Genomic DNA, 57,120 nt, shown 5'->3' with positions numbered 1-57,120 from the left:
GACAAAGAGCATACTTCCGCTTTCTAAAAAAAGATGAAGATGTTGTTCCAGCAGTTGAAAAAGTAAAACAGTTAAAAGAAGTCCAGAATCAGAAAAACAGAATCCAATTTATTATCTGCTGCAGTTCAAATAGCCTTTGTTTATATGACCTTGTATTAAATGATAGCCTTTCTATTGATTTAGATGATTTGCCTGATAATTATTCTTTTCTTTTACCAATTAAAGACGGTCGTAGAGATACCATTGTGTCGACTCAAGAAGCAGATAAAAAAGCTTGTTTAAAGTTAACCAGACTTCTTGATACGCTTGCTAAACATAATTCCATTGAGCCAAATAATATGCAGAAACTGAATTCTTTTATCAGAAGAATTCTGTTCTGTTTCTTTGCTGAAGATACTGGTATTTTTAATCCAAGCATAGAGAATATGTTTACCAATGCTTTCGATAAACTTGTGGATAAACATGGAACTAATGCAAAAACTTTCTTTGAGGATCTCTTTACTGTTCTAAATACTAAGAATGTAGAAAGAGATGCATTAAAAAAAGAAAGAGAGAGAAATGGTCATGTAGTGGATGCAACGATAATGGCCTTTCCTTACGTTAACGGAGGACTGTTTAAAGATCAGGGCTTTATTCCTGATTTTGATATTGCTACCAGAAACCAGTTGCTAGACTGTGGCCGATTAGCCTGGCACGAAATCTCACCTGCTATTTTTGGCGCTATGTTCCAGGGAGCAATGAAAAAGGATGATAGAAGAACTCTCGGAGCACACTACACTTCAGAGGAAAACATTCTTAAAATCGTAAAACCGCTGTTCTTGGATAAGCTTTATGAAGAATTTGAGCAATTAAAGAAAGATACAGCACCTCTACAAGAGAAAATAAAAGCTCTACCAGAAATGAAGAGAGCTCGTTCTTCTTACGAAGGAATAACCATATCTGGTGATTTTAGGTATTGGAGCAACGAGGCTATTGAACTTGAAACTCAGCGTCGTCAGGTATTCAAAGATTTTCTTACTCGCATTGGCAAAATGAAATTCCTTGATCCTGCATGTGGATGCGGAAACTTTCTTCTGATTTCGTACAAAGAGTTAAGAAAACTTGAAAATGAAGTTCTTAGCTACATTAACGAAGGAGCTTTTACTGATTCATATATCAGCATCAATCAGTTCTATGGGATAGAAATTGAAGACTGGCCTGCTGAAATTGCTCATGTATCCATGTGGTTGATGCAGCATTTAATGAATCAGGAGGCTAATCAACGTTTTGGTTCAAACATACAGTCTATCCCATTAAAAACATCTGCAACTATTGTAACAACAAACGCTTTGACAACAGATTGGAATACGATTCTCCCCGCAGAAGATTGCTCTTATATCCTAGGTAACCCTCCTTTTGGTGGTGCTTTGACTGTAACAAAAGAACAAAAAAAATGGTTACAAGATTGTTATCCTCCAAAATATAAAATTGATAGGGCTGATTATGTAACCGCTTGGTATATAAAGGCCTCAAACTACATGCAAAAAAATAAAAAAATTGAAACCGCATTTGTATCAACAAACTCAATTTGTCAGGGCCAGCAGGTTGATACTTTATGGGGATTATTATTAGAGAAAGGTATAAAGATTAATTTTGCATATTCATCATTTCCTTGGAGAAATGATGCTGCGAATAAAGCTGTTGTAACTTGCATAATTGTTGGATTTTCGTATAACGATAGAAATAACCCTTGGATTATTTCTTACGATAGTAAAGAAAAACAGTCTTATAAAACCAACTGTTCATGTATTTCGCCTTACTTAACAAATTGTATTAAGCCAATAATTATAGGAAGACAAACTAAAGCTCTATCAACAAAATTAAATTTATCATTCGGAAATATGTCAGCTGATGATGGAAATTTATTGTTTGAATACGCAGAAGGTCAGAAATTCTTAGAAGATTATCCTGAGGCAAAACCATTTATTAAAAAATTCATTGGCAGTAGTGAACTCATGAAATCTGAGTTCAGATACTGTTTATGGCTTAATGAAAACAATAAGGACGAGGCTCAAAAAAATGAAGAAATTAAAAGAAGAGTGGAAAACGTTAAATCATTTAGATTGAAGTCAACTAGAAGTATCACAGTTAAAAATGCAGAAGTTCCATGGCGTTTCGGTGAACTTGCAAATCCTTCTAACCCCGAAACTGCTTTGGTTATTCCCCGTGTAACATCAGAAAATAGGCCATATGTCCCAATGGATTTTATTAAAGGCGATTCAATTGTAAATGATCGTGCATTCATGCTACCTAATGCATCTAATTACGATTTTGGAATATTAACCTCAAGAATGCATATGGTATGGATGAGGTTGACTTCAGGAAGATTAAAATCAGATTTTAACTATTCACGTGATTTAACGTTCAATACCTTCATTTGGCCTAACACAAATGAGACACAAAAAGAAGAAATTACCAATCTCGCTAAACAAATTCGTAGGATTAGAGCAAGATTATTTGGAGAATCAATTTCATTAGGCGATATGTATAACCCAGATAAAATGCCTGAAGATTTAAAAGAAGCTCATAACAATCTTGATATGGCTGTTGAGAAAGCATACAGAGCAGAACCATTTAAAGATGATGATGAACGTCTAGAACTCCTTTTAGATTTGTATTCTGAGGCTATTGCAAAAAAGGAGTCTAAATAATGACTGATATGAAAAATGAGGACAATGTTGAAGTCCATAACATTGGCAGATACACCTTTGCTCAGACTGGCAATAGTACTAAAGAAAATGACATGGGAATGCGCGAGATGCAGGCTCGTGCCTTTGCCAAAAGACATTCAAAGTATTTGTTAATTCAGGCTCCTCCTGCATGTGGAAAATCCAGAGCCTTAATGTTTTTGGCTTTAGATAAGGTTATAAATCAGGGGATAAAAAAGGTATTTATTGCAGTTCCTCAGATTGCCATTGGCTCCAGTTTTGCTGACACCAAACTATCTGAGAATGGCTTCTTCGCAGACTGGGCGGTTAACCCAAAATATAATCTTTGTACCCCAGGAGGAGATGCACAGAAAGTTCAACGTGCAGTCGAGTTTTTAGACGATCCAGATGCCCATTATCTTCTGTGCTCTCATGCAACACTAACTTATTTCTTTGACAGGGTAAAGGATATCTCCAAGTTTGATGATGCCCTTGTTGCAGTAGATGAATTTCACCATGTCTCAGAAGATGCAGAAAACAGACTTGGTAACGTCATACATTCTCTGATGACTGAATCTTCCTGTCATGTTATTGCCATGACAGGTTCATACTTCAGAGGAGATAGTGTTCCAGTACTATCACCTGAAGATGAAAGACTGTTTGATAGAGTGACCTACACTTATTACGAACAGTTAAACGGTTATAAATACCTTAAAAGTCTGGGAATTGACTATGCTTTTTACAGTGGAAAATGGGTTAATGCTGTTAAAAAACTTATCGACACTGATAAGAAGATGATTATCCATATTCCAAGCGTAAACTCTAGAGAATCAACCGGAGATAAAACAAACGAGGTTAGTGTCTTGTTTGACTCTCTTGGACATGTTATTTCAAGAGATGGGGATACTGGTATTTATACAATTAAAGCTCATAACGGCAAACTTCTAAAGGTCGCTGATTTAGTTACTGATACCGATAATATGCAGGGAGTCACTCTTGCGGCTTTACGTAATGAAGCAAACCTCAAAGAACTAAACATTATTATTGCGTTAGGCATGGCAAAAGAAGGTTTTGACTGGCCTCAATGTGAATATGCTTTAACTGTAGGCTACAGAGCATCATTAACTGAAGTTGTACAGATTATTGGAAGAGCAACCCGTGACTGTCCTGGTAAGAGTCATGCCCAATTTACAAATCTCTTGGCAATGCCAAATGCCTTACTTGATGATGTAACCGATGCGGTAAATACTTTGTTAAAGGCAATTACTCTATCTCTTTTAATGGAGCAGGTTCTTGCCCCAAATGTTCATTTTAGAAAACGAGGTGAAGATAACGGTCCATCTCAAACGTCTGGTACTAATGGTGTTGAAATTAACACTGGTCATCGAGATGGTGATAATCCTCCTATTGATACCAGTAATATTACAATAACAATAGATGATGACGGAGTAAGTAATACTGCTATTGATATCATCAATCAGGAAGGAAACGATATTATTAACAGACTTATTAACGATTCACCTGCAGTAAAAAGCGCTATTGCTAATGGAGGAGAGGGAATATCTCAGGAATTAGCTGAGGATGCAATTGTTGACGTTATTAAGGAAATGCATCCTGAATTAACTGACGAAGATATTAGTGCAATGGCAAAAGCCATTGCAACTACCGTAATCCTTAAGGCCACAAGTCATAGACCAACAGATAATCCTGAAGGAGGTCAAGAAGGAAATCCTCCTACAGGTACTGGACAGGGAACAGGACCATTTGTTGTCGTTGGTGAAGATAACACGCAGTTTGTGAATATCAATGGAAAGTTTATAAATGTTGATGATCTTGATTTTAGTTTAATCGAATCAATAAACCCTTTTGCCAACGCTTATCAGTTTGTCTCTAAGGCGATTGAACCTGAGCTTTTGAAACGCATTCAGGAGCAAACAGCCCAAATGCGAGAGAAAATGACCTTACAAAAAGCTTTAGAACTCTGGCCTTATATCAATAAATTTGTGAAAGAACAAAAGAGAGAGCCAGAACTAAACTCTACAAATGATTTTGAAAGACGTTTAGCTATAGCTCTGGCAATGTTGAAAGAAGAAAGACGTAAACGTAATGCAAAAGAAAAAGCGGAAGGTAATAAATGAAGTTAACTTCAAAAAAAGAATTTAAAAAACCAGAGTCTTTTGATGAACTTCTTCTGGATGATCCGTTTGGACTTTTAGCAAACGTTGGAGAAAAGCGACTTTCTATGTCTGTCTCTGACAAAATTAAAGCAGCATTCGAAGAAATTGCAGACTTTGTAAAGTCAAACAATAGACTTCCTTCTGTAGATAGTGATGATTTTGATGAAGAACTTCTAGCAGAAAAATTTAATGCCCTTATTAAGGATGCCCCTGAAGGTAAAACATACTGTGAGTCATTTTTAGAAGAAAACAAGGATAAAAATCTTCTGGAAGGAATGCATATCTTTTCAAAAGAAAAAGCACTTGATGCTCATATCGAAAAAATGGAGACTACAGAATATAACAGTGTTGATGACATCTTTAATGATGATCCATTGGGGCTGTTAAGTGATGTCGGTGATAAGGCTGTTGAAGAAGAATCATGGCATAAAGATAGAGAAGAATCATCCTCCACCGTTGATGGAAAAGTCGCAAAACAAAAAGTCTGCAAGGATTTCTTCAAATATCAAAGGTACTTTGATGAAATAAACCGCTTGCTATCAGAGGGACATTTAATCTCGGTTCCAATTCATGGAGATAATGCATCTATTCAATTAGCCGATATCTTTGTTGTGAACGGAGTAATGAGCATAATAGCTGATGTAGATGATGATTCAACTTATAAGATAAAATCTTCACGAAAGCTAACCTACCGAGTAAAACAGATTTTTATAAATGGAACAGAATCAACACCTCTAAGTACATCCATTAAAACAACGTTTTATGCAAAATCTGATATTCCTGGCAGAAGAATAATTCATGCTGATCCTATTGGTTTAAATTTCATTGAAGATATGAGAAATGAACTTATGAAAACAAGTGAAGGTTCAGCAAATGCAATTATGACGGGATATATTTATATTCTTTCCTCAAGGAGTAAGCATCCTGTAATTAAGAAATTTACAGAACAGAGTAGTCTTGTAAAAATCGGATACTGCACAACTGACGTTGCAACCAGAATTGCTAATGCGGAGAAAGATCCTACATATCTATGCGCACCTGTTAACGTGTTAAAAACATTTCAGTGTTATAACTTCGACCCAAGAAACCTTGAGGATGTACTGCATACTATTCTTGCTAGTCACAAATTACATGTCGAATTAAAAGATATTAATGGTAATACCTTTAGACCAAGGGAATGGTTTACTGTCAGTGTAGAAACTGCAAGTGACATCATAGATCATCTTTTTGCAGGAGATATAGCTGATTACTACATTGATAAGATTCAGGGTAAATTAAAGAGAAAATAAAGTGAGCTTTGTAGAGGAAATTCAATCTCTTATTGACTCTCATAATGAGGGGGCATATTGGGATTTTAAACTCCAGTGGCCAACTACTGAAGGAGGCTCTCTTCTTCATGATATTATTTGTATGTCAAATAATTTAGAAGATAGAGATGCTTATATTATTATCGGAATAAGAGATGAAACCTGTGAAATAGAAGGGGTACGAGCTGATGATAAAAATAGAAAAAATACGCAACAACTAAATAATTATTTAAAAGACAAGCCTTTTGCAGGAAATATAAGACCATTAACAGAGGTAAGATCTTTTGATATTGGTGATAAAACAATAGATATCATCATAATCAAAAGATGCTTGAAAACACCTTTATATTTAACAAGTGTCAAATCAGATTATAGAAATCTTTATCCTTATCATATTTATACAAGAGTTGTAGATTCAAATACTGATAAAAATGGTTCTGCCGATATTGATAAAGTTGAGTCACTTTGGAGAAAACGCTTCGGTATAGATAAAACTCCTCTTGAACGACTTGATTCTCTGTTAATGAGTCCTGAGAAGTGGGTTGATTGTCCTTATTTAGAGAATAAAAATTCTTATTTAAAGATAAAGTATCACGAAGATTTTCCTGAGTTTACTATAAGAATTCGAGCTGATGATTCTGGAAATGCGCAAGAGTTATATATGGGAGAATTTCTAAATCCTACCCCTTTGTGGACAGATGTATACGTATACTACCACGATACAGTATTGCGATATTTTAAAGGAGTTGAGCTTGATGGTGGAGTATCTTCAATTGTTGCACCGGAATGCTGTGTAAGTGATGCACGGATTAATGGAAAAGGAATCTTATTCCATTACTATATAAAAAACTCAACAAGATATCTCCTTTCATTAGTTTTAGGAGGAATAACTTCAGATCTTCATTTTTGGGGAAGATTTGAAGCAAAAGTTAAAACAATTCTTTTCTTTGAAGATGAACAAGAGTTTAGTCTATTTAAAGATCAAGAATTGAACGGTAAAGATTCAATTTTTCCAAGATTATCTCCTGAAGCATTGAATGAAATATCTATGCAATCTACTGATAGGTCTTTCATTTCTTCAGAAATAAAGAATAAAGAGCTAATGTCAGCTCATTTAAAATTTACTCTTTGGGCCAAAAGAAAATTGGAAGAATTTAGAAAAAAAGACACATGCTGCCATAATTAAATAATGTATTCTCTCAGATTTATTGTCTATTTAAGGCGAAATTTTCTTTTTAGATTGAGAAAACTTAACTAAAGGTGCCATCTTTTTTTTCTTGCTTCCAATGTTTTGCTAAGTCCGTCCCTCAAACTAATTAAGTAAGACGGTAAGACGTTATTTTTTGTCATTTCAACAAAATCTATTCTTGCAATTCGAAGGGCTAGAGTATTTGTCGTTTTCACCGTTGTTGGAACAAGGCACCATAAATCGTCAAACTGCCTTTCGTCAGAGTCTCCTTTGAAATCAAGAAAAACAAAAGAGTTTCTTTGAAGCCATTGAGGAGGAAGAGCATTTGGGGGATTATCAATAAAATAAAAGCCTGGAAGTTGTGTATATGGATAAATTAACCCCTTCTCAAAGAATCTTTTACGAAATCTGACGCCGCTGGCATCAACTATCCAGCACATCTCTTTATAGAAAGTCTCTCTTGATACTTTCTCTTCCTCAGAAATTGGAGAATGTTGGAATTCAATTATAAAATTATTGTCTGTACAAACATCGGCAATATGCTTTTCTCCGGTCTGTGTATCTGTGAATATTCTCTCTTGCCACTCTGCAGGGAATTGATTCTTCCAATTGCGATGCCATTGGAGTTCATTCTCCTTCCAGATATCACAATTTAAATCATTTTTATGAGCCCAATGATGCATCTTCACAGACCCGCATTTTGAAATTACTTCATTTTCACAGTATGGACAAACAGCCCGAAGACCTTTTTTAGGTTCGATTCTGTGTCCTTCAAATAATGCATATTTCATAGAGTTAATTTTCAAAAATAATGGTCATTAAGCATTAGTCTAAAAACTTCTTTATAAAGTCAGAAATCTTTTTTATACCTTCAAAAATAAACTCTATTAGAAACTGGTATGCTATCCATAAAACACCTAACAGAATCAACCCGTAAATAAAATTTTCGAGAGTAACATCGGAAGCATATTCCATCATGTCTCTTGGTTCTCTAAACATAGATAAATCTCTCCTTATAAATAAAGAAAACCAATACCGCTACTTGTGGCACCAGTAATAGAACGGAATATTAACAATTACGGGAAGTATGAAAAGAGTAAAAATCATCAGCAGATGGCATTTTGTATCGTTCTTTCTGTCGGCATTATCTGAATCCCATTTGAGCATAAGCCTAACAAATGGAGTTGCACAAATAAAATATGCCACGAAGAAAAGAAGTACCTGCAGTTTACTCATTTCATTTCTCCTCTACGGAAATTAGAGAAAATAGGCGCTTTCCTAAAGTATAAGAAATCATCATTCCTGATTCTGATATCTATCCGGAAATTTATCAAAACTGCAGCTTATTCCGATATGCATATAATCGTTCCAGATCTGAATAACTGTTCCATTATTTTTTTAATTATCTTATCTGTGCGGTGGATTATTTTTAATTTGCTTACCATGTTTAATCCAATAAACACTGCTAGACCTACGTAACCATAAAGATTTCAAATATACTCAAATTAAAGCAATACAAAATAATAATAGAAAGTTACCTCCTATAATATATATATCAAGTCTTTTTAACATATATCAAAATCTAAGAATATGGGAATTAGTCAGTTACAAGGATCTCCTTGGCATATTGAATATCCAAGGCGGAGAATTAACGAAGATAATGATTTTATCTTTCGAAAAAGGAAGGATAAGAAATCTCGGACGAAAAGAACAAGACAAGTTCGTATAGAGCTAAGTCCTGGTGAGTTCTATTTTGTTGAAGATCCTTCTTCAGGAATTAACGGTCAAAAGGTAATATTTATCGAAAGATGTGAAAATAATTTGAAGGTAAAACTTGGTGAGCGTATCTATATCGTTAATCACCTTAGAAAAATAACTAGTGAAGCTACAACAGAAAACATCGAGCCACCTACTAATATAAAAAATACAGTACCAGATACAGAGAGTGCTCCTGCTCCTCAAAACGCAATTAGAGTTTTTACTAAGTACAAGGATAAGTCTGTTAAAACAGAAATACAAACTCTTAGTGGAGTAGATTTTAAAACTTATATCAAACTCAATAGGAATGGTCTTACCAAAGGTGATTCTCTTATTATTAATCTTTCTGCTTATAAAGATTGGAATGCTTATTATGAAGAAAAAACACCACAAGGTATTCTTGTAAAACTGACAAAAGGGAATAAACAAAGATTTTGCATATTTCAGGAAAAATATATTCAAAAGAAATAATGGTGTACCTATGAAATATAGCTCAGCTATTGGCTTAGGTCTGATTACTTAAATACTATAGTTTAGAAAGCATAATAATGGATAAGTAAAACTCATATTAAAGAACTATTCAGGTGAATCTGCATGAATAAAAACATAAAAAAGGCTGTTGAAGATTTTAATTCAGAAGTGAAGGATTCTGAAAAAATCATCATTGGCGTAAAAGCACACAAAGCAGAGTCAAAAGAAGAATTAAAAAAACGCCTAAAATCTATTGCTGAATATTCCTGCGATCATTTTTTGTCGACTGGAGCTATGTGCTATAGCCCAGCCCATACAGAAGCAAGAATTTATACAAATATATGCCCACACTGCGGTCGTATGTATCAATATGGTCTATATACATATGTAGACTCTAGACATAATCCTCACGAAATAATACAAAAGAAAATTAGTGAAATTGTGAATGAAATAAAGAAAATCGGGTATGACATTCAGGTTGAGCACATGTGTGGTTTTTGTTACCAGCAAGAATATGGGAAAGCTCCTATTCATATAGAATATTCTTGTGAGTATGAATCAGAGGAAGAAAACCTTGAGTGTGAATCAGAAAAAGTTTATGAGCGTATTCTTGAATCAAATGATTCAGTGAGCGTTCTATCATTTAGATTTAAATCTACAGATGAATACACCAGAAATATAGTCTCTTTAGAGGACTGTGAGTTAATGTTGGATTTTTTGAATGGTAATAATGCTTACGTGGGAGATAGAGATGAGATCCACATGTTAACGGATTGTTGCGAATTGATTAAACATCTTCTTGGATTATAATCTTTATGGTTTCCTTTCCTAAATCTGCTGTTTTAGAACTTACGTACAGATGTAATCATTTCTGCAAGTTCTGTTCTTGTCCCTGGGAGAACAAAGGGGGAAGTTATCCTAAAGGAGCTGAACTGTCCGGAGAAGACTGGTGCAGAGTGATTGACAAATTATATGCTCTTGGGGTGAAAACAATATCAATTTCAGGCGGAGAATGCCTTTTATATAAAGATCTTCCTGTTGTTCTGGAATATCTCAATTCTCAAAGCAAAAAATATCATGAGCGCAGTTACGTTCACAACAGCTCATGAAAGCGAAGTCTTAGTTGAACTATGCTTAAGAAAGAAGCTCTTCTCTGGACCTTGTCCCTTTTTTTGTGAGCATTCGATTACTCCGACAAAAAATTAAGGCGAGTGCTGTGCTGTACAACAGCTTGAAGACATAACAACCTATTTATGATCTCGTATAAAAAAACGGAATACATCTTAGCTTCTTGGATTCTAAGGTGTAATTTAAGTTTCTTTATACTGCACTCATAGAGAAGAGCTCAACTCCTACAGTCTTTTAATGGAGGAGCACTATGAGTATAGCGCATAATGACAATAAAAGAATGGCTGTTTTCCACGCTCTTCATCAAAGTGCAATCGGGATCGATGTTCATTCGAATTTGATTGTTGCAGTATTCCAGAAAGGAGAGTTTGGAAATAATGTTGTTGAAGGGGATACCTGGTCTGGAACCGCGTCAAAAACTGAATTAGTGAAATTTGCTGAATGGTGTAAAAGCAAAGATCCTGAGGTTCTGATAATGGAGTCCACAGGTGTATATTGGCAGTCTTTATATGAGGCTCTGGAAGATAAAGGCTTTACAAAATCACAACTGATTGTTGTAAATGCCCGAGATGTAAAGAATCGTCGTGGAAGTAAGACTGATATTTCTGATGCAATCCATTTAGCCGAGATTGCAAGACAGGGAAGCTACAGAGCATCTTTTGTTCCAGAAAAGTTTGTAAGACAGCTTCGATGTTTATGGAGATCATTCTCTACATTGAAGAATACGCGTAAGAGGTTATTAAACATTCTGCACAAGCAGCTCTGTCAGGTTGGATGCAGGGCCTCAAGTGTATTCAGTGACATTAGAGGAAAGACAGCCTCGAAAATACTTGAATGTCTTATAAGTGGAGAGTGTGGAGAGAAACTGCGCTGTAGCATAGTTTCGATAATGAAAAGTTCCAAGGGAAAATTAAAGGCTAGCCCTGCAATGATATATGATGCCCTTCAGGCAGATATGGACAGTCTTGTATGGTTTTCCATAAGGAAACATTTGAACCACATAAAATTCATTGATATTCAGTTAAAAGAGTCTGAGGAAAATTTAAAACAGCAACTCTCGCCTTATAGGAAACTGATTGAGTTACTGACAACAATTCCTGCGGTAAAAGAGATGACCGCAATGGGGCTTATATGTGAATTGGGAGATGATTTATCTCAATTTACATCAATTCGTAAATTTGCAAAATGGATTGGACTTGCCCCAGGAAATAATGAGTCAGCAGGAAAACGTCGTTCGGGTAAAACCACTCCTGGTAATAAATATCTGAAGGTTTTACTGATTGAGGCTGCCGCAGGAATCGGTTTGATGAAGACTGGTTATTTACATGAGGTGCATCAGAAGTTAAAAGAACGACGAGGGCAAAAGAAAGCTAATGTGGCAATAGCTCATAAGCTGTGCAGAATTATATTTAATGTTATATCCCACAGAACTTCATATGTAGAGCAGAATAAGCCTGTTTTGAAAGACCATAGGTTGGCAAAAGCGACAAATGCTATTGCGGGTCTTAAGCAGGTAGGCTTAGTTTGCAATGACGTTGAGGTTACAGATATAGCAAGTGGCATTGTTAAAGTTATACATAAAGCTAGGAATGAAGTTAAACACCAGACTTCTAGTCCCTATTGTTAAGGTATAACTAACCACTTGAAGTTATAAGGGATTTTTAAGCCTCAAATCTGAGGCTAGGATTTTATTGTGCCGTGAAGATTTAAGTCTTATGGTGCTTTCATAAAAAACTAGGCTTACCTCAGTCATTTGTCCTGATCTCAAACGGACTACTCATGAGTGAGGAATACCTGAAGCTTTTCAAAGAGGTTAATGTACATCTAAGTATGAGCCTTCCGGGTTTTAGCAATTTCAAAAAACTCACTGGTGTTGATAACGCTGAAAATGTTCTTTACTGGTTTCAAAGAGCTAAAGCTTTAGGAATGGAAACTACCTGCAACGTCACTGTTACAAAACTTAATATTTCAGAGTTATATGAAACCTTAGCTCTTGCTCTTTTGAATGGGGCCTCAAGTATTCTTCTGAATCGCTTTCTTCCTGGAGGAAGAGGCCTTTCCTATATGGAAGAGCTTCTTTTGACTAACGAACAGATAAATGAAATGCTAGATGTTGCCGAGGATGTTTTATCAGAGGCTGGTCGATATGGGCATGTCGGAACAGAAATTCCTTTATGTGTAATTAAAGAGCCTTCCAAATATAAGCATATATCAATAGGGTATAAATGTGCAGCCGCAAAAGATTTCTTTGTAATTGATCCTGCAGGTCAGGTAAGATGTTGCAATCATTCTCCGGTAATAGTCGGCAGCGTTTTTGATGAAAACATTGTTTCCAACCTTGATTACTGGCGGATTTTTGCTAACAGTGATTACCATCCTTCCTTTTGCAGAGACTGCAGCAAACTTGATATGTGTGATTGCGGATGCAGGGAAGTTGCAGCGATTCTAAATAAATCTCCAAGTGAGATTGACTGGAGTATAGATTTTTCAGCGATAAAGGAGCTCTAAATTAAATTAGTCCTCAAATTATTTAAATTTCTTTATGTAACAACCTGTTAGCTTAGTTTAGCTGTCACAGCAAATCAAAGGAAGGTAAGTTAATCCTTGCCTTCCTATTTGAAAAAAAAGTTGCGGAGATAAAGATGTTGGTATCAAGCATTACCTTTATCATTTGAATCCTTTGCACGAGACTCAGTGATCCACTTTGCAACATCTTCCTCTGTTATTAGGCCTGCTTTCTTTCCTGCACCTTTCATCTGCTTCTGCAGCTGCATCATTGCATAAACAGCCGAATTTACAATTTTTACTTCATTACCAGATACAACAAAAGAAACACGATCTCCTGATTCAATTCCAAGAATAGCTCGTATTTTCTTAGGAATTGTAACCTGACCCTTTGCCATTACTCTGGCGTCATTTACAAACAATGATTCTGACATCGTAAATCCTCTTTAAAAGTAGGAATTTCATATTTTCCTACTTATAAGTATAGACGATTAGCTTAAATAAAAAAAACACTAGGAGTAGGAGAATTAAATGCTTAAATTTAGGTATATAGAAAGCAGTATTGAAACGTAGTTTTTCAGATAATGTTATAACAGAAGAAAACAGCTACAGCTGTAAATAATAGGAAAGCAAAAACTTCTGGTTCTAAGATTACACTGAAAAATTTTATTAGAACTGACAAGAAAGCGAAAAAGGCAAGAATAAACCGAGCCAGCACCTTTCTCCACAGAGGAGTATCTGTACGCTCTCTGATGTACTCATCATAAGAAACTTTCTTCAGTTCATAACCGTAATAGGCAGGTTCTTTCTGAGACATAGCAGCCTCCTCTGTTTCCCATGATTATATTATAGAAGATGACTATTCCAGATTCTGATATCTGTTCCTGCAGAGATTATACTTAAGGTAACAGAGAGGGGAACTATATGACTCTTACTAAGTTAATTCTGATTGTTTTAATAATCTGTATAGTCGATTATCCGTTGTTCAATCTTTCTCTTAAAGAAGATAAGAAATCTCAGGACGGAACAACTCTCAAGAATCATCTGATTATATTTCTTATGCTCTTTATTGTTCCTCTTATTGTTACCTCTATTGTTTTGGCTTTATAGCTCATTATCGTTCCAGTTTTAAATAACATATTAAGATGAAAAGTCTCATTTTTTTTTGTTTATTTTCTAAATTGTTAGCTCCTTCTTCTCATCGCACAAAAAAGCGTCCCAGAAAAAAATCTATTCAAATAAAAAGGCTCTATTTATCATGTAAATATATGTTATAACATATATACCTCAATATATAAGAAGAAAGGTATTTTAACAATTATGGACCAGCAATCAGAATTTTCGGTCATTTTCTATGAAAAAGAAGATGGCTCTATGCCGGCAAGGGACTTTTTATTAGGTCTTGATGAAAAATTAAAAGCAAAAACTTTACGCAACATTAATCTGTTGGCTGTTGGCTAAAGTTGGCCCTGCACTTAGAAAGCCGGAATCATCGCCTTTAGATGATGGAATCCTTGAAATTCGTACTAAAGTTGGAACGAATCTAACAAGAGTCCTTTATTTCTTTTACGTCGGTAAAAAAGCTGTATTAACCAATGGTTTTATTAAGAAAACTCAAAAAACTCCACGAAAAGAAATAGAGATTGCGAAAAAATACAGAGAAGATTTTTTAAGAAGGAGCAATGAAAATGAGTAATAAATTTGAAGATTTTCTTGCAGAGCAGCTAAAAGATCCAAAAGTAAAGAAGGAATACGATGCATTAGAGTCAAAATATGCTCTGATTGAAAGTATTATTCTTGCTCGTAAAGAGAAGAATCTTACTCAGAAGGAGCTTTCAGAGCTGACAGGTATTACTCAGGCCGATTTGTCAAAAATTGAAAACGGCAATGCAAATCCTTCTTTGAATACACTTTTAAAACTTGCAAAGGGCCTTGGAAAGAAACTTCAGGTTTCCCTAGTTTAATTTTTCAAAACACTAGTTGTCTTTCTATGATCTGCAGGTAAAAAAATCTGCAGATCCATCTATTAAAATTAAAGCCTATGCGATGATCTTTCTGGTCCTGACTGTGTTCATTGTCAGCAGTGCTAGTCTTATTGCCGGACAGAATCTGCGCTGGTTTACAGGCTTAGGATTTAACTTCTGTGTTTTTACTCGATCACAACCGAGTCGGTTTTAACCGAGTAAAAATATTATGGAATAAAAAAAGCTATCTTTACGATAGCTTTTTGAAGGAGGTTTACCTAGCTGTTATTTTTGTTCTTTATCTTTTATAAGTTCAATCACATCAAAGGTAACATCAAGATATGCACCTGAATCTATGAATGAGTATTCATATGAAGGCAGAATCCTGATTGAATCTCCATATTTCTTCTCATAATCATCCTTACACATTGCAGCGTATCGAGCCACATCGTCTGTGAATGATTTAGGATTTACCACAGGATTATTGAACATGCAGGAAACAGAACGAGGCTGTCCCTGATGTAGCGCATTATCAAGATGTTCCTCAATATTGGTGGATAGAATATAGGTGCAGGCGGCAACACTCAGGATGCCAGCCACAAAAATCGTTAGGCTGCGAAAATTAGGTTTTTTCTTCAAAAACATATCATAGATAAAGAACAGCAGCAGAACTCCAGCTACTACATATGCAACATTTAACAGCATAATAAACTCCGAGAAATACCAGTGTACTTATACAAATATAGGATAAATTTTGAAAAAGAGCTGATATAACTGTCTGAATCTTAAAAACAACTGTGAAAAAATATGTCATAAGCCTCTTCTCTAGTCATCTTAAGGCATAGATGAATAAAGCTCAGAATCATAATAACCATCAAAAGAAAACAGTATTTTTGCTTTTAATAATTTTCGTAGGAAAAGGTAAGTTTTATATTAGAACTTTAAATTAATTTTTAATAAAACTCGTTTTAAATTCAAATAATTATCCTAAGTTTTTTCTTTTTATCAATTTATTGAATCTCGTCAAAATTTAATTTTTTGAGCAACTTTATACTAGACCTTGGGACTTTGCACTAAATTTACGCACGGTTTCTTGTGGGGCGAATTTAACTGATACACGACATTCTGTTCTTTCGGTGAATCTGCACCTCAAAAGTGATTTTGTGCATGTAAATAATTCATTGTGTCCTTTAATAGGGAGAAATGATGGTGTCAGGTTGTTTTTTATAAATAACAACATAAAATCAAACACATATCAGCGTCAGTCAGAGCTAACAGTAAAAGATTATCCTTTTTACTGATGGTTTATGCGTTAAGAGGATATTTCTTTTCTTTACGCTGAAACGTAAAGAAAAATGTCTCAAACAATTGGAGTTTATTTATGAAAAAAAATCTATTTAAAGGTGTAGCTATTCTACCAATAGCTTTAGCTTTAGCAATTACAACAGGCTGTGCTACAAACACCGAAGCTCAGTCCACAGCTGTGTCTGCAACCACAGGCGCAACTACCGTTGTAAGCACTCCTGCTCCTGAGAAGAAACAGGTTAAGAAGAATCTTCCAACTGTTGCAATTCTTGCAACCGGCGGCACCATTGCCGGTACCGGTGCTGAGGGTAAGTCAACCAACTACAAGCCAGGTCAGCTGAATGTTGAGGCTCTGGCAGAGGCTGCAAAGCTATCTGATGTAGCTAATGTTCATGGCGAGCAGATCTGCAACATCAATTCAGACGACATTACCTCAGAGATCTGGTTACAGATTGCAAACCGCATAAATAAACTTGCTAAGGATTCATCTGTATCCGGCTTTGTAATTACCCATGGAACTGATACCTTAGATGAGACTGCATATTTCCTGAATCTTGTACTAAAGACTGACAAGCCTGTTGTTGTAACCGGTTCTATGAGACCTTCAACTGCAATCTCTGCAGATGGTCCATTAAATCTTCATCAGTCTGTAGCTCTGGCTTCTAATCCAAGTGCCAAGGGTAAGGGCGTAATGGCTGTTATTTCTGACAGAATCTATGGTGCACGTGACATCCGCAAGATTAACACCTTCAATGTAAATGCTTTTAATTCTGGCGATTACGGCTGTATGGGCTATGTAATTGATGATAATGTTCTGTTCTACAGTCAGCCTGTAAAGAAGCACACAGTAAACACCGAGTTTAATGTTTCAAATCTGAAGACCTTACCTAAAGTTGCTGTTCTTTACTTTAACGTAGATACCGACGGTTCAATTATTGATTACTATGCTCAGAAGGGCTATAAGGGTATTGTTATCGCAGGTGCCGGCAGCGGTGAGTACAGCGTAAGCTGGAAAGAGGCAATTGCAAGACATCCTGAGATGATTGTGGTTCGCAGTACCCGTGTAGGTTCAGGTTATGTATCAGCAAGTGATGACTACGATATTGCAAACGTACTTCGCTGCGATGATCTTCAGCCACAGAAGGCTGCAGTTCTACTAAGACTTGCTCTGACCAAGACTTCAAAGAAGGCTGAAATCCAGAAGATTTTTGACAAGTACTAATATCTGATTCTATCCGTAAATAAAATAATAGGCCGGTTAACTATAATCGGCCTTTTTTTATGCGATTCAACTCAACTCTTTGATAATTTTTCTTTTTGTATTTGTTTAAAAGTAAGTACGATTAAACTAGTAGTGTTATCTTTTCGTGAGTATGATTTGAAAGTTGGCATGCTAATTGATTAGATACTCGTAGCAATATGTGTCTGTCAGTTTTTTGACAGGAGGAATCTATGAGTTTAATGATCAATCCTTTAGTAGCTAACCCTACAATGTTAAATCAGCTTCAGAGAATGCAGCAGAATATGCGTTCTTTGCAGGTTGCATCAACTGGCATGAAAGATACATTGCAGCAGAAGATTGAAAATGCTCCGGTAATGGTGCCAGGTCAGTCTGAGTCAGACAAGAGTGATTCAGTTCAGACCAAGGATAACATTGGTGCCTTTGCCAACATGCTTCATGAAGCTTTTGAGAATGTTAATACCATTCAGAACGATGCCGCCAATAAACAGACACGTTTCGATCTTGGTGACAGAAAGGTCACCCTGTCAGACGTAATGCTGGCAACTCAGAAGGCCAGTCTATCTTTTGACGCTACCGTTCAGATTAGAAACAAGATGATTGAAGCTTACAGAACCATATCTCAGATGCAGATTTAACTGCATATTCGGATGATGAGGAACTAATATGTCAGAAAACGGATTCCCAGTTGCTCCAGGAAATCAGGATGAAAGCAATCTGCCAGCTACAACTGATGGTGCTGATGCATCATCAACTGATATTGCTGTATCAGATTCCGCTCCTGTTCCTAGTACCGGTATTCCTGAGAAGCACTCGGCTATAAAGAGTTTCTTTAAGGATGGCGAAATGGTTCGCCGTCTGGTGATCCTCATTTTCCTGGTTATCTTTGTTGCGGGTATCATTTTTGCGGTTATAAGCTTCACCTCAACAGGCGGCAAGACCCCTGATACAGAGAGAAAGCTTGGACAGTACTCATCTCAGGAAATCGGAAACGTACTGGACTTTTTAGATACTGAAGGCTACAAATACAAGCTTGCAAACAATAACACCATTATCGTGGATGCAAACGAGTACAGCGATATTACCGAGCAGATGCTGCGTAAGGGTATTGCTCTTCCTCAGGAGGCAACCGACGAGGGTGATCAGATTATTATGACCGACTCTGGCTTCGGTGTTTCCCAGAGAATGGAAAACGAGAGAATCAAGCACAGCCGTGAGGTTCAGCTTGCAAGAGCCATTGAGCGTATTGACGGTATTTCACATGCAACCGTACTTTTAGCAATTCCAAAGGACAATGTATTTGCAAGAGAGAAGAGCAGACCAAGTGCTGCTGTAGTTGTTACTCTAAAGCCAAATACCTATCTGTCTCCAGAGAATGTTAATTCCATCAGATTCCTTGTAGCATCCTCAGTACATAATCTTCTGTCAAAGGATGTTACTGTTACCGATCATAATGGCCGTCAGTTAAGCGCCGAGGTAAAGGGGGATACTCCTGAGAGCAAGATTCAGCGTGAGTTTGAAATGAGAACCATGCGTGAGGCTCAGTATCGCGATAAGCTTGATTCAATACTGATGCCAATGCTTGGTCTTGGCCGTTACTCTGCCGAGGTTGATGTAACTCTTGATACCACCGTACAGGAGGAAACAGCTCAGCTTTATAATCCTGATTCTCAGGCAGTACGTTCAGAGACCTTAAAGGAACAGTCTGGTAATGAGGATAAGAAGAATCCTTACGGTGTTCCTGGCTCTCTTTCTAATCAGCCTCCTGCAAACGCTGCAATTCCACAGCAGCTGAAGGACGGTACAGGAAGCTCTTCGGATTCAACCTCAAATCGTAAGGAAAGCCGTGAAGCTGTTCGTAACTACGAAGTTGATACCACAGTAAGACATACTGTTCGTCCATCAAATATCGTATCCCGTCTGACTGTATCTGTTGCAGTTGACTATGACCGTATTGTGGATGCTGAAGGCGGTGTTAAATATGAGCCTCGTTCACAGCAGGATCTAGATAAGATCGCTGATCTGGTTCGCGGTGGTTTAGGCCTGAATGAGACTCGCGGTGACTTTGTAAAGGTTGAGACTGTATGTTTCCCTCATGGCGATGTTAAGCCTCCACTACCTTGGTACGAGCAGGAGTTCTTCTACAGACTTGTACGTATCGGCGGATCTGTTATTGTTGTGCTGATTGTGGTTATCTTCGTGATACGTCCTCTGCTCAACAAGCTGCTGCACAAGGACGAGGAGGATATGTCTCCAGAGGCAGAGCAGGACGAGCTCGATTCTCAGTCTGCACTTGACGGCTATGACGATTTCAACCTGATAGCCAAGAACAAGGAACTTGCTGATCAGGTATACACTATCAACAATGACGGCGGTATTGAGCTTCCTAACCTTCATAAAGAAGCTGATCTGCTCAAGGCTGTCAGAACTCTGGCTTCCAATGAACCTCAGCTGACTGCGGAAGTTATAAAAGAATGGCTTAACGCTGATTTTAAGGATAAGAACTAGGGTAGTACTATGTCAGATGAAAAGGTTTCAGCAGCTCCAGCACCAGCTCCTGCTCCAGCTGCAATGCCACCAATCGGTGGCGGACAGAATGCTTTACTAGAATTCTCTGATGATGAAAAAACAGCACTGGAGAATATGTCCGGTATGGACAAGGCTGTTCTTCTGATGCTGTCTCTTTCAGAGGAGGATGCTGCTCAGATCTTCAAGAATCTGGAGCCTAAACAGGTTCAGAAGCTTGGTATAAGAATGTCTGAAATGGCAACCTTCTCTCAGGATCAGGTTAATGCGGTTCATAAATCCTTTTTAAAGGAAGTAACCAAGCATTCAAATCTTGGTCTTGGAAATTCAGACTTTGTTCGTCATGCTCTGGTTTCTGCTCTGGGTTCAGAAAAGGCCAACAACCTTATCGAACAGATTTCTCTTGGTACCGGTTCTCGTGGTCTGGATTCCTTAAAGTGGATGGACGCAAGACAGGTGGCAACCATTATTCAGAACGAGCATCCTCAGATTCAGACTATCGTGCTCTCCTATCTGGAGCCTGAACAGTCTGCTGAGATTCTGTCTCAGTTCAATGAAACAGTAAGACTTGATCTGATTATGCGTATTGCAACCTTAGAGGAAGTTCAGCCAGCAGCTTTGCAGGAGTTAAACGAGATTATGGAGAAACAGTTCGCTGGTGCCGCAGGTTCTCAGACAGCCAAGATTGGTGGTCTGAAGAGTGCTGCAGATATCATGAACTACTTAGACAGCTCAACCGAGACTCAGCTGATGAATGCTATTCAGTCTCAGGACAAGGAAATCGGTGGTCAGATCCAGGATCTTATGTTCGTATTCGAGAACCTCAATACTGTGGACGACCGTTCTATTCAGACTCTGCTGCGTGATATTCCATCAGATGTTCTGCAGAAGGCTCTTAAGGGCGCTGATGACGGCCTCAAGGAGAAGTTCTTCAAGAACATGTCTTCTCGTGCTGCTGCATCTATGAAGGAAGATCTTGCATCTATGGGTCCTACCAAGCTGTCCGATGTTGAGGCTGCTCAGAAGGAAATTCTTACCATTGCTAGAAAACTTAATGATTCAGGTGCCATTATGCTCAGCCGTGGAGGTGGCGGTGGTGACTTTGTTTAATAATAAGGCAGTTCTCGTATGAGTGATTTTTTTCAGAAGAACGCCGCAGCAGCGGATGGCGATGTAGCTAATGCTTCTGACCTGGCCAAAGATAAGCCAGGCCGTGTCGATATACGCTATGACAAGAAGATTTCTACTGTTACACCTGCTGCCAACGTCTCAAACTATAAGGTTAAGGTATGGCCAACACTCCCTGGTGATTTCGTGACCGGCACCAATGCTCTGGGCATGAATGTGGAGATGGTTGAGCGCAAGCGGGCCCTGATGCGACTGGAGAAGAGACGTAATGATTATCTTGAGGAAGTGCAGCTGATTTTAGATGCTCACAAGATCCTTGAGGAGGAAGAAGCCGCTGACAGAGCTGCACGCGGTATTACCAGCATCACTATTGAAGAAGTTGAAAAAATCAGAAGCGATGCCTATGAGGAAGGAAAGTCTCAGGGCCATGATGAAGGCTATCAGACAGGTCTTGAGGAAGGCAGAGCTGATGGTGAAAAACAGGGACATGATGAAGGTCTTGAGAAGGGCAAAGAGGAAGGCTATGCTCTTGGTCTTGAACAGGGAAGGGCCGAAGGCTTTGAAAAGGGCCATGATGAAGGCCTTGAATCTGGACAGAAGGTTGTCTTAGAGCAGGTAGAGCGTTTTAGGTATCTTGCAGACTCTCTTGCAAATCCTCTGCGTGAGGTCGATAAAGAGGTAACCGATGAGATTGCCTACATTATCTCAAGACTTGCAAAGGTGATTATTCAGAAGGAAATTGCTTCAAATGCTGATTTCCTTAAAAAGAGTATTGAGTACGCTCTTTCAATTCTTCCATCTGCAGATAATCCTGTATCCATTTATCTGAATCCTGATGATTATGCTGTTATAAATGCAGCTATCGGCAGTGATTACATTAAAGAGCAGGGCTGGGACCTTCAGGAATCTGCCAACCTTGATATCGGCGATATCAAGGTCGTTAACAAGAATTCCGTGGTTAACTGGAGAATCAATGACAGAATAGACTCTCTTTTAGATGAGTTTCTCTCCAAGGTCTATCCCGCAGTAGATTCGGCACTGAGAGAATCCATTGAAGGCTGTCCTGAATATAATGAACTGCCAAAGAAGTCTCTTGCTCCTAGAAATCTTGACGATATAAGCGGTGCTCTGAAGAGCAAAGCCGAACAGAATGCTCCTGTAGCTCCACAGGTTCAAAGCGCTGAAGGAACAGCACCGTTGGATCATGATAATATAGCTCAGAGTATGCAGGCTCAGTCTCCTCTAACAGATGATCCTGCTCCATATGTCGATGATTTTGGTCATCCTGTTTATCAGTCTCCTGATGGACAGCTTTACTATTTTGATGAAAACAACAATCGTGTCTATGTGGATGAAAATGGTGTGCCTATTGAAAACGGGGCTGAGGTTGAAGCAGTGGCAGAACCTCAGGCCGGAGTTTAGCAGGGGCAGACTATGAGTAATCTTTTATCCCGTCTGCAGTCCATAAGCCTGCCAAGCCGTGAGGAGAGCCCTGTTTTATCAGGAAGACTGACCAGAGTGGTCGGTCTTACTTTAGAGGCTGTCGGCATCAAGGTGCCAATAGGCCAGAGATGCCGTATTGATACAGAAAGTGGTCCTATGCTGGCTGAGGTTGTAGGTTTCTCTGGTGAAACCACTTATCTTATGCCAACTACAGAAATCATTGATGTACAGAATGGCGATCTGGTTACTCCTATCTCCAGTACTGAATCATATCCATATGGTCTGCATCTTCTTGGCAGAGTCGTGGATGGTCTTGGTAATCCTATTGACGATAAGGGCCCGTTAACCTCAGAAACTGCAACCAAATGGAATCCTGTCAAACTGAATCCAATGGCCAGAAGACCGATCAAAAAGCCTCTGGATGTTGGTATCAAGGCAATCAATTCAATGCTGACCATAGGACAGGGGCAGCGTATTGGTCTGTTTGCAGGTTCCGGTGTTGGTAAGTCTGTTCTTTTAGGTATGATGACCAGAGGAACCAATGCGGATGTAGTAGTTGTAGGTCTGATCGGTGAGCGTAGCCGTGAGGTTAAGGAATTTATTGATGATATTCTAGGTGAGGAAGGCAGAGCCCGTGCGGTTGTGGTTGCAGCTCCTGCTGATTCTTCTCCTTTAATGCGTCTTAAGGGCTGTGAGACAACTCTTTCCATTGCCGAGTACTTCCGTGATCAGGGATACAACGTCCTGTTAATGATTGACTCGCTTACCCGTTATGCTATGGCTCAGCGTGAGATCGCACTTGCAGTGGGCGAACCTCCTGCAACCAAAGGTTATCCTCCATCAGTGTTTGCAAAAATGCCTGCTCTGGTTGAGCGCGCTGGTAACGGTGGAGAAGGTCAGGGCTCAATTACAGCTTTCTTTACTGTTCTTGTTGAAGGTGATGATCTTCAGGATCCAATTGCCGATTCTGCCAGAGCAATTTTAGACGGCCATATTGTATTATCCCGTCAGCTTGCAGACTCCGGTCATTTCCCTGCTATAGATATTGAAAAGTCTGTAAGCCGTGTTATGCCTGCTGTGGTTACTGCAGAACATATGATTATGGCAAGAACCATAAGACAGTGTGTATCTCAGTATTCTCAGAGTAAGGAACTCATTCAGATCGGTGCTTATCAGAAAGGTTCTGATCCTAATATCGACCAGGCAATTATGATTAAGCCTTACATTGATGAGTTTACTGTTCAGGATATGAAGGAGATTGTTCCTTTCAAACAGTCTCTGGACGGCCTGGAGCAGCTTTCAATGATTCTTATCAATGATGCTCAGAAAAGAGTTGATGCGCTGACTGTCAAGAAAGGAAATGTTCCTGTGGCTAATAATAAGGCTCAGGGTAATACAAATCAGTTTGTCAGAGAGCAGTAGTTAGCCTATGAGTGATAAAGCTCTTAATCTGGTTTTAGATTTAAGAAAACGAGAGGAGGATGAGGCATTAGAGCTTCTGATTGAAGCTCAGAACAATGTTGCATCCTTTGAACGGCAGATTGCTCAGCTAAAGGAATTTGAAAATATCTATACTGAAGAGATGAAGTCTAAATCCCAGTTTCAGATGGGAATGGGCACCTACCTTGGATATCAGCAGTTTATCAACAAGCTTGAGAGAATTAAGGAGCGACAGGAAGCTGGTCTTGTAAAGCTTCAGGAGCAGGAAAACCGTGCTCGTTCCAATTATCTTGACAAGCAGAAACAGCGTAAAATTATCGAATCTCTTATTGAAAAACATCGCATTGAGCGCGAACGCCTTGAGGCCAGAGCAGAACAGAAGCTCAGTGATGATATTGTCTCATCAAAACAGGCAAGAATTTTTATTCAGAAGATGAAGTAGGATTTGTTTCCTGAATAGATTTTTTGTCTATTCTTTCTGTAATCTACCAATCAAGATCAGCTTTAATTACGAGAAAAAAAGCTGATCTTAGAATTGATCTCTTATTCAACAGTATCCATTCTTGGTACACCATTGCGATCAAGTAATAGAGTGCATGGTGATACTGCATAGAAAGCAAGTGAAATTAGAGCGGCAACTGCTTCCCATAAAATCTTGTCATTGAAAAATAGATATCCGAAGAAAAATACAATGCAAGTAATAATTGCAAGAGTAGTAAAAATTGGTTTCATTCTTTCAACCCTGATGAAAAGTTATCAGCCTATGTTAAAAGGAAACTATTTATGTGAAATAAGATTCAGACATACCTCTTCTTAAAGAAGATGGAGTTTCCTGTTCGATAGTTCTTTGAAAATAGCTGTAAGCCCATAGGAGAACTAGCGATTTAACCGTATAACTCCGAATGTCTGTATTTTTTTATTTGATAGTCCTGACTTCCTAAAAGGCTGTCCTGACTAAATTTGGAATCTGTATCACAAAATATACACAACTGAATTTAAAAAAAACATGCCTAATTTTATTAAAAAATTGCCTAAAAGCGAAAATATTTATATAAGTATATTGATTTATATGGGATTTTGATAACATATTTTTTTGTATAAATATTACTATTCTTGTAAAAAACTCTCTCTCCATGCTCCAAAAAAGACATCTTTTGAAATTGGCAGATAAATTGCATTTATGTTGACGTGAGTTTTGAATTTTTAAGGTTAATGATTCATAACTGTTTGATATTAAATGTAATATCTGGAATTATTCAATGAAAAAAGGAGATGTGGAATGCAGGCGGTAAGCAGCTCATATCAACTTGATGATGCAAAGGTTGCCATAAGTGGCAATCTTAAGAGTCAGGCTGCCCTGAATTCTGGAGTGGATTTTTCTAAAATTCTCAAGGACTGTGCTTCTGTGCAGAAGAAAGCTTCTCAAAGAGATTCTTCTGAGGTTCAAAGCCGACAGTTTGTAGCCAGAGAGATTAGAAGGGAAAAGTCCGTGCCAGAACAGAAAGGCAGGAATGATGGCATCAGTCTAAATAAGAATTGCAGTGATAATTCATCTAAGAGAGAGGTGGAGGCAGATAGCTTAAATACACGTAATCAGTTGAATCAGGTCTCAGATGAAGTCTCAGATAAGGATTTAGGAAAAGTCTCAGATAAGAGATATGATACAGATGAATCTATGGACGCTAAAGCTGTTATCAGTGAAGCAGATTCAGAGGATTCTGCGGATATTACATCTAAGAGAAAATTCATCCGTGAAACAAATGGGGAAAAACAGATTGATGTTTCTGAGCCTCTACAGCTTCAGGATGAACTAATCCGTGTCGATACTGCTGAAGTTTCAGAGGCAGCTGTTAATACTGTTTCATCTGCAGAATCTGCAGTTGATACAACCGTAAAATCATCTGTACTGACTGATGTGGCAGCAAAAAACGATACCTTCAGCGACTCTGGAACACAGTTAGATAATGTCATCATCTCTGATGATGTACACAGCCTGTTCTCTAAGATCTCTGAGATCGCAGCTGAGAATGGAATTGATCTGACTACAGTTGATCCAAAGGTCCTAAATGATCTTGTGTACAAGATGTCATCTTCTCCTTTGACAGAATTTGATACCAGAGAATTTGAGAAGGCTGCTGCTCTTTTCTTAAAGGGAGATCTTAAGTCATTTGATTCACTCCAAAGTACAGAGAGTGCTCCTCAGGTTAAGCCGTTTGCAGCTTTAGACGATGTGATGAGCATGCTTAAGGATCTTGATGGAACAGTAAAAATCAATAATGAAAAGCCTCTGTTCTCGGTAACTGAAGATTTCGGTGCCCGTGATTTTGAGGTAATTGAAGACAGTATCAAGGCATCATTAAGTATGGATGAGATCCTTTCCAAAGAGGATGTTAAGACCAAGATAAATTCAATTATTGATAGTAAGAAGGACAGTCTTCAGAGTTCTCTTGAAAAATCTGTAGCTCTGCTTCAGAAGGTAGTGAGTGCAGCATCTTTAGAGTCTGAGGTTAAGAGTGAGATCCCTTCATCAAGAGTTGATGCATTTGCCATCAATCCTCGCTCACTGACTGAAAGCAGTATAAATCTGAATCCTGATGGCTTTATGTCCGGTTCATTCTCAGAGCAGGGCAAATCATCAATGTTCTCACAGTCAAATCCTAACGGATATGGCTCACTGGCATCTGCAATGAAGACAGGTGGTGATCTGGGCATGACTGCATTTGAAGGTTCAAAGCTTGATTTACTGAATATGTCATCAGATCTTAAGGAAAATGCAAGGGCTCTGGCAATGAAGGTAATGGAGATGTCATCACGTAATCTGAAATCTCTTGATCTGACATTGAATCCAGAAGGTTTAGGAAAAATGAGAATTCTTATTGATGCAACTTCAGCAGATGAAATTTCCAAGATTTCCATCAGTGCATCTCATTCAGGAACACGTGCAATGCTTGAAAGCGGTATTGACGTTCTGAAGAATCTTCTTGAATCCAATAATATTTTTGCAAGAACCGAAGTCTCTGAATATGGTGATGAAAGCGCATTTGAAGGCTCTTCTTCAGAGAATTTTGCAGAGAATTCCGGCCATAATCAGCAGCAGAAAAAAGAAAATGAAGAAAATCAATCTGATAACGGCACACTCTTTGCAGGAGGTAAAATTAATGTCGAGGTGTCAGAAAACCATCATGAAGAGAATAATGAAAATTTAGATATCTCACAAAATAGCAATACAGTAAGCTATTTTGCATAGAAATATATGATAACTAAATGAATATTTTTATCTGTGTGCCATAATATAAAAAAAAAGGAGAGAATTATGGCTAAAGAAAAAGATGATGTTGATGTAGCAGATTCAGATGACGCTCCTAAAAAGAAAGGTAAGCTTTTCTTAATCATAGCTATTCTTCTGCTACTTATTATCGGTGCAGGCGGTTATTTCGGTGCTGCATATTTCATGCATCTCCCTCCTTTTGAACCTCCTGGGCCAACCCCTGAGGAAATTGCCGCACAGAAGGCAGCTGAGGAAAAGGAAAAGATGTTGCTTCAGCGCGATATCTATGTTCCTTTCGATCAGACTTTTACGTTCTCTATCAAGAGCGACAGAAGAATTCATACCGGACAGGTTCAGGTTGTGCTGGTTGTTATTGGCGAGGAAAACGAAGCTTTAGCCAAGAAACATCTGACCTTAATGAACAGTGTTATTTTCGAGAGACTTTCAGCCCAGTCATATGAAGCTTTACTGCTTCCATCTGGAAGACAGAGATTAAAGCGTGAACTACTGGATGCTGTAAGAGCAAAGATGTCTGAGCTTAACAAGACTCCGGTCGTAGACCAGATTCTGTTTACCAGCTTTGTTCTTCAGTAAGGAGCTTATAACGTGACCGAGTTTTTAACTCAGGACGAAATCGATGCTCTGTTGCACGGAGCGGATGATGTAGAAGAGGAAAAGCCCCAGGAAACTACGGGCGTCAAGAGCTTTGATTTTGGCTCACAGGAACGTATTGTTCGTGGTCGTATGCCAACTTTGGAGCTGGTTGACGAACGTTTCGCCCGTCACATGCGTATCAGTCTTTTCAACATGATGCGTCACAGTGCCGAAGTTACCTGGACAGGCGTGAATATGATGAAGTTTGGTGAATACACCCAGACTCTGTTCGTGCCTACCTCTTTGAACATGGTTCGTTTCCGTCCTCTAAAGGGTACAGCTCTGATCACACTGGAAGCTCGACTGGTATTTATTCTGGTAGAAAACTTTTTCGGTGGCGAGGGTAGATTCAGAACCAAGATTGAGGGTCGTGAATTTACTCCAACAGAAAGAAGAATTACCCAGAAACTTCTGAAGATGGTATTCGCAGATTACAAGGAAGCATGGTCTCCTGTAATGGATGTTGAGTTTGAATACCTGGATTCTGAAGTTAACCCTTCGATGGCGAACATTGTTTCTCCTTCAGAGGTGCTGGTAGTAAATCAGTTCCATGTTGATCTTGATGGTGGCGGCGGTGATCTTCACATCTGCTTCCCATACTCAATGATCGAGCCTATCAGAGAGCTTTTGGATGCTGGTGTTCAGTCTGACAAGGGCGATACTGATGTAAGATGGAATAAAGCTCTGCGTGAAGAGGTAATGGATGTCAGCGTTGATATGAAGGTAAAGCTTCTTGATACTCTGGTTTCATTGCGAGATGTGATGGATTTTAAGGTTGGCGATGTTTTAAACGTTGATATTCCTGATAATCTGTTAGTATATGTAGAGGATCTGCCAAGCTATCATGCCAAGCTTGGACAGTCAAAAGATAAAATGGCCATCAGAATCTCTGAGGTACTGGAAAGACCTAAGAGTGCTAAGAATGACTTCAGCTTTATTAAAGGTAATGGAGTTAATATTGCTGATGATGATGAGATTGAAGATTTTGATGACGATTAGAAGGTGATGTATGTCAGAAGATCAGAAATTAGCCGACGAGTGGGCTGCTGCTCTAGGTGCTCAGGAAGGTGGTAACGAAGAGGCTGTTGCACCTCCTGTCGAAGAATTTGAAGAAGAGAATGGTGCTCCTGGTAAAGCTCCTCTAACTGCAGAAGAGCGTAAGAAACTGGATTCTATTTTAGATATTCCGGTTACCATTACCATGGAAGTTGGTCACGCAAAGATATCCATCAGAAATCTTCTACAGCTCAATCAGGGCTCTGTTATCGAGCTTGAGCGTATGGCTGGCGAGCCACTGGATGTGCTGGTAAACGGTACACTGATTGCTCACGGAGAAGTTGTTGTAGTTAACGATAAGTTTGGTATCCGTTTAACTGATGTTATCAGTCAGGTTGAGCGTATTAAGAAGTTGCAGTAAAGAATGTATGATTAGACGTATAGTATGCGCTTTTAGTTTTTTTGCAGTAACAGATGTTCTTGCTGCAGAGGATAAGGCTGGTGGTCCAGTATTGGACACAGCCTCTATTTTTTCCTGGGTATTGTCCACCTTTGTTATCCTGTCATTGATTGTCGCTCTGGCATACCTGCTTAAAAAGACCCGTTTTGTTAAAGTCAACAAAGGAACTTTAGGAATTGAAAACCAGCTTTATGTTGGTCCTAAGCAGAGAGTGGTTATTGTAAAGGCCGGAAGCAAAAGGGTTCTGCTTGGTGTTACCCAGAATCAGATTACCTACCTTACAGATGTCGATGATGTAAAACTAGAATTTGAAAGAATAATGTCTGGTGCAGATGAGCAGACACAAAAGAGCGTGAAAGAGAATGATTCTACAAAAGGCGAATAATCATGAGATGATGGGAAATACCAGGGCTTTACTTAAAACTCTTGCTTCCCTTAAGAAGACGTTTGCAGTCAGTCTCTGCATTGCAATTGTAAGTGCTGCCGTTCTGTATTTTATTCCTACTGCCTCAGCTGCAGGCAATCTTGATATTAACGCCTTTACTGTGAAAATCAATCCGGATGGCACCTCAGATTATGCATTAAGTCTGCAGGTTGTTATTCTGATGGGACTTCTGTCATTTATCCCATCTATTCTGGTGATGATGACCTCTTTTACCAGAATTGTAATCGTAATCAGTATTCTTCGTCAGGCAATCGGTCTGCAGGCCGCACCTTCAAATCAGGTTGTTGTCGGTATAGCTCTGTTTATGACAGTGTTTGTGATGACTCCCGTTTTTGATGATATGTACACCACTGCTATCGAACCCTATATGGAAGAGAAGATTGAGGCCAGGGAAGCCTTCTCACTTGCCCAGAAGCCTCTTCACAAATTCATGATAACTCAGACCAGACTGACTGATCTGAATGCATTCTCAGAGTATGCCAATGTAAAAATTGACAAACTTGATGATGTACCAATGAGAGTTGTAATTCCTGCATTTATCATCAGTGAGCTTAAGACAGCCTTCCAGATTGGCTTTATGCTGTTCCTGCCATTTCTGATTATTGACCTGGTTGTAGCATCCATTCTGATGGCTATGGGTATGATGATGCTGTCGCCAATGATTGTGTCTCTGCCTTTTAAGCTGATGCTGTTTGTTCTGGTTGACGGCTGGTCTCTCATCATGGGTACTCTGATGACAAGCTTTGGTATAGGCGTCGGAGGAACATAATATGGAAGCCGAGGTCTTTATTGATATTGTTCGAGAAGCGTTAGGACTGGTGGCTATTCTGGTTAGTGCCAGTATTATTCCTTCTTTGTGTGTCGGTTTGATTGTGTCTGTTTTTCAGGCTGCAACCTCAATTAACGAGCAGACCTTATCCTTTCTGCCTCGTCTGGTTGTTACTGTTGGAGCTCTGATTTTCGGTGCTCACTGGGGCCTTGAAAAGCTGATGTCATTCTTCAGACTTATTATTGAGCTGATTCCTCAGTCGATTGGGTAATGAATTTTTTAGAGCCGATTTCATTAACTGCTATTGCTCAGCTTGTCTGGCCTCTGTGCAGAATAGGCGCATTTTTTGGCAGTATGTTTGCGATTTCGTCACGTAGTATTCCTACGCTGACTAAGGCTCTTACTGCTCTGGCTATTACTCTGTGCATGCTTCCAAATATTCCTGATCTGGCTCCTAATACTGAGCCATTCAGTGTTTATGGAATTCTGGTTACTATCAAAGAGGTTCTAATCGGTCTTGCTCTGGGAATGGTTACTCTGTTTGTATCCCAGGCTTTTATCATTGCAGGTCAGGCTGTTGCTATGCAGACAGGCTTAGGTTTCGCTTCACTGGTTGATCCTGTGTCTGGTACCAATACTCCTGTTGTAGGTCAGTTCTTCACAGTTCTGTGTACTCTGGTTTTCTTTTCCATAAATGGACATTTACTCTTTTTCAACCTGCTTTTGGAAAGCTTTACCACCTTACCTATGGGATCATTTATCCCAACTAACAGCTTAAATGATCTGATGTTTTTCTCAGGTTCAATGTTCAAAGCAGGTCTTGCCATGTCCATGAGTGCAATCTGTACCATGCTGGTGGTTAACTTTACTCTTGGTGTTATGACCAAGGCTGCTCCTCAGCTGAACATTTTCTCTTTAGGTTTTGCAATCTCCATGATTGTTGGTATTGCTGTTCTTACCTTCTCACTAGGCGCATTCATGAGCAATTTCTACAACAACTTTAACGAGCTGTTCTCAACAGCATGTTCTCTTGTTGGAAGAGAATGTTCTGACGTCCTGCATTAGTTCATCATAGTTAATTCCCATATATACAAAATTTTATTACTAACTATCTGAATTATAAATGTATCTTAATTCTTATTAAGAATGATTATCAATAGCGTTCAATTTGATTAAATTAAATGGTATTATTCTTAACATGAAATGAACGAGAAGTTTGATTCAGGTTGTAAAACTTTCTCTTTTTTTTAGTGATAAGAGTTATCTAATGCTAATATGAGTTAGCATTAGATAATTTAAAAGGTTTTTAATTTTAGTAAGTTATATATTAACTAGGAGTTTTAATTATGTCATTAATCAATAAAGAGCTAGCAGACTTCAAAGTAAACGTATACCAGAATAAAGACGGTGTAAAAGGCAAGGGTGAGTTCAGAGAGATTACCAAGGCTGATTTATTAGGTAAGTGGTCAGTACTGTTCTTCTATCCAGCTGACTTTACATTCGTATGTCCAACAGAACTTGAGGATCTGGAAAACCAGTATGCTAACTTCAAGAAGATTGGCTGTGAAATCTACTCTGTTTCCTGTGATACTCACTTTGTTCACAAGGCATGGCATGAGAGCTCCGAGAAGGTTGGCAAGATCTGCTATCCTATGATTGGCGATCCAACCGGAGCGCTGGCTCGTGATGTTGATGCCTATATCGAGGATGCCGGTATGGCAGAGCGTGGAACTTACATCATCAATCCTGAGGGTAAGATTGCAGCTTACGAGGTTAGTGCAGGCAATGTAGGACGTAACGCTGAAGAGCTTCTTCGTAAGGTTCAGGCTCTGCAGTTTGTAGCGGAGCACGGTGATGAGGTATGTCCTGCTAAGTGGCAGCCTGGTAAGGAAACCTTAAAGCCTTCATTTGATCTGGTTGGTTTAATCTAAAACACAAAGGATGGTGTCTCATGGATAAAATGTATGATGCCATTATTATCGGCGGTGGCCCAGCGGGGCTAACCGCCGCTATATACCTGGCAAGAGCAAGATATAAAGTATTAGTTGTTGAAAAAGAGAAAATCGGCGGTCAGATTACCATAACTTCTGAAGTCGTAAATTACCCTGGTATTATCAGTACCAGCGGTACAGAACTTACCTCCACCATGTATCAGCAGGCTCATAATTTTGGAGCCGAATTCCTAAGTGCTGATGTTACTTCTCTGAATCTTAACGATAAAATCAAAGAAATCACCACCTCAAAAGGCCTCCTGAAATCTCTATCTGTAATTATTGCCACAGGCGCAAATCCAAGAAGAGTTGGTTTTGAAGGCGAGGATAAATTCCAGGGTAGGGGCGTTGCGTACTGTGCAACCTGTGATGGCGAATTCTTTACAGGAAAAGATCTTCTGGTTATCGGAGGTGGCTTTGCTGCAGTTGAAGAGAGTATCTTTCTGACTAAATATGCCCGCTCTATAACCATCTGTGTTCGTTCTGACGATTTTAAATGTGCCAGAAGTGTCAGCGATGAGCTTAAAAAATACCCATCAATAAAAGTCCGTTTCAATACTGAAGTTCTAAAGGTGGACGGAGAGAACTCTGTTGAATATGCAAAACTAATCAATAATGTTACACGTGAAGAATCTGATTTCAGATCTTCAGATGGACAGAATTTCGGAGTTTTCGTATTCGCAGGCTATGTTCCTAATACCTCTCTGTTTAAGGGTAAGATTACATTAGATGAAAACGGATATGTAATCACAGATGAGAACAGAATGACTTCTGTTGAAGGTGTTTATGCCGCAGGTGATCTGTGTGTCAAGAATCTGCGTCAGGTTGTAACTGCCGTATCCGATGGCGCTATCAGTGCAACTGCAGCAGAAAAGCATATCTCAAAGCTTCATGATGAGCTGAGTCTGCCTGAATTCAAGCAGGAGAAATCATCTTCAGACAGTAAGAGTGCTCCTTCAGCAAAGGTTATTTCTACAGAGAGTGAAGACTCTGATTCCTTCCTGTCGGCAGAAATAAAGGCTCAGGTTGGGGCTGTAATCGCAAAATTTGAGAATGATGTGATTATTAGAGTTCACGATGATAACTCTGAGCTAGCCGCAAAGCTTAAGGGCTTTAGTGAAGAGTTCTCATCCCTCTCAGAGCGAATTCATTATGAAGTTATAAATACCGACTCAGAGCCTGGTATTCATATTCTGAATCATGATGGTTCGTCAGACAGAATAGTATTCCATGGCGTACCAGGAGGGCACGAGTTCAATTCCTTTATTGTGGCTTTATACAATACCGCAGGTCCTGGGCAGGCAATTGATGATGCTCTTCTGTCATCAATTAAGGCAATAGATAAGGATGTTGATATCAAGGTTGTCGTGTCCTTAAGCTGCACCATGTGTCCTGAAGCGGTAATGGGCTCTCAGCGAATTGCCTCCTTGAGTGAGAAGGTTAAGGCTCAGATGTTTGATATTCAGTACTATCCTGATTTGAAGGATAAATACAATATCATGAGTGTTCCTTGTATTATTCTGAATGATTCAAAGGTGGTTTTCGGTAAGAAGAATGCTGGAGATTTTGTTGAGCTGATTTCAACTCTGTAGTTAATCGGGAGATTAACTCTAGACAAGTAATACAGAGAACTCAGAGTATATTGTCTTTGAGCTCTCTGTTTTCTTTTCAGCTTAGTCCTTGCACAGTTCGTAACATGGCTTGTACTCCTTCTTTGACAGAAGTACACGTCCCTGCTTGATATAGCTTCGCAGAAGCTTATCCATTGATCTGATGATATCCTTGTCACCGTGGAGCTTGAATGGTCCTTTCTGAGCGACAAGCTTGATACCGTATTCCTTAACGTTACCTGCCACGATACCAGAGAAGGCTGCTCTCAGATTGCAGGCAAGCTTCCAAGGTTCCTGGTCTCGCTTGAGGTTCAGTTTAGCCATGAATTCATGAGAAACAGGATTAGAAATCTGCAGCTCATAAGGGATCTTTAATGTCCAGTTAAAGCAGTAGGAATCGTGAGTAATGGTTCTGTGATCAAGTACAGACTCATTATTCTGCTTAACCTTGGTTGCTACAGCTACAGGATCATCAATAATCAGATCGTAATATCTGGTTACATCAGGACCAAAGCAGAGTACTAAAAATTCTGTTAAGGCATTGAAATACTCTTCTGATTCCTTGTTGCCGGTCAGGATTAAAGGCAGATAGTTATGTTTATTCTCTCCACTCATCTTAATGGCAAGAATATACAGCAGCTCTTCTGCGGTTCCTGGTCCGCCCGGAAAGATAATCATTGTGTGACCTAATCTTACAAAAGCCTCAAGACGTTTTTCGATATCAGGCAGAATAACCAGATCAGAAACCATTGCATTAGGTGGTTCTGCCGCAATGATTGATGGTTCGGTAAGACCAATCATGCGGCATTTATCCTGCTCACACTGCTCGGAGAAGCCCTGGAAGGAACCTTTCATAGGAGCTTCCATTACACCAGGTCCGCAGCCTGTGCAGATATCGATTTTTCTTAAACCAAGCTCCAGGCCGACATTATAGGCGTATTCATATTCTGACTTGGAAATAGAATGACCGCCCCAGCATACAGCGATATTTGGTTTTACACCTGCCTTAAGTACACCTGCATTACGCAGAATGATAAAGATCAGGTTAGTAATATATGCACTTTCTGACTCGTACTGTTTACGAAGAAAATTCTCTCCATCCTTACCTAAGGACTGTAACTGTACGATATCTCTTAGAACTGAATAAAGGTGGTTACGAAGTTTTTTAATTACGACACCTTCTACAACAGCACTCTTAGGTGGATTGATAAGCTCTAGTTTTAAACCTCGCTCGTTTCTAATGATGCTTATTTCAAAATCACTGAAATTATCCAGCAATTCCTTTGAATTGTCTGTAATGTTTCCGCTGTTTAAAACAGCTAAAGAGCAGTTACGATAGAGCTCATAAAGCTCTCCCTTGCTCGACAGGGACAAAGCATCGGCTTCGCTTTGGGTTAACAAAGCCATGGAACCTGATGGCCATACATCTACAATACTCATATGGGCTCCTTATTTATAATAATTACCATTAGATTATAGCCCGCAGGTGCGGGCCATGATTTGACGTGTACAGCTTTTTGTAAAAAATACTGTATTTTTAAGTGGTTATTGTCTAATAAATCTTACAGAAGTGAATTTCTGATCTTTTAGATTGGTTCTGACAGGATTGATATCAATACCGCCTCTTCTGGTGAAGAATGCTGAAACGGTAAGTTCTGAAGGCTCTAATGCGTGCATGATATCAGAGTAGATAAGCTCAACACACTGCTCATGGAAGCCCTGATGATTTCTAAGTGAAACCAGATAATTCAGAAGAGACTCTTCGTTAGGGGCTAGTCCCTTATATTCAATCATTACTGTTGCGTGATCCGGCTGAGAGGTGACAGGGCACAGTGATCTGAAGAGATTGGTGTAATAGATCTTTGAGACAGTTTTCTTACCTTCGGCAAGAGTAAGAACCTTTGGAGAATACTCGTAGCTCTTAAAGCTCATACTCTTGGCAAAATCCTGCTCTTCAAGACAGATTCCCTTTGGACTCTCAAAGGCAAATTCCTTGTTCTTAACCTCAAACAGCTTTACTTCGACCTCACATTCAAGAAGTCTTGACAGATCTCTTGCAAAAACGGTCTCCACATCTTTTAGAGACTCAAATTTTGTCATGGTGAATGACAGCTCATAAAGCTTTAGGGACTTTGATTCCACGATATATCTGCTGGATGCAGGAACCTTCATAATACCCATGCAGACCTCTGGCAGACCGTTTAAATTCAGATAGGTCATTTCATACAGACGCCAGATATCCATACCGTTGAAGCTTTTTAAATGCTTAATTGCTGAACGGCCAAGCGCTCTTTCAATTCTGTGAAGTCTTGATGGAGCGTATTCGTTATCGTAGGTGGTATTCTTTCCAAGAACTAATGGTGAGTTCTCCATTAAAGGTCTCCGTATTTGCTTCCGAGAATACACAATGCAGCCAGGGCTGCGGTCTCGGTTCTTAAAATTCTAGGTCCTAAGGTTACGCCGACAAAACGGTTTTCTGCTGCCTTTGCAATTTCCTCTGCATCAAGGCCGCCTTCAGGTCCGATTAACAGTCTTAAATGCTGTCTGATTTCAAGCTCAGTCAGTTTCTTGTCTGCTCTTGGATCAAGGGTTAATGAAAGAGCCTCGGGATTCTGTGTATACCAGTCGTCAATATTGGTGATGTCATTTACTTTAGGCACCACATTTCTTCCTGACTGCTCACAGGCAGAGATAGCAATCTTCTGCCACTGCTCAACCTTTTTAGACTGGCGCTTTTCATCAAGCTTAACTCCGCATCTTGCGGAATAAAGAGGAGTTATCTCACTGATTCCCAGCTCACAGGCTTTCTGAATAGTGAATTCCATCTTATCGCCACGGCTTATAACCTGGCCTAGTTCAATATAAAGAGGGGACTCAACGTTTCTTTGAATCTCCTTTACACATTTATAGGTAGCCTTTGATTTTGATGCTGAACAGATTACAGCCTCGTACTCGTGTCCGTTGCCGTCAAAAACCACAAAGGGATCATTCTCTTTGAAGCGTAAAACTCTAACAAGGTGTCCGAAGCCATCTTCATCAAGCTCTAGCTCAACGTTTTCTGCAAGGTTAGCGTTATACTGGCAAATTCTTACTGTTCTCATATATAAACTCGGCTAAAAAATCTCAAACGAGCTGAAATTCGTTTTTATATAGTCTGGGCTTAAGCTCTTTTTCTGATTTTAATAATGACACTGCCTGCTGACAAAAGGATTGTCATGTCCCTGGATTTGTCTGACCCGGCTGTTTCTCAGGCACTCATTTTTATCAGGAGCGTACATTTTATCCCATTTTTGGAAAAGATGCTTTTTATCTTTTTCTAGTTCTATATTATATCTTGAACTCATATAAAGATAGGCTCTGGCGATAATGCCTCGGGCTCTAACTGGAGGCATTGCCTCTTCCTTTGATCTGTCTATTACCATTTCACACTGACCGTAGCCTCTGACTTTGTGTCTTGAATGATTTCTGACTTTTTTGCCCGAGATAAAGTCTTTATGATAGTTATCATCTGAAAGACTATCAGTGAAACTGTAGTTGTTGCGGTCGCTGTTAACCTCTCCTATAGCAGGGTAGAGATTGTGCAGATCTGCATGCATTGCCTGAAATTCTGCATCATTGTGTTCACAGTTTCTTCTGTGTCCCTTTACCCAGCAGCGTCTCTTATGCCCAAACTCCCATGCCGGCATGATGTGTTCAGCCTCAATCCTTTTTGCGTTTTTTGCGTATCTGTCGGAGTGATAGCCGCAACTTTCAGGATCAGGCATATAACCACCGCGCTTTGGAAATTTGATATTGCATCCGCAGTACAGTGTCCTTGGGTTATCCATCTCTCTGAAGATTTCTACCATGTTTAGCTTGGCTTCTCGAAAGGATTTATGCTGAAGCTCTGCCTTTGGTGTGTTTACGCTGCAGCTGCACAGAAGAGTAAGAAGGGGAATTAGCAGTAATTTTTTCATGTAATATTTTTGAGAATTCTGATTTAGTCTTGTGTTTATAAGAGTTATCTGAGTCTTCATTTTCTGTTTTTATGCGTATATTTTAAGAGCGGTATGGCGTAACATCAATGTAATTAAGGCAAAAAATTGCTAAAATAGCCTCAGTGAATTAAGGAGTTTTTTATGGCTATTAACTTGAAAATGATGGCTACCTTCGGCGTAGCGGGTAATTTTACCGGACATCTGGAACAGGCTGGTGAGGCTGTTGATTTTACTAATGTTAAAACAGCAGAAGCCAAGGCTCCAAAGGCTGTGTTCCCAACATTCATTCCTCATGCTTCAAAAGTTACCCCTGAGTTTTTAGGCGTATTTCCTTTTGATTCTACCAAGATTATTTTCCCTCAGGGAGAGCAGAAGCTTCAGATTGAACCTGAGTGTGCAATTATCTGCAATGTTGAGTGGGCTGAAGGCAAGGTTGTTGCTCTGACACCTGTTTTCTTCGGTGCATCAAATGACTGCTCTATCCGCAAGGAAGGAGCTAAGAAGATTTCTCAGAAGAAAAACTGGGGACCATCATCAAAGGGCTTTTCTGACAACGCAATTGCCATCGACCGTTTTGATGACAAGGGTATCTTAAACAGATACAGAATTGCTTCATTCCTGGTTCGTGACGGGGTTGTTCATCCTTATGGAGAGGACAGTGCAGTCCGTGATTACAGCTATATTTACGGCAAGCTGATTGAGTGGCTTATTGACAAGCTTAATAATCAGCAGAATGAAGGTCCTGCTGAAATGATTAACAGCTATCTTGCTGAGGCAGGTTTCCCATCACAGATCATGGTTTCTGTAGGTGCTACTCGCTATACAGAATACGGTGAGCATAACTTCCTGCAGAATCAGGATAAGGCTGTGGTTGTTGTTTATCCTGAGGATAAGTATTCACAGACTGATATTGTTAAGGCTGTGGAGAACGGTACCTTAAACGATCCTGAGGTCAGTGTTCTAACCCAGACTGTAGTTGTTTAATAAACATATTTGCATCACATTGGTCCGCTGATAGGCTGATGTGATTCTTTGTAGTAGAATAAGTCCTCATATATTTGAGGATTTATTTTTAGAGCGATTCTATGCCGAAAAGAGTTTTACTTATCACTGATATGGCCGGTCAGACCAAGGTTGCAATGACTGCCATGATTCCGATTCTATCTCATATGGGATACAGTCTTTTTAATCTTCCAACTGCACTTGTATCAAATAACTTTGCATATGGAGATTATGCTCTTTTAGATACAACAGAGTACATGCGTAAGTCTATCTCTGTATGGCAGAAGCTTGATTTCAGATTCGATGCCGTAGGAACCGGTATTGTTATTTCTCATGAGCAGCTTGAGATTGTAAATGAGTACTGCAAGTTCCTGAAAACCAAGGGTATTACCATATTCTCTGATCCTGTTATGGCTGACAACGGTGAGCTGTACAATGGTATTTCCGAGAGCATCGTAAGCTATATGCGCGAGCTGATTGGTGTAGCAGACTATATTGTTCCTAACTACACAGAAGCATGTTTCCTTGCTGGTATTCCTTATCAGAGCGGTTCTGTATCCTCTGATGAAATGCGAAAGCTGATAGACTCATTAAGAAAATACACATCAGGCACTATCGTTGTAACCAGTGCCTTCGTGGACAACAAAAAGCAGGTCTGCTGCTATGATCCTAAGTCTGATGAATACTTCAATCTGCCTTATGATGAGATTCCTGTTTCTTTCTCTGGAACCGGTGACATCTTCTGCTCTGTATTCATGGGTCATATTCTAAAAGGTGAGCCTGTAAAGCAGAGTATTGAAATAGCTATGACTGCAGTAGGCAAGATGGTTGATAGATTCAAAACCAAGGAAGATAAGCTAGAAGGACTTCCTGTAGAGAGCTGTCTTGATCTGCTTTAATAAAAAACTGCCTCAGTTTTCTCTGAGGCAGATAACTATAGCTTCATAGTTTAAATCTTTCTAACCTTTTTTTCTTAGATCCTTATACTGATTGGATGCTTTTGGGGCCTCATGCTTAGCATCGATCTGGTTTTTATGATCTAACTTTCCGTTGTGAGCAGTATTCTTCTCATGAAGATCTTTTTTCATATCTGGTTTTTCATGCTTGCCATCCTTAGCGTGAAACTCTGGTGCTTTCCCATCTGGGTGAGCAGGACCTTTTCCGTCAAAATGAGCCGGTTCTTTACCATCAGGATGGTGTGGTCCCTTGCCGTCATGAGGAGGCTCATGTGCAAAGTCTGGATGATGTCCGTCTAAATCATGAGTCTTTGGTGCATGATGAGGTGGAAGTGGAGCCGAAGATCCTGTACTTGAATTCTTACTTACGCTGATTGATGTATCACCGGTATTGTAGGTTACATCAATTGAGGTATCATCTGCTGCATTTGCAAGATTAACTGCAGATGCTAAAGCTGCTAACACTAATACTGCCTTGAATTTCATTTTTATATTCTCCTAAACAGACAGGTTGTATGTTTGTTTGAAGAATAGGCTTGATCTCTTAGAAGAAACTTAGATTTTTTTGTTGGTTAATGAAGTATACAGCCAGATTTTTATCAGAAATAATAATGGCAACTATCTGATATATAGGTAAAATTTCCGTATATCTGAAAAAATACATACATTTGTCTTAATCTTTCACGTGCAATATTCGATATTTTGTCAGCTTTGTTCTGATATCTTCACTTCATCTTTTTTTGAGAATACGTACAGGCTCACTACTAAATTATCTGCTCTTGAATATAATCCTAATCAGAGACATAAGGATACATGCGATGAGTAATGATAGAGTTGAGACGATCTTAAATCACCTAAAACTGCATAACCTTGTAACAGTAGAGGAACTTGTTGAGGTAACAGGTGCTTCTCCTTCTACAATCAGAAGAGAGCTGGCTAAGCTTACCAGAAAGGGCACAATCAGCAGAGTTCACGGCGGAGCAACTTTAAATCGCTACATCCCTATTCAGACACCAGTCACGGAGAAGGCTGTAACCAGACATCAGGATAAGGCATTAATCGGAAAAAAAGCAGCTTCTCTTATCAAGGAAGGTGACTGCATTATTCTTGATGCAGGAACTACTACTATGGAGATAGCCCGCAACATTCCTAATATACCTTTAACCGTTTTTACACCTGATCTTAATATAGCTCTTGTACTCTCAGAACTGCCTCTGGTAGATGTAATCGTAACCGGAGGACATATAGATAAAACTACAAAATCCTGTTCAGGAGATGACACTAAACAGTATTTTGATAAAATCAATCCTAATCTGGTGTTCCTGGCATGTAATGCCTGGATTGATGAAAGTCCTGGAGTATCAACTCCAAGCTATTCGAAGGTAATAATCAAGAAAGCTCTATTGAAGAGATATGCCAAGAAAGTTCTGGTTGTCGATTCAAGTAAGTATGGAGCCACCAGTCTTTATAAAATATGCGATATAGATGATCTTGATATGGTTATTACTGATAGGGGGCTTCCTGACGATATCTGTGAAGCTTTAAAGAAACGCGGTATTACCATGCTCAGAGTCTAAAGGCTTACTCTTCTGAACTCTCGTCCTTTTCGAGAGTTTTTTCAGTCTATTAAAGGATAATTTCATACTTATCTGCAATGACTGATATTCTGATTCACTTTTTTGCTAATACTATCCAAATTCTTAAGTTCTAAACTTTAACCGTAGTTGGCAGTTTTACTGCTGAAAAAAGAGCGTAAATTAGATACGCTTTTGTATTGGACAAATGTTTGTTTTTATGACTGCGTTTGAAGATTTATTCTTTCTGTTCTGTGAAAATGGGGACAAACAATAAAACAAAAATAACATTAAGGAGCACTTTATGAGCGAACTATCTACAGCAGAACTACCATCAGCTGAACTAACTTCTGCACAGCTGATTGAAAAAAACAGACGTATTGAAGAAATGGCTTCAATTAAGGCATTTTTCGACATTAACATGAAGGGAAATCCTGATCCTCGTCTGGTAAAACCTTATGAAGACTACATCAATCTCAAGATTGATTTTGATGAGTATCTGAAGGAAAGTCGTGACGCCCGTACTGAAGTTTTCTTCAAAGGCTAGACATTAATCTATCTTCATACTCTGAGTTAGAAGCTCAGAGTTATAACCAGCCTTAAAACTATCTTAAGTTTTAAGGTCCGCTGTTTTCTTCTCTGTTCGTATCGAACACATTTCTTGTTTTCTTGAGATCTCATTTGATTTTTAAATAAACCTCTGAATGTACTGTTTAGACCTAATCTAGGGTGGAAACGGTGATGAATACTATCTTAATGTCCATCTAAAAATGTTAAAAATTATATAAAATGAAAAATTAGCTAATTTACTTTATACTTAAATTAGCTAATAACGGAGGACTATATTATGATTGAAGCTTTCGCAACGGCTACCGAGCTGAAGAATCATTTAGGAAAATATTTGCAGATGGTTATTGATGGTAATGAAGTGATTCTGACTAAAAATGGACAGGAAATCGGACGTATTATTCCTAAGACTAAGGTTGTTTCATATTTGACAGACTCTCTTACAGGCATAATTAAAGGTAATTATGATTATGAGAAAGAAAAGGAAGAAGCATTAAGGAAGAAATATGAAAGTCTTGATTGATGCAAATATTATTCTTGATGTTCTTCAGAAAAGGGAACCTCATTTAAGAGCTTCTGCTATTGTCTGGAAATTATGTGAAACTAAAAAGATTACGGGGTATGTTTCTGTTCTTTCTTTTATGAATATTGTTTATATTCTGCGTAAGGAACTAACACCAGAAAAAATTAAGGAAGTTTTTTATTCTCTTTCCATGATTTTTACCTTTGAAGATCTCACGGAAGACGACATAAAAAGCGCTCTGATAATGGGACTTCCAGACTTTGAGGACAGTGTTCAGATGCAGACTGCTTATCGGGTAAGAGCTGAATTTATAATTACGAGAAATGTTAAAGATTTTCTCAAAAGTTCAATCCCAGCATATACACCTTTAGAGTTTTTAGAACGTATTGACATCTAAAAAAATGAGCTCCTAAAACAGGAGCTCATATACACTTAATCTGCAGAGCATTGAGAACGGAGATGCTCTGCATTATTGTCTTTTACATGAATACTGAAAGTATCAGTACCTCAACACAGCCGATTGCCCAGGCAATGGTTGTTGGTGCAGTCCAGACCTTTAACTGATCCTTTACCTGACTGATTCCCAGTAATCTGTTAACAACCCAGAAGAATGAGTCATTAAAGTAGCTTGCGAATAATGAGCCTACGCAGCATGCAATTGCACCCAGCATTGGATTTGCTCCGGCTGCAATTACGATTGGAGCGGTAATACCTGCTGCAGTAATCATTGCTACGGTACCTGAACCCTGAATGAAGCGGACGCAGGTTGCAATAATCATTGGCAGTAGAACTACAGGAATGCTTGCTGCGGCAAAGCCCTGAGCGATGTAGGTTCCAAGGCCTGAATCCTTGATAATCTGACCTAATGCACCACCGGCGCCGGTAACCAGAAGGATAATACCTGCTGATGCCATGCCTTTTTCCATCTCCTTTACTGCAGTTTCCTTATCAACAGTAGGAATCAGAGTTGCAATTGCAACCAGCAGACCTAATCCTACAGCGATAATTGGCTGACCTAAGAAGATAATGATGTTGAAGATTCCTTCCTTTAATCCTAATGCTGAAAGAATGGTGTTCATCAGAATCAGAATGATTGGAAGTACCAGTGGGGTAAATGCCATGAATGCACTTGGAAGATTTGAGTCATCCTCGTTAAATGCTGCATCTGGGTTATAGTCGCCTACAATCTTCTCTAATAAGCCCTTGTCGTTTGGAACAAGATCAAAGTGCTTGGTCAGATATGTCTTTGCATAGAACAGTACACCTAATACCATAGGAATTGATAGTACCAGGTTGATTAGAATGAATGTACCGACATCAATGTCAAAGATACCTGCTACGCCAAGAGGACCTGGAGTAGGTGGCACCATGGTGTGGGTGATAACAAGACCTGCTGCTAAAGCTGCACCGATTGCAACAACTGATTTATTTACAACTCTTGCAATTGCCTTGGCAATAGGTGAGAGGATAACGAAACCAGAGTCGCAGAAAATTGGAATTGAAACGAAGAATCCGGTAATTGCCATTGCCTCTTCTTCCTTTTTCTTTCCGAACAGCTTGATAAAGGTATATGCCATACGCTTTGCAGCTCCGGACATTTCAAATATCTGTCCTAAGATAACACCAAAGCCGATGATGATACCTATACCACCTAAAGTTCCTCCGAAACCTGAGGTGATAGATTTTATAATTCCAAGGGTATTTCCGTCTGCAAATTTAGTGGTGTTAACAGGCATTCCTCCAACAACGCCTATGATTACAGTTGCAATGATCAGTGCTATAAAGCTATGAACCTTGGTTTTGAGTACCAGGAAGAATAAAACTGCAAGTCCGACAAACAGACCCAGCAGCATCTGGCCTCCACTTAGTCCTTCAATCATAATTAACTCCTTTGTTTTTGTTTGTGTTTGTGGTTTTTATTTATCTGTTGTAGTTTGGTCCGTATTCGGCTGCCAGTTTAACGGCTTCCACCATACTTACCTCGCTGACAATATTCTTTCCGGCAATATCAAAGGCAGTGCCATGATCAACTGAGGTTCTCAGAATAGGCATGCCCGCTGTAATGGAAATGGTTCGTTCAAAATCCAGTGTCTTGGTGGCGATATGTCCCTGATCGTGATAAAGAGACAGTACACTGTTGTATCTTCCCTGATGAGCCTGGTGGAAAACTGAATCAGCAGGAACAGGTCCTACTACATTAAAGCCTTCATCCTGAAGCTCTTTACATGCAGGAGCAATTACATTTACCTCTTCCCATCCGAACAGACCATGCTCTCCTGAGTGAGGATTCAGACCTGCAACTGCCATAGTTCCTTCTGTTACACCCAGCTTCTTTAGAGCATCGGTGCAGCGCTTTACATAATCCTTGATGCGGTCCTTCTTAATCATGCCAAGCATTTCCAGAAGAGAAACATGTCTTGTCAGGAAGAACACACGAAGCTTATGTACCTGGAATAGGGTAAGAGGATCTGGTGTCTTTGTAAGAGCTCCGAAGATTTCGGTATGACCGATGAAATTGATATTTCCAGCACGAAGTGATTCTTTATTGATTGGTGGTGTTGCCACTGCCAGAACCTCACGGTTCATTGCAAGCTCTATGGATTTTGCAATGTATTCATAGGCAGCTTTGCCGCACATGCCGTTTACTTTTCCAAAAGCAAATCTGGACATATCAATATTGTTAAGGTCAATCAGATTAAGAACACCTTTCTGGTATTTTCCGTCTTTTGGTGAATTAACAATATTTACTGTCAGTTTTACATTTGTGATTTTTATTGCCTGTTCGATGATCTGATGATCACCAATAACTATTACATCAGCAACATCCATTGCTTCATCAGAGACAAGTGTCTTTACAACAATCTCTGGACCAACACCTGCTGGATCTCCGATTGGTACAGCAATTAGTGGTTTTGTCATTTCCTCTTACTCCTAAACATTCTGTTAAATTGATAATCTCTTCTTCAGGTAATTGACGCAGTCGATGAGCGCGTCCTGATTTCCCTGACTTCCGCCTTTGGTAACTATATGGCAGCCATCCAAAGGTCCTCCCTTTATGTATCCGTACGCTGCAAGAGGCAGAACCTCATCCTCGAGGGCGATACCTGCAGCCTTAACCTTCTCGCATACCGCCACGGTGATATCTCCTCCACAGCAGTAAAGTCCCTTGAAGGCTTTAACCTTTTCAAAGATACGAATCGTGATTTCAGCAAAGGCATCGTTAATGATTGCTGATACTTCATCCAATGAAAGATTCATTTTCTTCATATAAGGTTTAAAATCAATTCTTTTCTTAAGATCAAGACCATCTCCAATCACGGTTGAGATAGGGAACTTGTCATAGTTTTCAACAATTGAATCGACAACTCTGCAGATCTCCTTTTCGCGTCGCTCTGGAGATTCTAAAAATTCTTTTGTTACCACTGTTTCGCTTACAGTTCTCTGCATAATCTTAAGTTTGTCGACCTGTCTTGCAGTGGTTGGATGAACACTTCCTACAACAACTAGAACGTGACTCTTGGCAATCTGGTTTTTAGGTTTGATTGCCTTACGGGCAAGTGCCGCAGTAAAGGCACCTGAGTCTACAGCAAGCACCTTCTGCTTACTTGTCATGACAGCATCAGCAATCAGATCAAGATCTTCCTGGGTTACAGCATCAAAGATGATGATGCGATTTCCTTTACTGATTTTCTCTTTGATGATGTCTGCAAGATGATGCTTTCCATTCATCATGTCTTCAGAGTAAATATTTGTGGTTCTGTATTTAGACTGCTGTTTGATGATGGTGGAGACTTTAGCTACTTTGACGGGACATTTAGGATCGATTGCGATATCGGTCTTATGCAGGAGAGCTCCGTTAACCAAAAGATATCCACCTACTACAGTTCTTCCTGAAGATGGGAAAGTTGGAACCACAATTGCCGTATACTCCTCACCAAGAGAATCGAGCATAGCATCCGTCTCAGCGCCAATGTTTCCTCTTAAGGTGCTGTCGATTCTTTTTGAATATACCTTGGTGTCACGACTTTTAAGTTTTTCGCAGACTTCATATATTCTGTTGTAGGCTTCTTTCTTTGGAATTGCTCTGCTGTCTGTAGGATAGATAATACAGTCAACGTCGTCTGATTTCATATTATCTATCATTGACGAGTTAAGGATACTTATTGAGTTGAAGTCACTCTGTTTTAGCTGGACGCCGGTGGCGTTTCCTCCTGTCAGATCGTCAGCTATAACAACACACTGTGTCATAAAAACTCCGATATGTTTGTTTAATTGATGGTTATATATAGTTATATTGACTGATTTAAATCTACTTTAAGTATATCCCAGATTGTTACAAAAACTACTTGTAAATAAATGCGGTAGACTGTATTTAAAAGGTATTTATGCTCACTTTTTTGACTGTTTTACACCTATGAATAAATAGGATTGACTGAAAACAGTCAAATCTTGGTTAATGTATTTTACATGCAGTTTCTAGGGGAAATATGAATATCTTGTCTTTTATGGAGTGAAAATGATTTGATTGATTCTTAAAGATTTTATTGAGGAATAATTGTAACTATTAATGTTCGTTTTTGTGATTTAACTCGAAGTTATCAGTTTATATGCTTTGTTCTGCACTGAATTCAGACAAAAAAATTGCAGTGTCAAAGCCGGCACTGCAATATCCAATCACAACATCAAATTCATCAGTTAGATTTTATCCAACAAGGACAACTAACAATGATGTGAGAATATCAAAAACCCCTATATAAATAAAAATGAATGTTCAAAAGATGCTATCTGTGTAGCGATCATTTATTCAAAAATGTTGGGTATATCATGGATTTTGCGAGTTTTTTTACAAAAAAATCCATGACCATGCTAATTTTGTGATTCAACTTTTAACTATTATTTGAATTGAGAAAGTTTTGTTGAGATTTAAAAAAAACTATTCCTCCTCCAAAGGAGTATACATTTTCAAATCCATTCTGATTTACAATTCTGGATGCCACATAGCTTGTATATCCAGTGTTGCAGAACATTACCACCTTTCTGTCTCTTGGAATCTCATCAAGTCTGTTTCTAATCTCGGTAATAGGAATATTTACAGCTCCGTCAATTGTCTCATTCATAAATACAGCCTTTGGTCTTACATCGATAAGATAGCTGTCTTTCAGATCTTCAGGGAAGGCCATTCTTACTTTGCCATCTATGATATTAAGAGCATTCATTCCCAGAATGTTCACAGCATCCTTTGCGCTGTTGAATGGTGGCGCATAGCATAGCTCTGCATCCAGAAGATCGTGTACGCTGCCGTTCAGTCTCATTACGGTTGCAACAACATCTACTCTCTTTTCCACACCTTCTTCTCCAATTGCCTGAAGTCCAAGAATTCTGCCTTCTTTAGTAAAAAGCATCTTATAGAGTATCTGTTTTGCTCCTGGGTAATATCCTGCATGTGAATTTGAATAGATAAAGGTCTTTAAATAAGGGATATTCAGTTTCTTTAATCTATCCTCGTTTGCTCCAACAGCTGCCAGCGTCAGCTCGAAGATTTTTACAACAGAGGAGCCCTGAGTATTTTTATAGGTTTCAGTTTTACCGCAGATGTTGTCTGCAATGATTCGTCCCTGACGATTGGCAGGCCCCGCCAGAGGAATAAGAGCTTTTGAGCCTGTAGTAAAGTCTGTAATCTCAACATTGTCGCCTGCAGCATATATATACTCATCAGAGGTCTTAAGTGTGCTGTCTACCACTATTCCTCTGGATACTTCAAGACCTGCTTCCTTTGCAAGTTCAATCTGAGGCATTACACCAATGGACATGATAACTATATCAAAATCGACAGTATTTCCTGAGGTTAAAATAACCTTATCATCTGAGAAGGCTTTAACACCATCATTGAGGATGATCTCTATACCTTTTTCCTTAAGTTTGTTCTGAGCAACAGTTGCTACCTCAATATCAACGTTAGGCATGATGTGACTGGACAGTTCGACGATTGTGGTTCTGATCCCAGGTTCGCAAAGGTTCTCTGCCATTTCTACACCGATGAAGCCTGCACCTACAACAACAGCTTTAGATACTTCGTGTTCTTTTATATAGTTCTTTATGCTGTTTGCATCAGAGAGTGTTCTCAGTGTAAATGTCTTATCCTTGTTTAATCCCTCAAAAGGAGGCACAAAAGGAGTGGCTCCGGTGGCAATAACAAGTCTGTCGTATGAGAATTCCTGATTATCTGCTGTTTTTACGGTTCTGTTATTTCTATCTATAGAGACAGCTTTTGTATTTAGAAGAACATTGATATTGAACCAGTTTCTGAATTTGTTTACGTCTGAGACGTGCATTGTTTCCTCAGAATTGATTACATTTCCTATGTAATATGGCAGACCACAGTTTGCGATGGATATTTCATCTGACTGTTCTAAAACTGTAATTTCTGCTTTTTCATCGTTTCTGCGCAATCTCGCTGCACAGCTGGCTCCAGCAGCGCCGCCACCAATAATCAATGTTTTCATGAATATCTCCTTGAATATAACAATATTAGAATATTACAATATTGCTATATTGTCAATTTCTTATATTTTTGATAACATGCGCGCCATGAACACATTAAATATAGAAGAATATACAAAGATATTTGCTGCACTAGGCCACCCTATAAGACTAAATATAGCCTGTGGACTGTATCGCAATGGAAAATGTAACGTTAACACCATGTCAGAGCGTCTGAATATAAGTCAGGCGCTGGTCTCTCAGCATGTGAAGATTCTAAGAGAAGCAAAAATCATTGAAGGAAAGCGAGAGGGGAATATTATCTGGTATTCGATTTGCTCAGAGTACACAAAAAAGCTTCTTGAATGTGTCGAGCTTAATCTTTGCTGCTGCCACCAGGATAATAAAACATAAAAAATCCTCAAACTCAGACGAATTTGAGGATTCTGATGTGAATTCTATCTGATTATAAGGCCTGCTTTAAAGCATCAACCTTATCTAACTCTTCCCAGCTGAAGCCGTCTCTACCGAAATGTCCATAAGAGGCAGTCTTCTGGTAGATTGGTCTCAGCAGATCCAGATCCTTGATTAGACCGTATGGTCTTAAATCAAATACGTGAGGAACGATCTCTGCAATCTTGTTGTCATCAATCTTGCCGGTACCGAAGGTATTAACTGAAATTGAAACAGGCTGTGCAACACCGATTGCATATGAAACCTGAACTTCAGCCTTGTGAGCTAAACCTGCGGCAACAATGTTTTTGGCAACATGTCTTGCTGCGTATGCTGCAGAACGGTCTACCTTTGATGGATCCTTACCGGAGAATGCACCACCACCGTGTCTTGCTGCACCACCGTAGGTGTCAACAATGATCTTTCTACCGGTTACACCTGCATCACCAACAGGACCGCCGATAACGAATCTGCCGGTTGGGTTGATGAAGATCTTGGTTTCCTTTCTTAGATACTCTGCAGGGATAACCTTCTTGATGATTTCTTCGTAAACAGCTTCGTGAACGATTTCCTGTGAAACATCTTCATTGTGCTGTGTTGACAGAACGATGGTATCAACATAGTCGATTGAACCATCTTCCTTGTATGCCATAGTAACCTGGCTCTTGGCATCAGGACGCAGCCATGAGATAGTTCCATACTTTCTTAACTTAGCCTGAAGCTTCATCAGTTCGTGGGCATAGGTGATAGCTGCTGGCATAAACTGAGGAGTCTCGTCAGTTGCATAACCGAACATAAGACCCTGGTCACCTGCACCCTGATCCTCAGGAAGAGAACGGCTAACACCCTGATTGATATCAGGTGACTGTTTGCCTAATGCATTTAAGAATGCACAGTTATGACCATCAAAACCAACTTCAGAATTGTTGTAACCGATATCACATACAGTTTTACGAGCAACAGCTTCAAAATCTACGTTTGCGGTAGTGGTAACTTCGCCTGCAACAAGAATCAGACCGGTTTTAACCAGGGTCTCGCAAGCAACATGAGCTGTCTTGTCCTGCTCTAGAATAGCATCAAGAATAGCATCAGATACCTGATCGCAGATTTTGTCTGGATGTCCTTCTGATACTGACTCAGAGGTAAATAATCTTGACATGAATTTTTTTCCTTACACAAATCATAATCATTGAATTATTTTTTGATTATAGTCTATTTGTTTTAGATTTCTATATTTTTATGAGAAAAATATAAAAAAATAATAAAAAAAATTAATAAATTATTATATAACTATTTGATATAACAATATAAAAATATCAATTAATTATGGGATTAATTTTTTTAATGCAATTGGGATTAATGTTCAAATTAAACATTGTAAAATTTTTCAAAGCAAGGGTGGAAAATTAAAAATTTTTAAATTTCAAGATGTCGCATTAAACAATATCTTTTAAATAAAAAAATAATGGCACACATCACACATTTGAAAAAATACAAACGTTTGCGTAAGAAAAAAGTGTAAAATTCTTTTCCGTTGAAAGATCAATTCTTAAAGCAAGAATAATTAAATTAAATAAAAGGAGTTATCATGCGCTTTTTTCTAGACACAGCTCACGTAGAAGACATTCGTAAGGCTAATGATTTAGGCGTTATCTGTGGTGTTACCACAAATCCATCACTAATCGCAAAAGAAGGTTTAGATTTTAACGAGGTTATCAAAGAGATTACCTCTATCGTTGACGGCCCAATTTCAGGTGAAGTAAAGCCAACAACTCTTGATTTCGAAGGCATGATGAAGGAAGCTCGTGAAATTGCTGCAATTCATCCAAACATGGTTGTTAAGATTCCTATGACTGAGGAAGGTTTAAAGGCTTGCCATCAGTGTGCTAAGGAAGGCATCAAGACCAACGTTACCCTAATCTTCTCTGCTAACCAGGCTCTTCTAGCAGCTCGTGCTGGTGCAACCTATGTTTCACCTTTCATCGGTCGTCTAGATGACATTTCTGAGGATGGTTTAGATTTAATCAGAACCATTTCTGAGATGTTCGCAATCAACGATATCAAGGCTCAGATTATCTGTGCTTCAGTACGTAACCCAATCCACGTAATGCAGTGTGCATTAGCTGGTGCTGATATCGCTACTGTTCCATACAGTGTTATCCAGACCATGATTAAGCACCCTCTAACTGATCAGGGTATCGCTAAGTTCCAGGCTGACTACAAGAAAGTATTCGGTTAATAATTAAATCTGATGCCGGATTTTTATGTCCGGCATTGGTTTATATGGAACACTATTTTTTAATCTAATCGTTTTCAGGTTTTATAAGTTCTGTTCAATAAAGTAACTATTTCCTCTTTAATTTCAAAATGTTTTGACATGACGTATAAACCAAGTAAACTAAACAAACGGTTAGTAACAGCAGTGCATAAAATGCCGCTTATCAATAAACAATACAAATAAAATCTTGTCCAAGGAGTTTGTATGGCAGATTACAGAGAGCTTGCCAATGCAGTTCGTGCATTGAGCATGGATGGCGTTCAGAAGGCTAAGTCAGGTCACCCAGGTGCACCTATGGGTATGGCTGACATGGCTGAAGCTTTATGGCGTGGATTCCTAAATCACAATCCTAAGAATCCAAAATTCGTTAACCGTGATCGTTTCGTTCTGTCAAACGGTCATGCTTCAATGCTTATCTATTCTTTACTTCACTTAACCGGCTACGATCTATCAATTGATGATCTGAAGAATTTCCGTCAGTTAGGTTCAAAAACTCCTGGTCACCCAGAATATGGCGAGGTTCCTGGTGTTGAGACAACAACCGGTCCTCTTGGTATGGGTATCGGTAATGCTGTTGGTATGGCAATGGCAGAGCGTATGCTTGCTAATGAGTTCAACCGTGAAGGTCTTGATATTGTTGACCACTACACCTATGTATTCATGGGTGACGGCTGCTTAATGGAAGGTATTTCTCACGAAGCTTGCTCACTTGCTGGTACTTTAGGTTTAGGCAAACTGATTGCTCTATACGATTCAAACGGTATTTCTATCGACGGTTCTGTTAAGGGCTGGTTTGCTGATGACACCAAGAAGAGATTCGAGGGGTACGGCTGGCAGGTAATTGAAGTTGCCAACGGTAACGACGGTGCACAGGTTCGTGTTGCTATCGAGCAGGCTAAGGCTGATACTAAGCGTCCATCACTGATTATCTGTCCTACAACTATCGGTTTCGGTTCTCCTAAGAAGGCTGGTACTTCAGCTTCTCACGGAGCTCCTTTAGGTGAAGAGGAAATTGCTGCAACCAAGGCAGCTTTAGGCTGGAAGTATGGTCCATTCGAGATTCCTCAGGAAATCTACAAAGAGTGGGATGCTACTGAAAAGGGTGCAAAGCTAGAGGCTTCATGGAATGAGTTATTCGCTAAGTACAAGGCTCAGTTCCCAGAGTTAGCTTCAGAGTTCGAGCGTCGTATGTCAGGCAAGCTACCTGTTGACTTCGCAGCTAAGGCAAAGGACTGGGTACAGTCATTACAGAAAGCTGAGGATCCAAAGGTTGCAACCCGTAAGGCAGGCCAGATTGCTCTAAACTTCTTCGGTTCAGTTCTTCCTGAGTTAGTAGGTGGTTCAGCTGACTTGGCTCCATCAAATCTAACCATCAATCAGTCTTCAAAATCAGTTCAGCCACACGAGCTAAACGGTAACTACATCCACTGGGGTGTTCGTGAGTTCGCTATGTGTGCAGCTATGAACGGTATGCAGTTACACGGTGGCTTCCGTCCATACGGCGGTACCTTCCTGATCTTCTCTGACTACGCTAAGAATGCATTACGTATGTCTGCTCTGATGAAGATTCCTACACTGTTCGTATTCACTCACGATTCAATCGGTGTTGGTGAGGATGGTCCTACCCACGAGCCAATCGAGCAGATCGCAACTCTACGTTTAATTCCAAACTTCGACGAGTGGCGTCCATGTGATATGGTTGAAACCGGTGCTGCATGGACTAAGATGATTGAGCGTCAGGATGGCCCAAGTGCAATTATTCTATCACGTCAGACTCTAGAGCAGATGCCTCGTTCTTCAGAGCAGGTTGACAACATTGCTCGCGGTGGTTACGTATTAAAGGATTGCGATGGTACTCCAGACGTAATTCTGATGGCTACCGGTTCAGAAGTTGCTTTAGCTTACCACGCTGCTGAGAAGCTGGCTGCTGAAGGCAAGAAGGCTCGTGTTGTTTCAATGCCAAGCACTGATGTATTTGACCGTCAGTCAGAGGAATACAAAGAGTCTGTACTACCTAAGGCTGTACGTGCTCGTGTTGCAGTTGAAGCTGCTATCTCAACAACCTGGTTCAAGTATGTTGGTCTTGACGGCACAACAGTATGTCTTGACCACTATGGTGCATCTGCTCCTGCAGGTCAGCTGTTTGAGAAGTATGGCTTTACTGTTGACAACGTTGTTGCTGCAGCAAAGAAGGTAATCAAATAGTAAGAATTTGAACTTTCTTGTTCAATAAGTTTTCTCGGATCCTTTTCTTGCTCCTTTGGAATTGGTCCGAGAAATCCCTAAAGTCCATCTAATTACATAGATGGATTTTTTGTTTTTGTTATCAATGTTGGATACACTTAAAAGGCTAATAATCAGGAGAGTTGAAGAATGAACGAAAGACTAAAAAAGCAGATGGAATTTGCTTTAGAAATAGACAAGGAAAAGAACATTATTCGTCAGACTCACTTGTCAGGAAATGGCCGTAGGGAAAATGATGCCGAACATGCCTGGCATATGGCAATCATGGCTTATCTTTTAAAGGAACATGCCAACGAAAAGGTTGATATTGCAAGAGTGCTGATGATGTGTCTGATTCACGATATTGTTGAAATAGATGCTGGTGACACCTATGCCTATGATCCTAAGAGTAAGGAAACTCAGAAAGAGAGAGAGGATGCTGCTAAGGAACGTATTTTCTCTATGCTTCCAGAGGATCAGAAAAAGGAGCTGATAGCACTTTTCGATGAGTTTGAAGAGGCAAAGACTCCTGAGGGTAAGTTTGCCCGTGCCATGGATAACCTCCAGCCTTTAATGCTTAATGACAGCAATAATGGTGCAGACTGGAGAGAGCATAAAGTGAAAGCAGATCTTGTCTATGGAAGACATAACAGAACCCGTGAAGGCTCAGAGATTCTATTTGAGCTTACCGATCGTATCCTCAAGGACAATATAAAAAAGGGCAATATTGCTCAGTAGAATCTCTTCTGCAATAAGAATGTGTGCTGGCGTATTCTCTAATTTTCCAGAGATACGCACTTTTTCTCAGAACTGAAGGCATACAGTCCTGCAAAGGTCAGAGCTCCGTTTAATAGCAGCAGTTCATAACCGAACTTATATCCAAACATCTTTAAAGTCAGCTGCGAGATTAGAAAACAGGCAACTGGAGATAGCATAGCTATGTATGGTGTTGCTTTGTCCATAACGGTTCTCCTGCCTAAAATCGCAAAGCTGAATAGTCCCAGCAGCGGACCGTAGGTATAGCCGCATAGAATAAAGATGGCATCAATAAGACTTGTGGAATTGAAATAGTTAAAAATCAGAACTGCAAAAGCGAATAGAATAGCCATCAAGGCATGTGTATTCTTTCTTAGGCGAACATCGCTGCTCTTTTCCTTTATATCTACACAGTAGGTGGTTGTCAGAGCTGTGAGGGATGAATCTGCACTTGAGAAAGCGGCAGAAACAATTCCTATAATAAAGAATATTTTTGCATTCATTCCAAGTGTACCATTGGAGATTACATCGATCAGAAGATTGTCGAATTTCTCTGGTATAGCGATGCCTTTGGTGTTAAAAGCACAGATAAGAAGAATTCCCAATACCATAAACAGGAGATTTACAGGCGCAAAGGCAAATGCATAGGTACACATGTCCTTCTTTGCCTCATGCAGTGTCTTGCAGGTAAGATTCTTCTGCATCATGTCCTGATCAAGTCCGGTCATAACCACTACAATAAATGCACCACTTATAAACTGTTTGAAGAAGTTCTGTGGTGATTTGATGTCTGAGAATTCAAATATTCTGCTGTGTCCGCTTGAAATAACTTCTTTGTATGCATCAGCAAGACTAAAGTCTAAAACCTCCAGTACTCCGTACAGGATTACTCCAAGGGAGAGAAGCATGAAGAAGGTCTGAATTACGTCAGTATGAACAAGTGTTCTGATTCCTCCATTTCTTGTATACAGCCAGATAAGTGTCATCAGGAATGGCACTGTTACAAAGAAAGGAATATTAAGTTCCTTAAATACGAATCTGTCTAAAATCAGGCAGACTACATAGAATCTTGCTGCTGCACCAATAAGTTTTGAAATCAGAAAGAACAAGGCTCCGGTCTTATATGATGTTTCACCAAGTCTGATCTTAAGAAAAGAATAGATTGTGGTCAGATTGTGTCGGTAAAAAATAGGTAGAAGCACAAAGGCTACGATAAAGTATCCAAGAATATAGCCAAGACATGTCTGAAGATATGTCATATCTGACCACATGACCATACCAGGAACTGACACAAAGGTAATACCTGATAATGAAGCTCCGATCATTCCGAAGGCTACCAGGTACCAGCGAGAATTTCTATTTCCTCTGAAAAATGTTTCATTGGAGTTTTTTGAACTGTGAAAATAGCTGTATGTGTACAGGATTGCAAAGTATGAAAGTAAAATTACTAAAACAAACATAAAGCCAGCTTTTAAAAAAAACAAAAATATTATCGTCGGCGATTTTATCAGCAATTCTTCATCAAAAAAATAGCAGAGCGGAAACCTCAGACTTAATTCTGAGGCGGAGCTCTGCCAACTCAGGCTATATATCTTAAAGAATTTCTTTACAATAACTGTTAGAATATAGGGATTATATGGCTTGGAGAAAACTGTTTTGAAATTTACAAAAACATTAAAAATAAGAATTAATGTACCTTCAGAACAGGAAACACTGTTACGTCAGATGACGGAGCAGTATCGACAGGCATGTAATTTTATTTCAGAATACGTTTTTACCCATTCCTTTGACTTGAACTTCTTCAGTCTCAATAAAGTACTGTACAGGAATATAAGAGGAAAGTTTAGACTTAAATCTCAGCTTGCACAGT

59 protein-coding genes (1 of these 59 only partly in view) are annotated in these 57,120 nt (G+C 39.2%); 41 read left to right on the top strand and 18 right to left on the bottom strand.

What is annotated here, in order from left to right; all coding sequences use genetic code 11:
- The 4 genes in view from B5D46_RS02585 to B5D46_RS02570 are tightly spaced (at most 1 nt apart) and all read left to right on the top strand, a layout consistent with a single transcriptional unit that may run on beyond the window.
- A protein-coding gene (locus B5D46_RS02585) for a class I SAM-dependent DNA methyltransferase (RefSeq protein ID WP_078928090.1) crosses the window boundary here: on the top strand, positions 1-2,690 show its 3' portion. Its footprint begins 211 nt before the window's first position; 2,690 of the gene's 2,901 nt are visible here — the last part of the coding sequence; the start codon falls outside the window, past its left edge; it ends in the stop codon at positions 2,688-2,690.
- On the top strand, positions 2,690-4,825 hold the full coding sequence (locus B5D46_RS02580; protein ID WP_234973809.1) for a DEAD/DEAH box helicase: 2,136 nt from the start codon (positions 2,690-2,692) through the stop codon (positions 4,823-4,825). The genes B5D46_RS02585 and B5D46_RS02580 overlap by 1 nt, the downstream gene beginning before the upstream one ends.
- Entirely contained in the window at positions 4,822-6,153 is a 1,332-nt protein-coding gene (locus tag B5D46_RS02575; RefSeq protein WP_078928089.1) for a GIY-YIG nuclease family protein, read from the top strand. The genes B5D46_RS02580 and B5D46_RS02575 overlap by 4 nt, the downstream gene beginning before the upstream one ends.
- Before the next feature lies 1 nt (position 6,154).
- The gene (locus B5D46_RS02570) at positions 6,155-7,357 is read left to right on the top strand and encodes an AlbA family DNA-binding domain-containing protein (RefSeq protein WP_078928088.1); all 1,203 of its coding nucleotides are present in this window, start codon (positions 6,155-6,157) and stop codon (positions 7,355-7,357) included.
- Between the two features lie 68 nt (positions 7,358-7,425).
- Here B5D46_RS02570 and B5D46_RS02565 read toward each other — a convergent pair whose 3' ends face one another.
- Genes B5D46_RS02565 through B5D46_RS02560 form a run of 3 tightly spaced genes read right to left on the bottom strand, consistent with a single transcriptional unit; the run spans position 7,426 to position 8,596 of the window.
- Positions 7,426-8,151 (bottom strand): competence protein CoiA, encoded by a 726-nt coding sequence (locus tag B5D46_RS02565; protein WP_143675592.1) that lies wholly within the window; start codon positions 8,149-8,151, stop codon positions 7,426-7,428.
- Between the two features lie 34 nt (positions 8,152-8,185).
- Complete coding sequence (locus B5D46_RS12100; RefSeq protein WP_159443003.1) at positions 8,186-8,359, bottom strand: hypothetical protein; 174 nt, start codon at positions 8,357-8,359, stop codon at positions 8,186-8,188.
- Between the two features lie 39 nt (positions 8,360-8,398).
- Positions 8,399-8,596, bottom strand: a complete 198-nt coding sequence (locus B5D46_RS02560; RefSeq protein ID WP_078928086.1) for a hypothetical protein — start codon at positions 8,594-8,596, stop codon at positions 8,399-8,401.
- A gap of 354 nt (positions 8,597-8,950) precedes the next feature.
- Here B5D46_RS02560 and B5D46_RS02555 point away from each other — a divergent pair, with 354 nt between their 5' ends.
- The 5 genes from B5D46_RS02555 to B5D46_RS02535 all read left to right on the top strand — a co-directional run bounded on the left by B5D46_RS02555 (position 8,951) and on the right by B5D46_RS02535 (position 13,225).
- Positions 8,951-9,589 carry a hypothetical protein gene (locus B5D46_RS02555; RefSeq protein ID WP_078928085.1) on the top strand — a complete coding sequence of 213 codons (639 nt, stop codon included), beginning with the start codon at positions 8,951-8,953 and terminating at the stop codon, positions 9,587-9,589.
- Positions 9,590-9,712: 123 nt separating this feature from the next.
- Positions 9,713-10,399 carry a hypothetical protein gene (locus B5D46_RS02550; RefSeq protein WP_078928084.1) on the top strand — a complete coding sequence of 229 codons (687 nt, stop codon included), beginning with the start codon at positions 9,713-9,715 and terminating at the stop codon, positions 10,397-10,399.
- A gap of 5 nt (positions 10,400-10,404) precedes the next feature.
- Positions 10,405-10,698: a radical SAM protein gene (locus B5D46_RS12460; RefSeq protein ID WP_078928083.1), complete on the top strand. Its 294-nt coding sequence runs from the start codon at positions 10,405-10,407 to the stop codon at positions 10,696-10,698.
- Between the two features lie 269 nt (positions 10,699-10,967).
- Entirely contained in the window at positions 10,968-12,344 is a 1,377-nt protein-coding gene (locus tag B5D46_RS02540) for an IS110 family RNA-guided transposase (RefSeq protein ID WP_078928082.1), read from the top strand.
- A gap of 152 nt (positions 12,345-12,496) precedes the next feature.
- Positions 12,497-13,225, top strand: coding sequence for an SPASM domain-containing protein (locus B5D46_RS02535; protein ID WP_078928081.1), 729 nt, complete (start codon positions 12,497-12,499; stop codon positions 13,223-13,225).
- 143 nt (positions 13,226-13,368) lie between these two features.
- Here B5D46_RS02535 and B5D46_RS02530 read toward each other — a convergent pair whose 3' ends face one another.
- Together B5D46_RS02530 and B5D46_RS02525 are read right to left on the bottom strand one after the other, a co-directional pair.
- The gene (locus tag B5D46_RS02530) at positions 13,369-13,656 is read right to left on the bottom strand and encodes an AbrB/MazE/SpoVT family DNA-binding domain-containing protein (protein WP_078928080.1); all 288 of its coding nucleotides are present in this window, start codon (positions 13,654-13,656) and stop codon (positions 13,369-13,371) included.
- A gap of 143 nt (positions 13,657-13,799) precedes the next feature.
- The gene (locus B5D46_RS02525) at positions 13,800-14,039 is read right to left on the bottom strand and encodes a hypothetical protein (RefSeq protein WP_078928079.1); all 240 of its coding nucleotides are present in this window, start codon (positions 14,037-14,039) and stop codon (positions 13,800-13,802) included.
- 107 nt (positions 14,040-14,146) lie between these two features.
- Here B5D46_RS02525 and B5D46_RS02520 point away from each other — a divergent pair, with 107 nt between their 5' ends.
- The 4 genes from B5D46_RS02520 (at position 14,147) to B5D46_RS02510 (ending at position 15,186) form a co-directional block, all read left to right on the top strand.
- Complete coding sequence (locus B5D46_RS02520; protein WP_078928078.1) at positions 14,147-14,332, top strand: hypothetical protein; 186 nt, start codon at positions 14,147-14,149, stop codon at positions 14,330-14,332.
- A gap of 210 nt (positions 14,333-14,542) precedes the next feature.
- Complete coding sequence (locus tag B5D46_RS12265) at positions 14,543-14,683, top strand: hypothetical protein (RefSeq protein ID WP_200805004.1); 141 nt, start codon at positions 14,543-14,545, stop codon at positions 14,681-14,683.
- A complete protein-coding gene (locus tag B5D46_RS12260; RefSeq protein WP_200805003.1) occupies positions 14,676-14,918 on the top strand; it encodes a type II toxin-antitoxin system RelE/ParE family toxin in 243 nt (80 codons plus the stop codon). The genes B5D46_RS12265 and B5D46_RS12260 overlap by 8 nt, the downstream gene beginning before the upstream one ends.
- Positions 14,911-15,186, top strand: coding sequence for a helix-turn-helix domain-containing protein (locus B5D46_RS02510; protein ID WP_078928077.1), 276 nt, complete (start codon positions 14,911-14,913; stop codon positions 15,184-15,186). The genes B5D46_RS12260 and B5D46_RS02510 overlap by 8 nt, the downstream gene beginning before the upstream one ends.
- 285 nt (positions 15,187-15,471) lie before the next feature.
- Here B5D46_RS02510 and B5D46_RS02505 read toward each other — a convergent pair whose 3' ends face one another.
- Positions 15,472-15,891, bottom strand: a complete 420-nt coding sequence (locus B5D46_RS02505; RefSeq protein ID WP_078928076.1) for a hypothetical protein — start codon at positions 15,889-15,891, stop codon at positions 15,472-15,474.
- Positions 15,892-16,567: 676 nt separating this feature from the next.
- Here B5D46_RS02505 and B5D46_RS02500 point away from each other — a divergent pair.
- The 7 genes from B5D46_RS02500 to fliJ all read left to right on the top strand — a co-directional run bounded on the left by B5D46_RS02500 (position 16,568) and on the right by fliJ (position 24,710).
- Entirely contained in the window at positions 16,568-17,713 is a 1,146-nt protein-coding gene (locus B5D46_RS02500) for an asparaginase (RefSeq protein ID WP_078928075.1), read from the top strand.
- A 230-nt stretch (positions 17,714-17,943) separates the two neighbouring features.
- Positions 17,944-18,369, top strand: coding sequence for a flagellar hook-basal body complex protein FliE (gene fliE, locus B5D46_RS02495; RefSeq protein ID WP_051639272.1), 426 nt, complete (start codon positions 17,944-17,946; stop codon positions 18,367-18,369).
- A gap of 28 nt (positions 18,370-18,397) precedes the next feature.
- On the top strand, positions 18,398-20,239 hold the full coding sequence (gene fliF / locus B5D46_RS02490) for a flagellar basal-body MS-ring/collar protein FliF (protein WP_078928074.1): 1,842 nt from the start codon (positions 18,398-18,400) through the stop codon (positions 20,237-20,239).
- 135 nt (positions 20,240-20,374) lie between these two features.
- Positions 20,375-21,367: a flagellar motor switch protein FliG gene (gene fliG, locus B5D46_RS02485; RefSeq protein WP_327192103.1), complete on the top strand. Its 993-nt coding sequence runs from the start codon at positions 20,375-20,377 to the stop codon at positions 21,365-21,367.
- Between the two features lie 18 nt (positions 21,368-21,385).
- The gene (locus B5D46_RS02480; protein WP_078928073.1) at positions 21,386-22,807 is read left to right on the top strand and encodes a FliH/SctL family protein; all 1,422 of its coding nucleotides are present in this window, start codon (positions 21,386-21,388) and stop codon (positions 22,805-22,807) included.
- 12 nt (positions 22,808-22,819) lie between these two features.
- A complete protein-coding gene (fliI, locus tag B5D46_RS02475; protein ID WP_078928072.1) occupies positions 22,820-24,250 on the top strand; it encodes a flagellar protein export ATPase FliI in 1,431 nt (476 codons plus the stop codon).
- A gap of 7 nt (positions 24,251-24,257) precedes the next feature.
- Positions 24,258-24,710 carry a flagellar export protein FliJ gene (fliJ, locus tag B5D46_RS02470; protein WP_031491389.1) on the top strand — a complete coding sequence of 151 codons (453 nt, stop codon included), beginning with the start codon at positions 24,258-24,260 and terminating at the stop codon, positions 24,708-24,710.
- Positions 24,711-24,811: 101 nt separating this feature from the next.
- Here the strand turns inward: fliJ and B5D46_RS02465 are convergent, their stop codons facing one another.
- Positions 24,812-25,000, bottom strand: coding sequence for a hypothetical protein (locus tag B5D46_RS02465; RefSeq protein ID WP_078928071.1), 189 nt, complete (start codon positions 24,998-25,000; stop codon positions 24,812-24,814).
- A gap of 547 nt (positions 25,001-25,547) precedes the next feature.
- On the opposite strand from B5D46_RS02465, the gene B5D46_RS02460 reads away from it, so the two are divergent.
- The 10 genes from B5D46_RS02460 to B5D46_RS02415 all read left to right on the top strand — a co-directional run bounded on the left by B5D46_RS02460 (position 25,548) and on the right by B5D46_RS02415 (position 34,443).
- Positions 25,548-27,515 carry a flagellar hook-length control protein FliK gene (locus B5D46_RS02460; RefSeq protein WP_078928070.1) on the top strand — a complete coding sequence of 656 codons (1,968 nt, stop codon included), beginning with the start codon at positions 25,548-25,550 and terminating at the stop codon, positions 27,513-27,515.
- 66 nt (positions 27,516-27,581) lie between these two features.
- A complete protein-coding gene (locus B5D46_RS02455; RefSeq protein WP_078928069.1) occupies positions 27,582-28,130 on the top strand; it encodes a flagellar basal body-associated FliL family protein in 549 nt (182 codons plus the stop codon).
- A gap of 12 nt (positions 28,131-28,142) precedes the next feature.
- Positions 28,143-29,189, top strand: a complete 1,047-nt coding sequence (gene fliM / locus B5D46_RS02450) for a flagellar motor switch protein FliM (protein WP_078928068.1) — start codon at positions 28,143-28,145, stop codon at positions 29,187-29,189.
- Positions 29,190-29,199: 10 nt separating this feature from the next.
- On the top strand, positions 29,200-29,607 hold the full coding sequence (gene fliN / locus B5D46_RS02445; protein WP_078928067.1) for a flagellar motor switch protein FliN: 408 nt from the start codon (positions 29,200-29,202) through the stop codon (positions 29,605-29,607).
- Between the two features lie 7 nt (positions 29,608-29,614).
- Complete coding sequence (locus B5D46_RS02440) at positions 29,615-30,031, top strand: FliO/MopB family protein (RefSeq protein ID WP_159443002.1); 417 nt, start codon at positions 29,615-29,617, stop codon at positions 30,029-30,031.
- The gene (fliP, locus tag B5D46_RS02435; protein WP_234973808.1) at positions 30,009-30,860 is read left to right on the top strand and encodes a flagellar type III secretion system pore protein FliP; all 852 of its coding nucleotides are present in this window, start codon (positions 30,009-30,011) and stop codon (positions 30,858-30,860) included. Before B5D46_RS02440 ends, fliP begins: the two co-directional genes overlap by 23 nt.
- A gap of 1 nt (position 30,861) precedes the next feature.
- Complete coding sequence (fliQ, locus tag B5D46_RS02430) at positions 30,862-31,131, top strand: flagellar biosynthesis protein FliQ (protein WP_031491397.1); 270 nt, start codon at positions 30,862-30,864, stop codon at positions 31,129-31,131.
- A complete protein-coding gene (gene fliR, locus B5D46_RS02425) occupies positions 31,131-31,925 on the top strand; it encodes a flagellar biosynthetic protein FliR (protein WP_078928064.1) in 795 nt (264 codons plus the stop codon). The genes fliQ and fliR overlap by 1 nt, the downstream gene beginning before the upstream one ends.
- 278 nt (positions 31,926-32,203) lie before the next feature.
- Complete coding sequence (gene ahpC, locus B5D46_RS02420) at positions 32,204-32,791, top strand: alkyl hydroperoxide reductase subunit C (protein WP_459551245.1); 588 nt, start codon at positions 32,204-32,206, stop codon at positions 32,789-32,791.
- A gap of 20 nt (positions 32,792-32,811) precedes the next feature.
- Positions 32,812-34,443, top strand: a complete 1,632-nt coding sequence (locus tag B5D46_RS02415) for an FAD-dependent oxidoreductase (protein WP_078928062.1) — start codon at positions 32,812-32,814, stop codon at positions 34,441-34,443.
- Positions 34,444-34,524: 81 nt separating this feature from the next.
- Here the strand turns inward: B5D46_RS02415 and ppnN are convergent, their stop codons facing one another.
- The 4 genes from ppnN to B5D46_RS02395 form a co-directional block, all read right to left on the bottom strand.
- Positions 34,525-35,901, bottom strand: a complete 1,377-nt coding sequence (gene ppnN / locus B5D46_RS02410) for a nucleotide 5'-monophosphate nucleosidase PpnN (protein ID WP_078928061.1) — start codon at positions 35,899-35,901, stop codon at positions 34,525-34,527.
- Positions 35,902-36,006: 105 nt separating this feature from the next.
- The gene (gene queF / locus B5D46_RS02405; protein WP_078928060.1) at positions 36,007-36,834 is read right to left on the bottom strand and encodes an NADPH-dependent 7-cyano-7-deazaguanine reductase QueF; all 828 of its coding nucleotides are present in this window, start codon (positions 36,832-36,834) and stop codon (positions 36,007-36,009) included.
- A complete protein-coding gene (locus B5D46_RS02400; RefSeq protein WP_078928059.1) occupies positions 36,834-37,562 on the bottom strand; it encodes a 16S rRNA (uracil(1498)-N(3))-methyltransferase in 729 nt (242 codons plus the stop codon). The genes queF and B5D46_RS02400 overlap by 1 nt, the downstream gene beginning before the upstream one ends.
- Before the next feature lie 78 nt (positions 37,563-37,640).
- Positions 37,641-38,417 carry an endonuclease gene (locus tag B5D46_RS02395; protein WP_159443001.1) on the bottom strand — a complete coding sequence of 259 codons (777 nt, stop codon included), beginning with the start codon at positions 38,415-38,417 and terminating at the stop codon, positions 37,641-37,643.
- Positions 38,418-38,579: 162 nt separating this feature from the next.
- Here B5D46_RS02395 and B5D46_RS02390 point away from each other — a divergent pair, with 162 nt between their 5' ends.
- Together B5D46_RS02390 and B5D46_RS02385 are read left to right on the top strand one after the other, a co-directional pair.
- The gene (locus B5D46_RS02390) at positions 38,580-39,422 is read left to right on the top strand and encodes a DUF5718 family protein (protein ID WP_078928057.1); all 843 of its coding nucleotides are present in this window, start codon (positions 38,580-38,582) and stop codon (positions 39,420-39,422) included.
- Positions 39,423-39,523: 101 nt separating this feature from the next.
- Positions 39,524-40,339, top strand: coding sequence for a PfkB family carbohydrate kinase (locus tag B5D46_RS02385; RefSeq protein ID WP_078928056.1), 816 nt, complete (start codon positions 39,524-39,526; stop codon positions 40,337-40,339).
- 60 nt (positions 40,340-40,399) lie between these two features.
- Here the strand turns inward: B5D46_RS02385 and B5D46_RS02380 are convergent, their stop codons facing one another.
- Positions 40,400-40,882: a hypothetical protein gene (locus tag B5D46_RS02380; protein ID WP_078928055.1), complete on the bottom strand. Its 483-nt coding sequence runs from the start codon at positions 40,880-40,882 to the stop codon at positions 40,400-40,402.
- Between the two features lie 332 nt (positions 40,883-41,214).
- On the opposite strand from B5D46_RS02380, the gene B5D46_RS02375 reads away from it, so the two are divergent.
- The 4 genes from B5D46_RS02375 (at position 41,215) to B5D46_RS02360 (ending at position 43,457) form a co-directional block, all read left to right on the top strand.
- Entirely contained in the window at positions 41,215-41,973 is a 759-nt protein-coding gene (locus B5D46_RS02375; protein WP_078928054.1) for a DeoR/GlpR family DNA-binding transcription regulator, read from the top strand.
- 301 nt (positions 41,974-42,274) lie between these two features.
- Positions 42,275-42,517 carry a hypothetical protein gene (locus B5D46_RS02370; RefSeq protein ID WP_031491411.1) on the top strand — a complete coding sequence of 81 codons (243 nt, stop codon included), beginning with the start codon at positions 42,275-42,277 and terminating at the stop codon, positions 42,515-42,517.
- 300 nt (positions 42,518-42,817) lie between these two features.
- On the top strand, positions 42,818-43,060 hold the full coding sequence (locus B5D46_RS02365) for a type II toxin-antitoxin system Phd/YefM family antitoxin (protein ID WP_078928053.1): 243 nt from the start codon (positions 42,818-42,820) through the stop codon (positions 43,058-43,060).
- Positions 43,044-43,457 (top strand): PIN domain-containing protein, encoded by a 414-nt coding sequence (locus tag B5D46_RS02360; RefSeq protein WP_078928052.1) that lies wholly within the window; start codon positions 43,044-43,046, stop codon positions 43,455-43,457. Before B5D46_RS02365 ends, B5D46_RS02360 begins: the two co-directional genes overlap by 17 nt.
- A gap of 82 nt (positions 43,458-43,539) precedes the next feature.
- Here B5D46_RS02360 and B5D46_RS02355 read toward each other — a convergent pair whose 3' ends face one another.
- The 4 genes from B5D46_RS02355 to B5D46_RS02340 all read right to left on the bottom strand — a co-directional run bounded on the left by B5D46_RS02355 (position 43,540) and on the right by B5D46_RS02340 (position 49,563).
- A complete protein-coding gene (locus B5D46_RS02355; RefSeq protein ID WP_078928051.1) occupies positions 43,540-44,940 on the bottom strand; it encodes a GntP family permease in 1,401 nt (466 codons plus the stop codon).
- A gap of 40 nt (positions 44,941-44,980) precedes the next feature.
- Positions 44,981-45,979, bottom strand: coding sequence for a 4-hydroxythreonine-4-phosphate dehydrogenase PdxA (pdxA, locus tag B5D46_RS02350; RefSeq protein ID WP_078928050.1), 999 nt, complete (start codon positions 45,977-45,979; stop codon positions 44,981-44,983).
- A 24-nt stretch (positions 45,980-46,003) separates the two neighbouring features.
- Entirely contained in the window at positions 46,004-47,308 is a 1,305-nt protein-coding gene (locus B5D46_RS02345; RefSeq protein WP_078928049.1) for a four-carbon acid sugar kinase family protein, read from the bottom strand.
- Positions 47,309-47,946: 638 nt separating this feature from the next.
- The gene (locus tag B5D46_RS02340; RefSeq protein ID WP_078928048.1) at positions 47,947-49,563 is read right to left on the bottom strand and encodes an FAD-dependent oxidoreductase; all 1,617 of its coding nucleotides are present in this window, start codon (positions 49,561-49,563) and stop codon (positions 47,947-47,949) included.
- 85 nt (positions 49,564-49,648) lie between these two features.
- Between B5D46_RS02340 and B5D46_RS12015 the strand changes: the two genes are divergently transcribed.
- Positions 49,649-49,954, top strand: coding sequence for an ArsR/SmtB family transcription factor (locus B5D46_RS12015; protein WP_143675591.1), 306 nt, complete (start codon positions 49,649-49,651; stop codon positions 49,952-49,954).
- A gap of 52 nt (positions 49,955-50,006) precedes the next feature.
- Here B5D46_RS12015 and metK read toward each other — a convergent pair whose 3' ends face one another.
- On the bottom strand, positions 50,007-51,152 hold the full coding sequence (metK, locus tag B5D46_RS02330; RefSeq protein WP_078928046.1) for a methionine adenosyltransferase: 1,146 nt from the start codon (positions 51,150-51,152) through the stop codon (positions 50,007-50,009).
- A 429-nt stretch (positions 51,153-51,581) separates the two neighbouring features.
- Here metK and fsa point away from each other — a divergent pair, with 429 nt between their 5' ends.
- The 3 genes from fsa (at position 51,582) to B5D46_RS02315 (ending at position 55,232) form a co-directional block, all read left to right on the top strand.
- The gene (gene fsa / locus B5D46_RS02325; RefSeq protein WP_031491420.1) at positions 51,582-52,232 is read left to right on the top strand and encodes a fructose-6-phosphate aldolase; all 651 of its coding nucleotides are present in this window, start codon (positions 51,582-51,584) and stop codon (positions 52,230-52,232) included.
- Positions 52,233-52,475: 243 nt separating this feature from the next.
- Complete coding sequence (tkt, locus tag B5D46_RS02320; RefSeq protein WP_078928045.1) at positions 52,476-54,476, top strand: transketolase; 2,001 nt, start codon at positions 52,476-52,478, stop codon at positions 54,474-54,476.
- A gap of 168 nt (positions 54,477-54,644) precedes the next feature.
- Positions 54,645-55,232: an HD domain-containing protein gene (locus B5D46_RS02315; RefSeq protein ID WP_078928044.1), complete on the top strand. Its 588-nt coding sequence runs from the start codon at positions 54,645-54,647 to the stop codon at positions 55,230-55,232.
- A 38-nt stretch (positions 55,233-55,270) separates the two neighbouring features.
- Here the strand turns inward: B5D46_RS02315 and B5D46_RS02310 are convergent, their stop codons facing one another.
- Positions 55,271-56,710 (bottom strand): sodium:solute symporter, encoded by a 1,440-nt coding sequence (locus B5D46_RS02310; protein ID WP_078928043.1) that lies wholly within the window; start codon positions 56,708-56,710, stop codon positions 55,271-55,273.
- 196 nt (positions 56,711-56,906) lie between these two features.
- On the opposite strand from B5D46_RS02310, the gene B5D46_RS12325 reads away from it, so the two are divergent.
- Positions 56,907-57,120, top strand: a 214-nt coding sequence (locus B5D46_RS12325; protein ID WP_234973807.1) for a hypothetical protein, incomplete at its 3' end; no start/stop codon positions are given.

This window comes from Succinivibrio dextrinosolvens DSM 3072 (assembly GCF_900167015.1).
GTDB lineage: Bacteria > Pseudomonadota > Gammaproteobacteria > Enterobacterales > Succinivibrionaceae > Succinivibrio > Succinivibrio dextrinosolvens.
This window is presented reverse-complemented; position numbering and strand designations above follow the sequence as displayed.

Excerpts from the sequence above, each read along its gene's own strand:
- B5D46_RS12015 (WP_143675591.1), top strand. The coding sequence starts at position 49,649 with ATGAACACATTAAATATAGAAGAATATACAAAGATATTTGCTGCACTA.
- B5D46_RS02460 (WP_078928070.1), top strand. The coding sequence starts at position 25,548 with ATGCAGGCGGTAAGCAGCTCATATCAACTTGATGATGCAAAGGTTGCC.
- B5D46_RS02385 (WP_078928056.1), top strand. The coding sequence starts at position 39,524 with ATGCCGAAAAGAGTTTTACTTATCACTGATATGGCCGGTCAGACCAAG.
- B5D46_RS02540 (WP_078928082.1), top strand. The coding sequence starts at position 10,968 with ATGAGTATAGCGCATAATGACAATAAAAGAATGGCTGTTTTCCACGCT.
- metK (WP_078928046.1), bottom strand. The coding sequence starts at position 51,152 with ATGTCAAGATTATTTACCTCTGAGTCAGTATCAGAAGGACATCCAGAC.
- B5D46_RS12460 (WP_078928083.1), top strand. The coding sequence starts at position 10,405 with ATGGTTTCCTTTCCTAAATCTGCTGTTTTAGAACTTACGTACAGATGT.
- B5D46_RS02525 (WP_078928079.1), bottom strand. The coding sequence starts at position 14,039 with ATGTCTCAGAAAGAACCTGCCTATTACGGTTATGAACTGAAGAAAGTT.
- B5D46_RS02480 (WP_078928073.1), top strand. The coding sequence starts at position 21,386 with ATGAGTGATTTTTTTCAGAAGAACGCCGCAGCAGCGGATGGCGATGTA.
- B5D46_RS02315 (WP_078928044.1), top strand. The coding sequence starts at position 54,645 with ATGAACGAAAGACTAAAAAAGCAGATGGAATTTGCTTTAGAAATAGAC.
- B5D46_RS02400 (WP_078928059.1), bottom strand. The coding sequence starts at position 37,562 with ATGAGAACAGTAAGAATTTGCCAGTATAACGCTAACCTTGCAGAAAAC.
- B5D46_RS02395 (WP_159443001.1), bottom strand. The coding sequence starts at position 38,417 with ATGAAAAAATTACTGCTAATTCCCCTTCTTACTCTTCTGTGCAGCTGC.
- B5D46_RS02440 (WP_159443002.1), top strand. The coding sequence starts at position 29,615 with ATGATTAGACGTATAGTATGCGCTTTTAGTTTTTTTGCAGTAACAGAT.
- B5D46_RS02580 (WP_234973809.1), top strand. The coding sequence starts at position 2,690 with ATGACTGATATGAAAAATGAGGACAATGTTGAAGTCCATAACATTGGC.
- B5D46_RS02375 (WP_078928054.1), top strand. The coding sequence starts at position 41,215 with ATGAGTAATGATAGAGTTGAGACGATCTTAAATCACCTAAAACTGCAT.
- ppnN (WP_078928061.1), bottom strand. The coding sequence starts at position 35,901 with ATGAGTATTGTAGATGTATGGCCATCAGGTTCCATGGCTTTGTTAACC.
- B5D46_RS02355 (WP_078928051.1), bottom strand. The coding sequence starts at position 44,940 with ATGATTGAAGGACTAAGTGGAGGCCAGATGCTGCTGGGTCTGTTTGTC.
- queF (WP_078928060.1), bottom strand. The coding sequence starts at position 36,834 with ATGGAGAACTCACCATTAGTTCTTGGAAAGAATACCACCTACGATAAC.
- B5D46_RS12100 (WP_159443003.1), bottom strand. The coding sequence starts at position 8,359 with ATGTTTAGAGAACCAAGAGACATGATGGAATATGCTTCCGATGTTACT.
- B5D46_RS02340 (WP_078928048.1), bottom strand. The coding sequence starts at position 49,563 with ATGAAAACATTGATTATTGGTGGCGGCGCTGCTGGAGCCAGCTGTGCA.
- B5D46_RS02365 (WP_078928053.1), top strand. The coding sequence starts at position 42,818 with ATGATTGAAGCTTTCGCAACGGCTACCGAGCTGAAGAATCATTTAGGA.
- fliG (WP_327192103.1), top strand. The coding sequence starts at position 20,375 with ATGTCCGGTATGGACAAGGCTGTTCTTCTGATGCTGTCTCTTTCAGAG.
- B5D46_RS02310 (WP_078928043.1), bottom strand. The coding sequence starts at position 56,710 with ATGTTTGTTTTAGTAATTTTACTTTCATACTTTGCAATCCTGTACACA.
- B5D46_RS02345 (WP_078928049.1), bottom strand. The coding sequence starts at position 47,308 with ATGACACAGTGTGTTGTTATAGCTGACGATCTGACAGGAGGAAACGCC.
- B5D46_RS02500 (WP_078928075.1), top strand. The coding sequence starts at position 16,568 with ATGAAAAAAAATCTATTTAAAGGTGTAGCTATTCTACCAATAGCTTTA.
- B5D46_RS02565 (WP_143675592.1), bottom strand. The coding sequence starts at position 8,151 with ATGAAATATGCATTATTTGAAGGACACAGAATCGAACCTAAAAAAGGT.
- pdxA (WP_078928050.1), bottom strand. The coding sequence starts at position 45,979 with ATGACAAAACCACTAATTGCTGTACCAATCGGAGATCCAGCAGGTGTT.
- B5D46_RS02380 (WP_078928055.1), bottom strand. The coding sequence starts at position 40,882 with ATGAAATTCAAGGCAGTATTAGTGTTAGCAGCTTTAGCATCTGCAGTT.
- B5D46_RS02505 (WP_078928076.1), bottom strand. The coding sequence starts at position 15,891 with ATGCTGTTAAATGTTGCATATGTAGTAGCTGGAGTTCTGCTGCTGTTC.
- B5D46_RS02555 (WP_078928085.1), top strand. The coding sequence starts at position 8,951 with ATGGGAATTAGTCAGTTACAAGGATCTCCTTGGCATATTGAATATCCA.
- B5D46_RS02390 (WP_078928057.1), top strand. The coding sequence starts at position 38,580 with ATGGCTATTAACTTGAAAATGATGGCTACCTTCGGCGTAGCGGGTAAT.
- fliF (WP_078928074.1), top strand. The coding sequence starts at position 18,398 with ATGTCAGAAAACGGATTCCCAGTTGCTCCAGGAAATCAGGATGAAAGC.
- B5D46_RS02535 (WP_078928081.1), top strand. The coding sequence starts at position 12,497 with ATGAGTGAGGAATACCTGAAGCTTTTCAAAGAGGTTAATGTACATCTA.
- fliP (WP_234973808.1), top strand. The coding sequence starts at position 30,009 with ATGATTCTACAAAAGGCGAATAATCATGAGATGATGGGAAATACCAGG.
- fliI (WP_078928072.1), top strand. The coding sequence starts at position 22,820 with ATGAGTAATCTTTTATCCCGTCTGCAGTCCATAAGCCTGCCAAGCCGT.
- tkt (WP_078928045.1), top strand. The coding sequence starts at position 52,476 with ATGGCAGATTACAGAGAGCTTGCCAATGCAGTTCGTGCATTGAGCATG.
- B5D46_RS02575 (WP_078928089.1), top strand. The coding sequence starts at position 4,822 with ATGAAGTTAACTTCAAAAAAAGAATTTAAAAAACCAGAGTCTTTTGAT.
- B5D46_RS02370 (WP_031491411.1), top strand. The coding sequence starts at position 42,275 with ATGAGCGAACTATCTACAGCAGAACTACCATCAGCTGAACTAACTTCT.
- fsa (WP_031491420.1), top strand. The coding sequence starts at position 51,582 with ATGCGCTTTTTTCTAGACACAGCTCACGTAGAAGACATTCGTAAGGCT.
- B5D46_RS02520 (WP_078928078.1), top strand. The coding sequence starts at position 14,147 with ATGACTCTTACTAAGTTAATTCTGATTGTTTTAATAATCTGTATAGTC.
- B5D46_RS02530 (WP_078928080.1), bottom strand. The coding sequence starts at position 13,656 with ATGTCAGAATCATTGTTTGTAAATGACGCCAGAGTAATGGCAAAGGGT.
- fliJ (WP_031491389.1), top strand. The coding sequence starts at position 24,258 with ATGAGTGATAAAGCTCTTAATCTGGTTTTAGATTTAAGAAAACGAGAG.
- B5D46_RS02560 (WP_078928086.1), bottom strand. The coding sequence starts at position 8,596 with ATGAGTAAACTGCAGGTACTTCTTTTCTTCGTGGCATATTTTATTTGT.
- fliR (WP_078928064.1), top strand. The coding sequence starts at position 31,131 with ATGAATTTTTTAGAGCCGATTTCATTAACTGCTATTGCTCAGCTTGTC.
- B5D46_RS02550 (WP_078928084.1), top strand. The coding sequence starts at position 9,713 with ATGAATAAAAACATAAAAAAGGCTGTTGAAGATTTTAATTCAGAAGTG.
- B5D46_RS02465 (WP_078928071.1), bottom strand. The coding sequence starts at position 25,000 with ATGAAACCAATTTTTACTACTCTTGCAATTATTACTTGCATTGTATTT.
- B5D46_RS02455 (WP_078928069.1), top strand. The coding sequence starts at position 27,582 with ATGGCTAAAGAAAAAGATGATGTTGATGTAGCAGATTCAGATGACGCT.
- B5D46_RS12265 (WP_200805004.1), top strand. The coding sequence starts at position 14,543 with ATGGACCAGCAATCAGAATTTTCGGTCATTTTCTATGAAAAAGAAGAT.
- fliN (WP_078928067.1), top strand. The coding sequence starts at position 29,200 with ATGTCAGAAGATCAGAAATTAGCCGACGAGTGGGCTGCTGCTCTAGGT.
- fliE (WP_051639272.1), top strand. The coding sequence starts at position 17,944 with ATGAGTTTAATGATCAATCCTTTAGTAGCTAACCCTACAATGTTAAAT.
- fliQ (WP_031491397.1), top strand. The coding sequence starts at position 30,862 with ATGGAAGCCGAGGTCTTTATTGATATTGTTCGAGAAGCGTTAGGACTG.
- B5D46_RS02510 (WP_078928077.1), top strand. The coding sequence starts at position 14,911 with ATGAGTAATAAATTTGAAGATTTTCTTGCAGAGCAGCTAAAAGATCCA.
- B5D46_RS02415 (WP_078928062.1), top strand. The coding sequence starts at position 32,812 with ATGGATAAAATGTATGATGCCATTATTATCGGCGGTGGCCCAGCGGGG.
- B5D46_RS02360 (WP_078928052.1), top strand. The coding sequence starts at position 43,044 with ATGAAAGTCTTGATTGATGCAAATATTATTCTTGATGTTCTTCAGAAA.